Source organism: Pantoea sp. T14, assembly GCF_036663535.1.
In the GTDB taxonomy this organism is placed as follows: Bacteria; Pseudomonadota; Gammaproteobacteria; order Enterobacterales; family Enterobacteriaceae; genus Pantoea; species Pantoea phytostimulans.
Genome location: NZ_JAWUEB010000020.1, coordinates 1 through 52,153, shown reverse-complemented (window position 1 = coordinate 52,153; position 52,153 = coordinate 1). Strand labels below are relative to the sequence as shown.

Below are 52,153 nucleotides of genomic sequence, written 5' to 3'. Positions count from 1 at the left end.
CCACTGCCATCCGGCGCTGGTAGAAACGCTGAAAAGCCAGGGTGAAACGCTGTGGCATACCAGCAATGTTTTTACTAACGAACCGGCGCTGCGTCTTGCCAGCAAGTTAATCAACGCCACCTTTGCTGACCGCGTTTTTTTCGCCAACTCTGGCGCAGAAGCTAACGAAGCCGCCTTCAAGCTGGCGCGTTATTATGCCTATAAGCGTCATAGTCCTTTCAAAAGCAAAATCATCGCTTTCCACAATGCTTTTCATGGCCGCACGCTGTTTACCGTATCGGTTGGCGGGCAGCCGAAGTATTCCGATGGCTTTGGTCCAAAACCGGCGGATATTGTGCATGTGCCTTTCAACGATCTGGACGCTGTCAAAGCGGTGATTGACGATCACACCTGTGCCATCGTGGTTGAGCCGATCCAGGGTGAGGGCGGCGTGATGCCCGCCACGCCGGAATTTATGCAAGGCCTACGCGCATTGTGCGATCAACATCAGGCGCTGCTGGTGTTGGATGAAGTACAAAGCGGTATGGGCCGCAGCGGCAAGCTATTTGCCTATGAACATTATGGCGTGACGCCAGATATTCTGACCTCGGCCAAAGCGCTGGGCGGCGGTTTTCCGGTAAGCGCGATGCTGACCACCAATGAAATCGCGTCGACCATGGCGCCGGGCGTGCATGGCACCACTTACGGCGGTAATCCGCTGGCGTGCGCCATTGCCGAAACTGCGTTGGACATCATCAACACACCGGAAGTCCTGGACGGGGTTGAAACGCGTCGTCAGCAATATGTTGAAGCGCTGAAGGCTATTGATGCGAAGCACGATCTGTTCTCAGATATTCGCGGTAAAGGTTTGCTGATTGGCGCGGCGCTGAAACCGCAGCACGCAGGCAAAGCGCGAGACATCCTGAATGCTGCCGCGTCAGAAGGTTTGATGATTTTGGTGGCTGGCACCGACGTGATTCGTTTTGCGCCATCGCTGGTGATCGAGCCCGCCGATATTGAAGAAGGCATGATGCGTTTCGCCAAAGCGGTAGAAAAGGTGCTTAACGCGTAACGCCTTTTCTCCGTGAATTAGCTTTTCCGCAAATGCCTCACCAGCCAGCGACCGTGTTGCGGGCGCTGGCTCCAGGCCAAAGACGAGATGGTATGCATCACGCTCAGATGGGCCTGAATGCGTTTAACATGCTGCTCTAACACCGTAATCGGGCCTTCGTTGATGTTCTCTGCGGCTTCCAACACGTTGGTCTGAGAACTGTTCCCGTCATACTCCAGCCGCTGCTGACAACGCTGCAAGGCAATTTCACACGACTGCAAATAGCTCTCCGCCAGTGAAGGGGGCAACATGGTATGTTCACGCGCCAGAATGGTCATGGCGTTAATGTGTTCAACGATGAACTGACTGTGTGTCACCCACATGCGCATATCTTTTAAATATTGCGAATTAAAACCCGGCTCCTGCATCGCCTGATTGAGCGAGTTGAACAAGGCGTTATGTGCCTGATTAACCAGCACCCGCTGATAAGCCAGTTTTTCAGCCGATTGTTCAGGCCCCAGCAACATGCGCAGCGCATCCTGGTAAGTTTCCAGCGCATCATGCGCATTTTGACGCAATAAACCGCTCTGCCATTGTGGCCACAGCCACACCATACCGCCAAAGGCGATCAGGCAGCCCATTATGGTATCCATCAGGCGCGGCAGCAGAAATTGCGCGCCATTCAGTGACAGCAACTGCAACGAATAAACCGCTGTGACGGTAAAACCAATCGTTGCCCAACCATAAAACTGGCGAGTGAAGACATAACTGATAAAAGTAATGGCCAGCATGATCAACAGCACCAGCGATTCCGGGACGGCGAAGCGCAGCGTGGCGGCCGCAATCACCAATCCAGCAAAAGTACCCAGCGCACGGTGCTGAATACGAACCCGCGTGGCGCTGTAACTGTTCTGGCTGACGAACATAATGGTCATCAAAATCCAGTAGGGTTTGGGGATATTGAAAAACATCGCCAACGCGCTGCCAAACATCAGCATCACAGAAAACCGTCCGGCGGTGCGCAGTGCGGCGGATCTGAATCTTAGATAGCTACGCAACGCAGACAGAAGCGGAAGGCGACGTTGGCGATCGGCCATTAAGTCACGTTGATAGAGCGGCTTTTGCGTACGTAACACGCGGGCGATGCGGTTGAAATGGTAAAGACAAAAATTGCCGACCGGGTTATCGGGATGCTGGCGCGTAATTTTTTCCAGTGCGCCCAGCTGCTTATCCATTGAGAAACGATCGGGAAGCTGGTGATAAAGGATGTTGTCAGCTAAGACGCGCAGCCGTGCAGAAATGGTTTTAGCGTTCCAGCGGATCACCGCTTCGGCATGGCTTTGCTCAACCAGTTTTTGCACTTCTTCCGGCTGATGCAGACTGACCGAAATATGCTCCTGTAAATCCAACGCAACTTGAAAAGCCCGCTTCAGGCGTTTATGGGTTTCATCACCGTTGGCAGACAGCATATGCATCTGCTGATAGCAGATATTAATCAAATCCACCGCTTTTTGCTGACGCGCCAGCAGAGGTGGCAGCGCCTTTTCAGGATCGGTGAGTTGTGTCAGCAGGGTGTATTTCGCGTCGCAATAATTTGCCAGCTCGCGATAGACCAGACTCAGGCTTTCACGCATTGGTTGCTCTTTCCACAACCAAAACCAGAACCAGTTAAACAGGCCATACCACAGCGTACCGCCAATGTAGAGCAGCGGCGGAACCCAGATAGGCATGTGACCCATCAGGCTTAAGGTGAAGATTGAGGCGATCAGCGCGCCGGGCAGTAAACGCCCGTGAAGTGGACTGATCTCACCCGTTACACCCAGCAAAAGCGGCACGACAAACAGAATCGCGGGCAGGGGAATGCCTTTCAGCGTGAGCCACTGAATAAGAAAGCTGCCAAGTGCAAACAGGCCGCCGCCAACGATCAGGCGTTTGAAGAAGCGCTTGTGGGGCGTATCAAGGCCAGCAATATTGCAGCAAGCGGGAACCAGTGAGAACAGCAGACCTTTTTGCAGATCGCCAAACAGCCAGCCGAGCGCAACGGGCACGCAAAGGACCAGCGTTTGCCGCAGGGCATAATTGATCTCAGGATGATAAATGATTCGACGCCACATCAGCTCAGCGCAAATAATAACGGCGTGATGTTGCCATCACGCCGTGAGTGACAGGAATTAGCGGGTGCCGTAAACGACGATGGTTTTGCCGTGTGCTGAGATCAGGTTCTGATCCTCCAGCATCTTCAAAATACGGCCCACGGTTTCACGTGAACAACCAACAATTTGGCCAATTTCCTGACGAGTAATTTTAATTTGCATGCCGTCGGGATGCGTCATGGCGTCTGGCTGTTTGGCCAGATTAAGCAGTGTTTGTGCAATGCGTCCAGTCACGTCGAGGAAAGCGAGGTTACCCACTTTTTCTGACGTTACCTGTAAGCGACGCGCCATCTGCGACGACAGTCGCATCAAAATATCCGGGTTTACCTGAATCAACTGACGGAATTTCTTGTAAGAAATTTCCGCCACTTCGCACGCGGTTTTCGCACGTACCCAAGCGCTGCGTTCCTGACCTTCTTCAAACAGGCCAAGCTCGCCGATAAAATCGCCTTGATTCAGATAGGAGAGAATCATCTCTTTGCCTTCTTCATCTTTGATCAGAACCGCAACGGAACCTTTCACGATGTAGTAAAGCGTTTCAGCTTTTTCACCTTGGTGAATCAGCGTACTTTTGGATGGATATTTGTGAATATGGCAATGGGACAGGAACCATTCGAGTGTAGGGTCTGTTTGCGGTTTGCCGAGAACCATTCGCTATTATCCTCTGTTGTAATCGTGCCCAAAATACAGGGGACAGTTTCCCTGTCAGGCGATGAAAGCGTAAAGCATTTTCCATTTTGGAAATTATTCGGGCTGCATTTGGCGCAGTGCGCTTAATTCTTCCCGGCTCCGTCATCGAGTGACGAAAAATATTTTCAGCTCTGTTTGTAGCACAGCTTTTGCCGACTGTCTTGTGTTGTCTCGCTTCAGCAAAGTGCGGATTTCTCTGGATTGCTGTTTACCAGGTGAAAGCGTACTCTGGCGGCAAATCAGCATATTCTGGGAGCTAAATCATGCAGGCAAGAGTGAAATGGGTTGAAGGTCTAACGTTTCTTGGCGAATCCTCTTCTGGTCATCAGGTTTTGATGGACGGCAACGCCGGCGATAAAGCCCCTAGCCCAATGGAAATGGTGTTGATGGCAGCGGGCGGTTGCAGCGCGATTGATGTAGTCACCATTTTGCAGAAAGGCCGCAATGATGTAGTGGATTGCGAGGTGAAGCTGACGTCCGAACGTCGCGAAGAGGCGCCGCGTATTTTTACGCATATTAATCTGCACTTTATTGTCAGCGGCAAAGCGCTGGCTGATAAAGCGGTTGCACGTGCTGTCGATCTTTCGGCTGAGAAGTATTGCTCAGTCGCGATCATGTTGGGTAAAGGGGTAGAAATGACCCACAGCTATGAAGTGAAAGAACGGTAATTGCTGGAGGCCGACTCTCGGCCTCTCTATCCGTCATTTTTCAAATTGCTGGTGCGTTGACTGCCCGCATTCACCGGTATCATCTACTTTAATCAGCTCATCAGGATTCATTCGTTGCCATCTTCCTGCGATTCGAATTATTTAGGGTAGATATTTATTCAATCCGCTTACCTTCCATTAATCGTTTTACCAATGGCCCCATAATCAACTCCATCGCTAATCCCATCTTGCCGCCCGGCACCACCAGCGTATTAATGTGCGAAATGAACGATCCCTGTAGCATCGCCAGCAGATAAGGAAAATCGATATCTTCCAACGCCTGAAAATGGATCACCACAAAGCTCTCATCCAGCGACGGAATGGTGCGTGCGGCAAACGGGTTTGATGTGTCTACGGTAGGAACGCGCTGGAAGTTAATATGCGTGCGGGAAAACTGTGGGGTAATGAAATTGATGTAATCCTCCATTGAACGCACCACTGAATCCATCACCGCTTCACGTGAATGCCCGCGTTCGCTGGTATCACGCACCAGCTTCTGAATCCATTCCAGATTCACAATCGGCACTACGCCAACCAGTAAATCGACGTTTTCAGCCACATTGTGTTGTGCTGTCATAACGCCGCCGTGCAGGCCTTCGTAAAATAAAATATCCGTATTCGACGGCAGCGGCTGCCAGGGTGTAAATGTGCCGGGCACTTGATTCCACGGCACCGCTTCATCATAGGTATGCAGATATTTGCGCGACTCACCCTGACCACTTTTACCGTATTCGATAAAAGAGTGTTCTAGCAGGCCGAAGTCATTGGCTTCGGGACCGAAATAGCTGACATGACGTCCAAGATCGCGCGCTTTGCGGATCGCCATGTCCATTTCCGGGCGGGTAAAGCGGTGAAAACTGTCGCCTTCAAGCTCTGCCGCGTGCAGATCCAGCTGCTGAAAAATCTTACGAAAGGCGAGGCTGGTGGTGGTGGTTCCGGCTCCGCTGGAGCCGGTCACCGCGATAATTGGATGCCGAGCAGACATAAAAAAAACTCCCTGTGAGGTCGGGCGAAGAGCATTGTTAGCATGAATTTCTCGTTAGCGCATTAGCTGCGAAATTCATTGCGCGGCATGATATTTACCGTTTCATGCAGTTCAGACCACACCAGCACAACATCGCCACGCTCAAGCTGGCGGCGCACATCAGCAACTTTGTCTTCCAGACTGCGCTCATGCTCGCCGTAGTCGGTACCTTCTCGCAGGACAAAGGTTTCAATCAGATTTTCGAGTGTTTCGGGCGAAACATCTTGCCAGGGAATAATCACGGGTTAGCAATCCAAAAAAGGGGAAATCCATTGCGGCACGCGCTGTTCCAGCCACAGTTGCGGTTGACGCAGCGTACCACCGACAAAACCAACATGGCCGCCATGTGACGTCAGCTGATACGTAATAGTGGCAGATAATTGTTCTTTGCGCGGTATCACTTCATCGCTCATAAACGGATCGTCTTTGGCATGAATGATCAGCAGCGGTTTACGCACCGCCTTTAATAAAGGCAAAGCACTGGCACGACGATAATAGTCGCTGGCATCCGTAAAGCCGTGGGCGCGTGCGGTGATCGCATCATCAAAATCACGTAAACGGCGCAACGCCTTCAATTGAGTTAAATCCACCGGCAGCGTTTCCGGCCAGGCAAGCAGCTTGCGTTCAGCGTTTTTCTTGAGTTGAGCGAGCAGGTAATATTGATAGAAGCGTGAGAAACCTCGCTCCAGCCGGAGGCTACAGGGCTCAAGCATCAGTGGGGCCGAAACGATTACGCCTGCATCCAGTGCGGCCTCGTTGCCTTGTTGACCCAGCAGACAGCCCAGCATATTACCGCCAAGCGAGAAACCAACCGCCACGGTGGGAACATGGCCCCAGTGCGCGCGTAACCAGTGCAGGAAAAAGCTGGCGTCGCCGGTTTCGCCGGAGTGATAAATACGGTTCAGGCGATTTGGCTCGCCACTGCAACCGCGAAAATGCATGACCACCGCCAGCCAACCGCGCGCCTGACACATCTCCATCAAACCATGTACATAAGGGCTGGTAAAACTCCCCTCAAGGCCATGAAACAGAACCACGCGCGGCTTGTGCTGCGCTTGCTGCGGATCTTCACTCCACGCCAGATCAACAAAATCGCCATCCGGCAGATCGAGCCGCTGCCAGTGTGGCTGCAACGTTACATGGCGTCTGAGCAGGCGCGGCAGCACGGTTTGCAGATGCGGGTTGCGTAAGCCCGCGGGTGCGTTAAAACGTTCATCTGCACTGCCAGTAAATTTCATGTCGTAAAGGCTTGTCTGTTCCATATCACACTGTTAGCTTCGATAGGTTTTTTGCTTGATGGGGTGAGGAGCACCCGATTTTCATGGAACTGAGCCTTTTTTTATCGATGTTGGGTTTTCTCTGGGTCGCCGCGATCACGCCTGGCCCTAATAATATGTTACTCACCGCCTCGGGCGCCAATTTTGGCTTTATGCGCACCATTCCGCTGATGATTGGCATCATGATCGGCATGCAGGTCATGTTACTGATGGTGGCGTTCGGTGTGGGCGGCCTGATCGTGCTTTATCCTTCACTGCATTTATTCCTTAAGATTGCCGGTAGCCTCTATCTATTGTGGCTGGCGTGGAAGATTGCGACCGCAGCTTATGAAAAACTGGAAACCGATGATGCACCCGCAGCACCCATGCCATTTTGGCAGGGCGGATTATTACAGTTAATCAATCCCAAAGCCTGGTTAATGGCGTTGGGCGCGGTAGCCAGCTTTAGTCTGGCGGGCGAGGCGTACCGCCATTCCGTGATGGCAATTAGCCTTGGCATGTTCATTGTGAATTTGCTGTCAGGGGTAATCTGGATGGGGTTTGGCGCGATGATTGGCCGCATCCTTCGCAGCCGCCGGGCTTGGACAATTTTCAACGTGGCAATGGGCGCATTAACCGCAGCCTGCGTGCTGTTGATCTGGCATTGAGTTAACTGGAAGCGCGTTCAACGCGCTTCCAGGGCAACACTTCCCGAATAATCGGCGCACGTGGATGGCGAATTTTTTCCAGCAGCAGCTGCACGCTGCGCGCGCCGAGCTGATACATCGGCTGTTCGATAGTGGTCAACGGCGGATTCAGGCTGCTGGTAAAAGGAATACCGTCAAAGCCCACAACGGCTAAATCTTCGGGTATCCGAAACCCGGCTTCCAGCGCGGTATGAATCACGCCAACCGCTAATACGTCAGAAACGGCAAACACCGCATCCGGTGGTTCCGGCTTCGTCATCAGTTCGCGTAACGCTTTGCTACCCGCTTCGCAGGAGATATTTTCGGCATAGGCCACGCCCATCCAATCCAAACCCAGTTCTTCAATCGCCTGGCGATACCCTTTTTCACGATGATGTGAGTAGAGATAGCGCATATCGCCGTTTACCAGCCCGATGCGTTTACGTCCTTTGCCTGCCAGATAATGCACGGTGTCACGTGCGGCACCAAGATGATCGATGGTGACAGAAGAAGCCTGAATCAGCGGATCGAATTCCGAACACTGCACCCAAGGCGCATTGCCGATGATGGTGTTGAGATCTTGTAAACCTGCCGCCGCATCCATAGTAATCACGCCATCCACTACTTTCCCGGTCAGCAAGGCCAGATAGGCCGCTTCGCGCTGCAGCTGTGAAGCCGAATGACAGAGCAAAATATGATAACCGTGGATTTCAGCCTCAGCTTCAATCCCCTGAACTACCCGTGAACAGAAGGGATTAGTGATGTCAGAAATTAACACCATTAACATATGGCTTTGTGACGTACGCAGTTGGCGCGCTAACAAATTCGGCTGATAAGCGCTGGCGGAAATAGCTGATAAGACCTTTTGGCGGGTAGCCGGTTTAACGCCGGGATGTTGGTTCAGAACCCTTGAAACGGTGGCTTTGGATACGCCAGCCAACTGAGCAACTTTCTCTATCGACATCGAACACAAAGCCCTTCATTAGCCAGCAAAAAAAGAGGATATACCAATATCACAACCCGAATGTGAGCGCATAACCTATTTCCTCCTTTACGCTTTCTTAACGTTATCAACTGCAGTCTTGACTGCTTTTCTAATTGCATCCAGTGCATGAGTTTTGCGGATTTTGATCTAAGAACTTATTTCTATTAGGGATAATTTTTAATTCCTTCATGAAATTAAACGTCTCAGTGAAACTGCCTGCATCATAAAAGCATCGGGGTGCAGCATCATGGTAGTAAAAGGACGATTGTCAATTTTAGCGGCGGCATTGGCGCTGCTGACATTCCAGGCGGCAGCGGTAAACGTCACAGTGGCGTACCAGACTTCAGCGGAACCAGCCAAAGTTGCGCAGGCGGACAATACGTTTGCGAAAGAGAGCGGCGCAACGGTTGACTGGCGCAAATTCGACAGTGGTGCAGGCGTGTTGCGTGCACTCGCTTCGGGTGACGTACAAATCGGTAATATCGGTTCTAGCCCGCTAGCAGTTGCGGCGACGCAGCAGTTACCCATAGAAGCATTCCTGCTGGCCTCTCAGCTGGGAAATTCAGAAGCGTTCGTGGTGAAAAAAAGCATTACCAGCCCGAAAGACCTGATCGGTAAACGCATCGCTGTTCCTTTCATTTCAACGACGCATTACAGCTTGTTGGCCGCACTTAAGCATTGGGGCATCAAGCCTTCGCAGGTTCAGCTTGTTAACCTTCAACCGCCCGCCATTATTGCCGCCTGGCAGCGTGGTGATATTGATGGCGCTTACGTCTGGGCTCCCGCCGTTAACCAGCTGGAGAAAGAGGGCAAGGTGCTGACAGATTCTTCACAAGTGGGCAGCTGGGGCGCGCCAACCCTCGACGTTTGGGTGGTACGCAAAGACTTCGCCGAACAGCATCCCGATATCGTAACGGCTTTCGCCCGTAGTGCATTGGCAGCGCAGAAACCTTACATCGATAACCCCGATGAATGGCTGAAACAGCCAGACAACCTGAGCAAGCTGTCTCGTCTGAGCGGCGTGCCGGAAGCGCAAGTTGCGGGATTGGTGAAAGGCAACACTTACCTCACAGCACAGCAGCAGGTTGAGCAGTTAGGCAAGCCGGTTAACAAGGCGATTGTCGATACCGCGCAGTTCCTGAAAGAGCAGGGCCGTGTGCCGCAGGCGGAGAGTGACTACAGCAGCTTCGTCACTACGCGTTTTGTTGCGCCGTTAGCTAAACCCTAAGTCACCTTGTAAGGAGTCACCATGCTACGCATCGCGCATCTTAATGCTCGTTACGCCGGACAACCCGCCTTGCAAGACATCAATCTGCAAGTGGATAAAAGCGAACTGCTGGTGGTGCTGGGTCCATCGGGTTGCGGCAAAACCACGCTGCTCAACCTGATTGCCGGTTTTCTTCCGGTTGAATCTGGCAGCATCACGTTGGAAGGCAAGACGATCAATGGCCCAGGCGCGGAGCGTGGCGTGGTATTTCAAAATGAAGGATTGCTGCCCTGGCGCAATGTTCTCGACAACGTTGCGTTTGGCTTACAGCTAGCCGGCATGGCGCGTCAGGAACGCGAAACTATTGCGCGTCGGTTGATCAAAAAAGTGGGACTGGAAGGCGCGGAAAAACGCCAGATTTGGCAGCTTTCCGGCGGACAGCGCCAGCGTGTAGGGATTGCGCGAGCCTTAGCTGCCGATCCACAACTGTTATTGCTGGACGAACCGTTTGGGGCACTTGACGCCTTTACCCGCGAACAGATGCAAACGTTGCTACTGACGCTGTGGCGCGACAGCGGCAAACAGATTCTGTTGATTACCCACGATATCGAAGAAGCCATTTTTCTCGCCAGCGAATTGATTCTGCTTTCACCGGGGCCGGGCCGCATTGTTGAGCGACTGCATCTTGATTTTGGACAGCGCTTTGCCAGCGGTGAAGCGTGCCGCAGTATCAAATCTGATCCAGCGTTCATTGCTCAACGCGAATATGTGCTGAGCCGCGTCTTTGCCCAGCGAGAGGCTTTTGTATGAGCGCCTTAATCAACGACAAAACCAGCGTGGCACGACGCCGCCTGCATTGGCCGCTCTCCATGCAACTCAGCCTGAGCTTGCTGAGTTTACTGACGCTGTTGCTGGTGTGGTGGGGCGTCACGGCGCTTGGCCTGATTGCGCCGCTGTTCTTGCCTTCACCGCAGCAGGTGCTGAGCAAGCTGTTCCTGATTGCCAGCGCCCAAGGATTTATGGACGCCACGCTGTGGCAGCATCTGGCCGCGAGCCTGACGCGCATGGTCATTGCTTTGCTGGCGGCGGCGGCAATCGGTATCCCGGTTGGCATTGCGATGGGGCTGAGTCCGGCAGTGCGTGGGTTACTCGATCCGCTAATAGAGCTTTATCGCCCAGTACCGCCGCTGGCGTATTTGCCGCTGATGGTGATCTGGTTTGGCATCGGCGAAACCTCGAAAATTTTGCTGATTTACCTGGCGATATTCGCGCCGGTTGCGCTGTCAACGCTGGCTGGCGTACGTAATGCGCAGCAGGTGCGCATTCGTGCCGCGCAAGCGCTCGGTGCCAGCCGTTGGCAAATCTTGCGCTGGGTTATTTTACCCGGTGCGTTGCCAGAAATTCTTACCGGTCTGCGTATTGGCTTGGGGGTGGGCTGGTCAACGCTGGTGGCTGCTGAACTGATCGCTGCAACGCGTGGACTCGGTTTTATGGTGCAGTCAGCCGGAGAGTTCCTTGCTACCGATGTGGTGCTGGCCGGAATTGCCGTGATTGCCGTGATTGCTTTTAGCTTAGAACTCGGGCTGCGTGCATTGCAGCGCCACCTGACGCCCTGGAATGGAGAACAACAATGAACGAACGTCTGAATATCACTGCACTGGGCCCGAACATTGGTGCGCAGGTTGCTAACCTTGATTTAGCGCGTCCCTTAAGCGATGCGCAGTTTGAGCAGCTTTATCATGGCTTGCTGCGTCATCAGGTGCTTTTTTTACGCGATCAGGTGATTACCCCGGAGCAGCAGCGGGCGCTGGCAATACGATTTGGCGATTTACATATTCATCCGGTTTATCCGCATGCCGAAGGCGTGGAAGAGATTATCGTGCTGGATACGCATCAGGATAATCCACCAGACAACGATAACTGGCATACCGACGTCACGTTTATCGATACGCCACCCGCGATTGCGATTTTAGCGTCAAAGGTGTTGCCGGAGTCTGGCGGCGATACGTTGTGGACCAGCGGCATTGCCGCCTATGAAGCGCTTTCTACGCCGCTTAAAACATTGCTGGCGGAATTGCATGCCGAGCACGATTTCAAAAAATCGTTTCAGGAATTTAAATACCGCAAGAGTGAAGAAGAGCATCAGCGCTGGCAGCAAGCGGTGGCGAAGCATCCGCCGGTACAACACCCGGTGATTCGTACCCATCCGGTCAGCGGTAAAAAAGCGTTGTTCGTTAATGAAGGTTTTACTACGCGGATTGTTGATTTGAGAGAGAAAGAGAGCGAGGCGCTGTTAGGCTTTTTGTTTGCCCATGCGACTAAACCTGAGTTTCAGGTGCGCTGGCGCTGGCAGCCGAACGATGTCGCTATTTGGGATAATCGCGTAACACAGCATTATGCCAATGCGGATTATTATCCGGCGCGGCGGGTGATGCATCGGGCGACAGTGTTAGGCGATAAACCGGTTTGATTTTGCGGGCTGGATTCGTAGTTTGTGCCTCAGACAGTGCTGGCTGTCCCTCACCTCGGTCCTCTGCGCGCTGTCCCCCATCCCGGCCTTCCCCCGCTAAGCGGGGGAAGGAGACGCTGCCACATGCTGACACCGAATTCGCATGTTGCAGCATCTTCCTCCCCCTTGTATGGGGGAGGACTGAGGTGGGGGACAAACGACCTCGCACTTGAGAGGACTGAGGTGGGGGACAAACGACCTCGCACGCAAAGCGCCTTAAATTGACGCCATCATCTGCTCTAACTTCTCTTGCGCATCAAGCCACGCCATTTCGACCTCTTCCAGCGCCGATTTACTCTCTGCCTGCTGCTGCAGCGCGGCGGTTAAATCGGCTTTGCGGCTTTGATCGTAAATAGCGCTGTCGGAAAGCTGCGCTTCAGCGTCAGCCAACTGGCTTTGCCATTTGCTCATCTGCTTTTCCAGCTTCTCGATCTCTTTACGCAGCGGCTGAGTTTGGCTACGCAATTCGGCATCACGGCGCTTTTGATCTTTACGCGACTGCGCGCTGTTGACGTTATCCTGCTTGGGCGCGCTATCTTGTTGCGCCTGCTGCTTCTGCAAATCGCTCAACCATTGCTGGTAATCTTCCAGATCGCCCGGGAAAACATCAACTTTACCGTCATGAACTAAATAGAGATCGTCGGTGGTGGCGCGGAGCAGGTGACGATCGTGCGACACCACCACTAGCGCGCCTTCAAAGTCGATCAATGCTTCAGTCAGCGCTTGACGCATGTCTAAATCAAGGTGGTTGGTCGGTTCATCAAGCAACAGCAGGTTAGGGCGCTGCCAGACAATCAGTGCCAACACCAGACGCGCTTTTTCACCGCCAGAGAAGCGTTCAGTGATTTCACTGACTTTATCGCCCTGGAAACCAAAGCCGCCTAAATAATCACGCAACTGCTGTTCCAATACCTTGGGCGCAATGCGGGAGAGATGTTGCAATGGCGATTCATCGGCGCGCAAAAATTCCAACTGATGCTGAGCGAAGTAGCCCAGTTTGATGCCTTTTGCTAAACCAATCTGACCTTGAAGCGCATCCAGTTCGCCTGCCAATAGCTTAATCAGCGTTGATTTACCCGCGCCATTACGGCCCAGTAAACCGATGCGCGAACCCGGCACCAGGTTCAGTTTGATGGCGTCAAGAATGATGCGATCACCATAGCCGGCGGTGACTTTCTCCATTTTGAGTAATGGATTCGGCAAGCTTTCCGGTGGACGGAAACTGAAGGTGAACGGGTTATCCACGTGCGCAGGCGCAATCATCTCCATGCGTTCCAGCATTTTGATGCGGCTTTGCGCCTGTTTAGCTTTAGATGCTTTGGCGCGGAAGCGATCAATGTAGCTGTGTAAATGCGCCACCTTTTCTTGCTGGCTTTCATACAGCGACTGCTGCTGTGCCAGTTTGGCGACGCGCTGACGCTCAAACGACGTGTAATTGCCGGTATATTCAAACAACGATTGCTGTTCAATATGGATGATCTTGTCCACAACGGGATCGAGGAAATCACGGTCATGGGAAATCAGGATCAGCGTGCCTTCATAGCTTTTAAGCCAGCGCTCCAGCCAAATCACCGCGTCAAGATCGAGGTGGTTTGTTGGTTCATCCAGCAGCAGCAAATCAGAGCGGCAAATCAGCGCTTGTGCCAGGTTGAGGCGCATACGCCAGCCACCGGAGAAGTCGCTTACCGGACGTTGCAATTGTTCCTGACTAAAGCCCAAACCGTGCAGCAGACTTGAGGCGCGAGCCGGTATGCTCCACGCCTGAACCGCATCCAGTTTGCCGTGCAAAAGCGCAATGGCGTTGCCATCGTTGCGTGCATTCGCGTCAGCTAATTCAGATTCAAGCTGGCGGAATTCGCGATCGCCATCAATAACGTAGTCAAGAGCCGGTTTGCTCAAGGCAGGTGTTTCCTGATTAACCCAGGCCAATGCCCAGTTACCAGGAAAGGTCATGCTGCCGGCATCGCTGGTGATCTCACCTTTTAGCAGCGACAGCAGTGTGGATTTACCACAGCCGTTTTTCCCCACTAATCCGACTTTCTGTCCAGGATTGATGGTGGCGGTGGCATTGTCGAGCAAGACGCGGATGCCGCGGCGTATTTGTAAGGCTGAAAAGACAATCATAAGCGCCGTATCGTCAGAATATGTTAATTTACAGGCAACATAATAAGATTTTGCTGGTCGTGCATGGTAGCGGAAAAGCGCACCAATGACGACGATTTGGAGGGTAACGATGTCGCAGCCACCGAAGATTTTGCTGCTTTACGCCCACCCGGAATCACAGGATTCGGTTGCTAATCGGATTTTGCTGCAACCGGCTCAGGCAATGGAACATGTCACGGTTCGCGATCTCTACGCGATCTATCCGGACTTTTTTATTGATATTCACCGCGAGCAAGAACTCTTGCGTGAACATCAGGTCATTGTTTTTCAACACCCACTTTATACTTATAGCTGTCCATCGCTGCTGAAAGAGTGGCTGGATCGCGTATTGTCGCGCGGGTTTGCCAATGGTATCGATGGCAATGCGCTGGAAGGGAAATATTGGCGCAGCGTGGTGACGACCGGGGAACCTGAAGGCGCTTTTCAAAGCCAGGGCCTGAATCGCTATCGCATGAATGACATCATGCTGCCGTTTGAGCTGACCGCGCAGATGTGCAGTATGCACTGGATGCCACCGATGATTATCTATTGGGCGCGCCGCCAGAATCCCGAGTTGATGAAAAATTATGCCCGCGCCTATGGCGATTGGCTGGCAGCACCGCTGTCGAATGGAGGGTTGTAATGGGAGGACAAACGCTGCTGACCGCAGGAGTGATTTATCTGGTTGCGGCGGTGCTGATTGTACCCGTGGCGGCTCGCCTCGGTATTGGTGCAGTTTTGGGGTATTTGGTGGCGGGCATCGCTATCGGCCCGTGGGGGTTAGGATTTATTAGCGACGTCGAAGAAATTCTGCATTTCTCCGAACTTGGCGTTGTTTTCCTGATGTTTATCATTGGGCTGGAGCTGAACCCTTCAAAGCTTTGGTCACTTCGTCGATCAATCTTTGGCGTAGGCGCCGCTCAGGTTATCTTCTCAGCCGCGATTCTTGGCACGCTGCTCTGGTTGAGTCATTTTGACTGGCAAGCTGCAGTGATTGGCGGGATTGGTTTAGCCATGTCCTCCACCGCAATGGCATTGCAGTTGATGCGTGACAAAGGCATGAACCGCAGCGAGTCAGGGCAGCTGGGCTTTTCTGTGCTGCTATTTCAGGACATCGCGGTTATTCCAGCGCTGGCATTGATTCCTCTTTTAGCCGGAACCGACAGCGGACACATCGACTGGCTAAAACTTGGCATGAAAGTGCTGGCGTTTGCGGGCATGTTGATTGGTGGCCGCTATTTGCTGCGCCCGATATTCCGTTACATCGCCGCTTCGGGCGTGCGTGAGGTGTTTACTGCCGCGTCGCTGCTGTTGGTGCTGGGATCAGCGCTGTTTATGGACGCGCTGGGTTTGTCTATGGCGCTTGGCACATTCATCGCCGGGATCCTGCTGGCGGAAAGCGAATATCGCCATGAGCTGGAAGTGGCTATTGATCCCTTCAAAGGCTTGCTGCTGGGCTTGTTCTTTATTTCCGTGGGCATGGCGTTAAACCTTGGCGTGCTTTATACCCATATCTTTACCATCTTACTCGGCGTGCTGATTCTGGTAGTGGTTAAAACGCTGGTGCTGTATGTGTTGGGCAGAATGTTCGGCTTGCGCAGTTCAGAGCGTCAGCAGTTTGCCGGTGTGTTAAGTCAAGGCGGTGAATTCGCCTTCGTGCTCTTTTCCGCCGCTTCATCGGCAAAATTGTTCTCTGGCGATCAGCTGCCGTTGCTGCTGGTGACAGTAACCTTATCAATGATGACCACGCCGCTGCTGATGAAAGGAATTGATCGGCTACTGGCGCGCCGTTTCAACGAAACGGATGAGAATGCAGAGAAGCATTTTGTTGAAGACGACCAGCCGCAGGTAATTGTGGTCGGTTTTGGACGTTTTGGTCAGGTTATCGGACGCTTGTTGATGGCTAATAACAAGCGGATTACCGTTTTGGAACGTGACATCAGCGCGGTCAGCCTGATGCGCAAATATGGTTACAAGGTTTATTACGGTGATGCAACTGAGCTGGAGTTGCTGCGTGCAGCAGGTGCAGCCAGCGCCCAATCCATTGTGATTACCTGTAATGAACCCGAAGACACTATGACTATTGTTCATCTTTGCCAACAGCATTTTCCGCAGTTGCAGATTTTGGCGCGCGCGCGTGGACGTGTTGAAGCTCACGAACTGCTACTGTCAGGCGTGACACAATTCTCACGTGAGACGTTCTCCAGTGCGCTGGAGCTGGGCCGTAAGGCATTAATGTCGTTAGGCATGCATCCACATCAGGCACAGCGCGCGCAGCTGCACTTCCGTCGTTTGGATATGCGCATGTTACGTGAGCTTATGCCTAACCATGCGGACAGCGCGCAGGTTTCTCGTGTTCGTGAGGCGCGTCGTGAACTGGAAGATATCTTCCGCCGCGAGATGCAACAGGAGAAGCGTCAGCTGGATGGTTGGGATGATGACGAGTAAAAAGACAACACAGGCAGGACACAATGCGTAAACGATTTATTGCTGGTGCGGTCTGTCCGCACTGTCAGGAAAAAGACACGCTAGCGATGTGGCGTGAAAATAATGTTGATGTGGTTGAGTGTGTAAAATGCGGCCATCAGATGCGTGAGGCTGATAAGCAGGCTCGCGATCAGGTTCGCAGCAATGAACAAGTTATTGGAATTTTCCATCCTGAGTAGCGGAATGGCGCAGCTTTTTTTAAGCTTGAACTTACAGCGGGATTGAATTCCGTTACAATTGGCGCCATTAACGCTGAGGTCGCGAGAGAAAGTAAAACCCTCTCGTACCCAGCCCCGAACCTTTCTGGTTGGTGTTATTGCACGCAAAAATAGACCAATGAGACGGGATCTCAGCTCTCAACGGTTAGGAGATATCATGAAAGTAGCAAAAGACCTGGTGGTAAGCCTGGCCTATCAGGTACGTACAGAAGACGGCGTGTTGGTTGACGAGTCACCGGTGAGTGCACCGTTGGACTATCTGCACGGTCATGGTTCCCTGATTTCTGGTCTGGAAAACGCATTGGAAAATCACGTAGCAGGCGATAAGTTTGACGTGCATATTCCCGCTAACGATGCGTATGGTCAGTACGATGACAACCTGGTTCAGCGTGTACCAAAAGATGTATTTATGGGCGTTGACGAACTGCAGGTTGGCATGCGCTTCCTGGCAGAAACCGATCAAGGTCCCGTTCCGGTTGAAATCACCGAAGTGGAAGACGATCACGTCGTGGTCGACGGTAACCACATGCTGGCGGGTCAGAACCTGAACTTCAATGTTGAAGTGGTAGCGATTCGTGAAGCAACGCCGGAAGAATTGGCTCATGGCCACGTTCACGGTGCTGATGGTCATCATCACGACCATGATCACGACCATGACCATGACCACGGTAAAGGTGGTTGCGGTACGGGCGGTTGTGGCTGCAGCCACTAAGTAAAGCGTGATAAAAAGGCCACCTTCGGGTGGCCTTTCTTTTGGTATCGTAAGGGCTTGTCTCGTGACTGCGCGGGCCGCGCCAGACTTAATAATGAGGTGGCGGTGTTTCTTCCGATTGCGAAGCAATCATTGATGGCGCGCTGGCTTTCAGTTTATCCAGTAATATGCGCATCTGTTCGCGCATTTTTACCATTTCCAATTCGTGTTGCACCACGGTGGTGTTCAGTTGATCAATGGTCATTTCCTGAAAGGCCAGTTTGCTTTCCAGCGTTTCGAGACGTTGTTCCCACTCTGATTGTTGCATGACCCCTCCTCATAATATGGGTGATGTGATTGGCTAAGGGCGTGATTCTACGGCCTGACGGCACAGAATTACCCGATTTTTTACCATTCTCTGGCGTTACGCTTGAAAAAGCACATTACGGCATCATCTCTGATGAAACTTCCTGTCGCAAAAAAGGTCGGAGGTTAACCGGGTAATTACGTTGTGGGAGTGTTCGCCACTGCCACGTACAGTTATAGTGTGGGCCCTCAAGTCTGCAATGATTCCCGAGGTTAGAGGCTTCGGTTTTGGAGAAAGGATGAAATCACTGTTAAAAGTCACATTGTTAGCTACCACCATGGCCGTCGCGCTGAATGCTCCGCTGGCAATGGCTGCAGAAACTGCCGCTGCACCAGCAGCAGCAGCGACGTCTGCACCTCAGGCTCCAAAAAATGCGGCCTTCAAAAATGAAGATCAGCAATCCGCTTACGCGCTGGGCGCCTCGTTGGGTCGCTACATGGACAACTCCCTGAAGGAGCAGGAAAAACTGGGCATCAAACTGGATAAAGATCAGCTGATTTCTGGTGTTCAGGATGCGTTTGGTGGCAAAAGCAAACTGTCCGATGAAGAAATTGAGCAGACTCTGCAAGCATTCGAAGGCCGCGTGAAAGGCGCAGCCCAAGCGAAGATGGAAAAAGACGCGAAAGAAAATGCCGATAAAGGCGACGCTTATGCGACCAAATTTGCTAAAGAAAGCGGTGTGAAGAAGACTGAAAGTGGTCTGCTGTATAAAGTCGAGAAAGAAGGTACCGGTGACGCACCGAAAGACAGCGACACTGTGGTTGTGAACTACAAAGGTACATTGACTGACGGTACTGAGTTCGACAACTCTTATACACGTGGCGAGCCGCTGTCATTCCGTTTAGACGGCGTGATTCCAGGCTGGACCGAAGGTCTGAAGCACGTGAAAAAAGGTGGCAAGATCAAACTGGTTATCCCACCGCAGTTGGCTTACGGTAAAAACGGCGTTCCGGGTATTCCGGCAAACTCCACGCTGGTATTTGATGTAGAACTGCTCGACATCAAACCTGCACCTAAAGCAGATGAAAAAGCGCAGGCTCCTGCGGCTGACGCGAAAAAATCGCAGTAATCTGTTCACCGCCGCCTTCGGGCGGCGGTTTCATTTCCGCATCACCACAAACCTCTGGCATAAGCGGGCGACATTTGCCAGACTAGCGCCTGCATAACTATCCCAATATTGAGTCTGCCCTGCAGCGCTGTGACAGGCTCCAGCCACTTAGGGTGATGTCTTCAATGTCTAATCCATTCAATCCCGGCGAACTAAGCGACTTCGATCTTCTGGAGCAGCGTCCGTTCGAACAAAGCGATTACGATATCTTAAAGTCGTACGAGGCCGTTGTTGATGGTCTGGCGATGTTAATTGGCTCGCATTGCGAAATTGTCCTGCATTCTCTGGAAGACCTGAAATGTTCCGCCGTGCGCATCGCAAATGGTGAGCACACGGGACGTAAAGTGGGATCGCCGATTACCGATCTGGCGCTGCGCATGCTGCACGATATGCACGGCGCAGACAGCAACGTTTCCCGCGCCTATTTCACACGCGCCAAGAGTGGCGTGCTAATGAAATCGGTGACTATTGCCATTCGTAATCGCCAGCAACGTGTCATCGGTTTGTTGTGTATCAACATGAATCTGGATGTGCCGTTCTCGCAAATCATGTCGACATTTATGCCGCCCGAAATGCAGCAGGTTGATTCGAATGTTAACTTTGCCAGCTCAGTGGACGATTTGGTGATGCAAACGCTGGAGTTCACTATTGAAGAAGTGAGCGCAGATCGTAACGTTTCAAACAATGCTAAGAATCGCCAGATAGTATTGAATCTGTACGAGAAAGGTATTTTTGACATTAAAGATGCCATCAACCAGGTCGCCGATCGCCTTAATATCTCAAAGCATACGGTTTACCTTTATATTCGCCAGTTCAAGAATGGCGATTTTCAGGGACAGGATCGTTGATGCGCTACACCTTGTTGGTGACAGGTCCTGCCTATGGTACGCAGCAAGCCAGCAGTGCGCTGCTGTTTGCCCGGGCGTTATTAGCGGCAGGGCATCACCTGGAAAGCGTCTTCTTTTATCGCGAAGGTGTGTTGAACGCTAATCAGCTCACTGCACCGGCAAATGATGAATATGATCTGGTGCGGGCCTGGCAGAAGCTAAGTAATGAAGAGGGCGTGGTATTGAACATTTGTGTGGCGGCGGCATTGCGACGCGGTGTAGCCGATGCGCAAGAGGCGGAGCGTTTACAGCTTTCAGGAAATAATCTGCAGCCCGGTTTTGAGTTAAGTGGTTTGGGTGCGCTGGCAGAAGCTGCATTGAGCTGCGACCGTCTGGTGCAATTTTAACAAGGTGCTTCTTTAATGAATCGCGTGGCTTTTGTTTTTACTCGCGGCCCACATGGTAGCAGTGCAGGGCGAGAAGGTTTAGATGCGGCATTGGCCACCGCTGCGCTCAGCGATCAGGTCGGCCTGTTTTTTATAGGTGATGGCGTGCTGCAATTAATGATGAACCAGCAACCTGATGCGATTCTTAGTCGTCACTATGCTGCAACGTTCGGCGTGCTAGCACTCTATGATATTGAACACTGCTATCTTTGCCTGGATTCCCTCAAGACGCGGGGACTGGCTGCTGAGCAATCGCGCATATTGGATGTAGAACTCGTTGCCGCTGCTGCGCTGCGTCAAAAGCTGGCACAGTATGATCGCATTCTGACTTTTTAAGAGAGACTCATGCTGCACACCTTGATGCATTCTCCTGCTTATAGCGATCTTGATACCTTACTTTTGCTCCTTAACGCTGAAGATGATGTCTTGCTCATGCAGGATGGTGTTTTCGCTGCATTGAATGGAAGTCGGGCGCTGGCACGGCTGTTAAGCACACCAGCAACCTTGTGGGTATTGGAAGAAGACCTGATGGCGCGCGGCCTGGCTGAACAAACTTCAACCAAAATACAGCCAGTGAACTATAATGGTTTCGTCGCGCTGACAGAAAAGCATTCACAACAAATGACCTGGTAATGAGGTAAAACCTGGTTATTTCTTGACACCCCTTTGACTCAGCCCTAAAATTCTGCCTCCTCGTAATTCTACGAGGCGATTTATTACGTGTTTACGAAGCAAAAGCAAATCCAGGAGCTATTTAATGGCAACAGTTAACCAGCTGGTTCGCAAACCACGCGTCCGCAAAGTTGCAAAGAGCAACGTGCCGGCGCTGGAAGCTTGCCCGCAAAAACGTGGCGTTTGTACTCGTGTGTACACCACCACTCCTAAGAAACCAAACTCCGCACTGCGTAAAGTCTGCCGTGTGCGTTTGACCAACGGTTTTGAAGTTACCTCCTACATTGGTGGTGAAGGTCATAACCTGCAGGAACACTCCGTGATCCTGATCCGTGGCGGTCGTGTAAAAGACCTGCCAGGTGTGCGTTACCACACCGTTCGTGGCGCGCTTGACTGCTCAGGTGTTAAAGACCGTAAGCAGGCTCGCTCCAAGTACGGCGTGAAGAAGCCAAAGGCTTAATGGTTCTCCGTTAAGTAAGGCCAAACGTTTTAAATTAAATGTCAAAATAAACTCATAGAGTTTTGGACAATCCTGAATTAACAACGGAGTATTTCCATGCCACGTCGTCGCGTCATTGGTCAGCGTAAAATTCTGCCAGATCCTAAGTTCGGATCAGAGCTGCTGGCCAAATTTGTAAATATCCTGATGGTAGATGGTAAAAAATCTACTGCAGAAACAATCGTTTATACCGCTCTTGAGACCCTGGCTCAACGTTCTGGTAAAAACTCCCTGGAAGCTTTTGAAGTAGCCCTCGAAAACGTGCGTCCGACTGTCGAAGTTAAGTCACGTCGCGTTGGTGGTTCTACTTACCAAGTACCAGTAGAAGTCCGTCCGGTTCGTCGTAATGCTCTGGCAATGCGTTGGATCGTAGATGCTGCTCGTAAACGCGGTGATAAATCTATGGCTCTCCGCCTGGCGAACGAACTTTCTGATGCTGCAGAGAACAAAGGTACTGCAGTTAAGAAACGTGAAGACGTTCACCGCATGGCAGAAGCCAACAAGGCGTTCGCTCACTACCGCTGGTAATAGCCACGTAGTTGTTGTTAAACCAGCGGGCGCTCAAAAAGCTAACCCGCTGGGTTCAACTTACTTTGAACGTCCGAGAATCAGAGGAATCAAATGGCTCGTAAAACACCCATTGCTCGCTACCGTAATATCGGTATCAGTGCGCACATCGACGCCGGTAAGACTACCACTACCGAACGCGTTCTGTTCTACACCGGTGTAAACCACAAAATCGGTGAAGTACATGACGGCGCAGCAACCATGGACTGGATGGAGCAGGAACAGGAACGTGGTATTACCATCACTTCCGCTGCGACCACCTGTTACTGGTCTGGTATGGCCAAGCAGTTTGAACCACACCACATCAACATCATCGACACCCCAGGACACGTTGACTTCACCATCGAAGTTGAACGTTCTATGCGTGTGCTTGATGGCGCGGTAATGGTTTACTGTGCAGTTGGTGGCGTTCAGCCACAGTCTGAGACCGTATGGCGTCAGGCTAACAAATATAAAGTTCCACGCATTGCGTTCGTTAACAAAATGGACCGCATGGGTGCTAACTTCCTGAAAGTTGTTAAGCAGATGGAAGTTCGTCTGGGCGCAACTCCAGTTCCTCTGCAGCTGGCTATCGGCGCAGAAGAGAAATTCACCGGTGTTGTTGACCTGGTGAAAATGAAAGCAATCAACTGGAACGACGCAGACCAGGGTGTAACCTTCGACTACGAAGATATTCCAGCTGATATGCAGGAACTGGCTGAAGAATGGCATGCGAAACTGGTTGAAGCCGCTGCTGAAGGCTCTGATGAGCTGATGGAGAAATTCTTCGGTGGTGAAGAACTGACTGAAGAAGAGATCAAAACATCTCTGCGTAAGCGTGTTCTGAACAACGAAATTATCCTGGTAACCTGTGGTTCTGCATTTAAGAACAAAGGTGTTCAGGCGATGCTGGATGCAGTTGTTGAATATCTGCCAGCACCGACTGACGTTACCGCGATCAACGGTATGCTGGACGACGGTAAAGACACGCCGGCTGTTCGTCACTCTGATGACAACGAGCCGTTTGCTGCACTGGCGTTCAAAATCGCTACCGACCCGTTCGTGGGTAACTTAACCTTCTTCCGCGTTTACTCTGGTGTTGTTAACACGGGTGACACCGTGTTCAACCCGGTTAAGTCAAACCGTGAGCGTCTGGGCCGTATCGTTCAGATGCACGCTAACAAGCGTGAAGAGATTAAAGAAGTTCGTGCGGGTGATATCGCAGCTGCGATCGGCCTGAAAGATGTGACCACTGGTGACACCCTGTGTGACCCAGATAACGTCATCATCCTTGAGCGCATGGAGTTCCCGGAGCCGGTAATCTCTATCGCCGTTGAGCCAAAAACCAAAGCTGACCAGGAAAAAATGGGTCTGGCTCTGGGCCGTCTGGCAAAAGAAGACCCATCATTCCGCGTATGGACTGATGAAGAATCTAACCAGACCATCATCGCCGGTATGGGTGAATTGCACCTCGACATCATCGTTGACCGTATGAAGCGTGAGTTCAACGTTGAAGCAAACGTGGGTAAACCACAGGTTGCTTACCGTGAAGCGATTCGCAACAAAGTTACCGATGTTGAAGGTAAACACGCCAAGCAGTCTGGTGGTCGTGGTCAGTATGGTCATGTTGTTATCGACATGTACCCACTGGAGCCAGGTTCGAACCCGAAAGGCTACGAATTTGTCAACGACATCAAAGGTGGTGTGATTCCTGGTGAATACATCCCTGCGGTTGACAAAGGTATCCAGGAGCAGCTGAAATCAGGCCCTCTGGCTGGTTACCCGGTTGTGGATCTGGGCGTGCGTCTGCACTTCGGTTCTTACCACGATGTCGACTCCTCAGAGCTGGCGTTTAAACTGGCCGCGTCTATTGCCTTCAAACAAGGCTTTAAACAAGCGACACCTGTTCTGCTTGAACCTATCATGAAGGTTGAAGTTGAAACGCCAGAAGAGAACACGGGTGATGTCATCGGTGACCTTAGCCGTCGTCGTGGTATGCTCAAAGGGCAGGAATCTAACGCTACTGGCGTTCAGATTCACGCTGAAGTTCCGTTGTCTGAGATGTTCGGATACGCAACTCAGCTGCGTTCTCTGACCAAAGGTCGTGCTTCTTACTCCATGGAGTTCTTGAAGTATGACGATGCGCCGAACAACGTAGCGCAGGCCGTTATTGAAGCTCGTAGCAAATAAGGCTACGGTTTAAATTTGAACTGATGCCTTCATCCAAATGATGAAGGCATAACGTAAGGAATTATCGCCATGGCGAAAGAGCAATTTCAGCGTAACAAACTGCACGTAAACGTGGGCACCATCGGTCACGTCGACCACGGTAAAACCACTCTGACTGCAGCAATCACTACCGTTCTGTCTAAAACTTACGGCGGCCAGGCTCGCGCGTTTGATCAGATCGATAACGCGCCAGAAGAGAAGGCTCGTGGTATCACCATCAACACTTCTCACGTTGAGTATGAAACCCCGACTCGTCACTACGCACACGTTGACTGCCCAGGCCACGCCGACTATGTGAAAAACATGATCACCGGTGCTGCGCAGATGGACGGCGCGATCCTGGTTGTTGCTGCGACTGACGGCCCAATGCCTCAGACCCGTGAGCACATCCTGCTGGGTCGTCAGGTTGGCGTTCCTTACATCATCGTGTTCCTGAACAAGTGCGACATGGTTGATGATGAAGAGCTGCTGGAACTGGTTGAGATGGAAGTCCGTGATCTGCTGACTCAGTATGATTTCCCAGGCGACGATACTCCAATCGTTCGTGGTTCTGCTCTGAAAGCGCTGCAAGGCGAAGCTGAGTGGGAAGAGAAAATCATCGAACTGGCTGGATTCCTGGATACCTACATCCCAGAGCCAGAGCGTGCAATTGACAAGCCGTTCCTGCTGCCAATCGAAGACGTATTCTCAATCTCTGGCCGTGGTACTGTTGTTACCGGTCGTGTTGAGCGCGGCATCGTTAAAGTCGGCGACGAAGTTGAAATCGTTGGTATCAAAGATACCGTGAAATCAACCTGTACCGGCGTTGAAATGTTCCGCAAATTGCTGGATCAGGGTCAGGCTGGCGAAAACTGTGGTGTTCTGCTGCGCGGTATCAAGCGTGAAGACATCCAGCGTGGACAGGTTCTGGCTAAGCCAGGCTCAATCAAGCCACACACCCAGTTCGAATCAGAAGTTTATATTCTGTCGAAAGACGAAGGCGGCCGTCATACTCCGTTCTTCAAAGGCTACCGTCCACAGTTCTACTTCCGTACAACTGACGTGACTGGCTCAGTAGAGCTGCCAGAAGGCGTTGAGATGGTAATGCCGGGCGACAACATCAAAATGGTTGTTACCCTGATTCACCCAATCGCAATGGACGACGGTCTGCGCTTCGCAATCCGTGAAGGCGGCCGTACCGTTGGTGCGGGCGTTGTTGCTAAAGTTATCGCTTAATTGTGATTGCTTAAGTGGCTGTGTATTGCAGCCACTATGCAGAAAGAGCACTTCGGTGCTCTTTTTTTTGCTCTTTTTCTAATTACCCCACAAAGCCTGGGTTTGAAATAAAAACTATTCGCATTTACACTACGTATAGAAAATGTACCAGAGTGAAGAGTAAATGTACGTCTGCCTGTGCAATGCCATCAGCGATAAAACTATCCGTGAAGCGGTTCGCCGCTACCAGCCAAAATCTATCCAGCAACTGCGCCAAATTGTTCCCGTGGGGAAGCAATGCGGGAAGTGTATTCGTGCCACACGTGAAATAATGGACGAAGAGATGCAGCTTGTACCGCTGTATAAAGAAGCTATTTAAATTGCTGTTTTAAATTCCTGCTAAATACCCACAATATTTGTCGCGTTTTTTTGACTTCTTTTTATACGCATCTACGCTCAAGATAACTGGAAGCGGAGGAAGCAAAATGAAGGGCGACGTCAAAATCATAAGTCATCTCAATAAATTGCTGGGAAATGAATTGGTTGCTATCAATCAGTATTTTCTTCATGCGCGTATGTTTAAAAATTGGGGCCTGATACGCCTCAATGATGTTGAATATCATGAATCAATAGATGAGATGAAACATGCGGACAAGTACATTGAGCGAATTTTGTTCCTTGAAGGTATACCCAACTTACAAGATCTAGGCAGACTTCGAATTGGCGAAGATGTTCCTGAAATGTTGAGCTCAGATTTGGCTCTTGAACTTGAGGGAGCGAAGGATTTGCGTGAAGCCATTACCTACGCAGATAAAATCCATGATTACGTTAGCCGCGATATGATGATTGAAATTTTAGCTGAAGAAGAACATCACATTGACTGGCTAGAGACGGAACTCGATCTGATACAAAAATTGGGTATTCAAAATTACCTACTGGCACAAATAAAAGACGAATGAATCTGACTCAAACCAACACTACGCCAAGCCCGCGAATCATTGAAGATACGAAATCGCGGGCTTGTTAAGTGGTTAATCTTTTTAGCCTGCCAAAAAATTCCTCATTAAAATCTCTGCATATTTTCGCTGCAGCACGCAGCTGCATCAGAACAGGTATAGAGAAATTCACCTTAAGCTACCCATCAAATCACCCCTTCTTATGTTACCAGCCATGCAAAAGGGAGGAGTGAGCGGATAATATTTTCGTGAGAATGGGGGTTATAACAAGAACGCGGGTTGCTTCCTGAACAGATTTACGTATAATGCGCGGGCCTGCCGACATTGGTAGGCGCGATTCGAGCAGAATCGTAGACGGCAGAATTTTGGGCCGTCTGACAATACTCCCAATTGGGGAGTTATATGCTGAACGATTACACTCTCCCATCAATCGTAATGGGTTCGAGTAGTAATTTTTTTCGTCTATAAAAAGTTTGGAGCTCTGGTCTCATGCAGAACCAAAGAATCCGTATCCGTCTTAAAGCGTTTGATCATCGTCTGATCGATCAATCAACCGCGGAAATCGTTGAGACCGCCAAGCGCACTGGTGCGCAGGTTCGTGGTCCGATCCCGCTGCCAACCCGCAAAGAGCGTTTTACCGTTCTGATCTCTCCGCACGTTAACAAAGATGCGCGTGATCAGTACGAAATTCGCACTCACAAGCGTCTGGTAGACATCGTTGAGCCAACTGAAAAAACCGTTGATGCTCTGATGCGTCTGGATCTGGCTGCCGGTGTTGACGTGCAGATCAGCCTGGGTTAATCAGGTCATCGAGCGATTGAGAGGTTGAAACAATGATTGGTTTAGTCGGTAAAAAAGTGGGCATGACCCGCATCTTCACTGAAGATGGCGTATCTATCCCCGTCACCGTAATCGAAGTTGAAGCGAACCGCGTTACTCAGGTTAAAGCCCTGCAGAACGATGGTTACCAGGCAATTCAGGTTACCACCGGTGCTAAAAAAGCAAACCGTGTGAACAAACCTGAAGCTGGTCATTTTGCTAAAGCTGGCGTAGAAGCTGGCCGTGGCCTGTGGGAATTCCGCACCGCTGAAGGTGAAGAGTTTTCTGTAGGTCAGAGCATCAGCGTTGAGATTTTCGCTGAAGTTAAAAAAGTTGACGTAACTGGCACCTCTAAAGGTAAAGGTTTCGCTGGTACCGTTAAGCGCTGGAACTTCCGTACCCAGGACGCTACTCACGGTAACTCCTTGTCACACCGCGTTCCGGGTTCAATCGGTCAGAACCAGACTCCGGGCAAAGTGTTCAAAGGCAAGAAGATGGCAGGTCAGCTGGGTAACGAGCGCGTAACCGTTCAGAGCCTGGATGTAGTACGTGTTGACGCTGAGCGCAACCTGCTGCTGGTTAAAGGTGCAGTTCCCGGTGCGACCGGTAGCGACCTGATTGTTAAACCAGCTGTGAAGGCGTAAGGGGATAGCAATGGAATTAGTATTGAAAGACGCGCAGAGCGCGCTGACTGTTTCCGAAACTACCTTCGGTCGTGATTTTAACGAAGCGCTGGTTCACCAGGTTGTTGTTGCTTACGCATCAGGCGCCCGCCAGGGTACTCGCGCGCAGAAAACTCGCGCAGAAGTAACCGGTTCAGGCAAAAAGCCTTGGCGTCAGAAAGGCACCGGCCGTGCTCGTGCAGGTTCTGTTAAGAGCCCAATCTGGCGTTCAGGTGGTGTGACTTTCGCTGCGAAGCCGCAGGATCACAGTCAAAAAGTTAATAAAAAGATGTACCGCGGCGCGCTGAAAAGCATCCTGTCCGAACTGGTACGTCAAGATCGTCTGATCGTTGTCGAATCATTTGCTGTAGAAGCACCGAAAACCAAGCTGCTGGTACAGAAACTGAAAGACATGGCGCTGGAAGACGTGTTGATCATCACCGGTGAACTGGATGAGAATCTGTTCCTGGCTGCGCGTAACCTGTACAAGGTTGACGTGCGTGATGCAGCAGGTATCGATCCAGTTAGCCTGATCGCCTTCGACAAAGTCGTTATGACTGCTGATGCAGTTAAGCAAGTTGAGGAGATGCTGGCATGATCCGTGAAGAACGTCTGCTGAAAGTACTGCGCGCGCCGCATGTATCTGAAAAAGCATCTAGCGCGATGGAAAAAACCAATACCATCGTACTCAAAGTAGCTAAAGACGCGACTAAAGCAGAGATTTTTGCTGCTGTTGAGAAACTGTTCGAAGTAGAAGTTAAAGACGTAAACACCTTAGTTGTTAAAGGTAAAGTTAAGCGTCACGGACAGCGTATCGGTCGTCGTAGCGACTGGAAAAAAGCTTACGTCACCCTGAAGGAAGGCCAGAATCTGGACTTCGTCGGCGGCGCTGAGTAAGTCGGAGGAGAAAGACAATGGCAGTTGTTAAATGTAAACCGACATCTCCGGGTCGTCGTCACGTTGTTAAAGTGGTGAACCCAGAGCTGCACAAGGGCAAGCCGTTTGCCCCGTTGCTGGAAAAAAACAGCAAATCCGGTGGCCGCAACAACAACGGTCGTATCACTACCCGTCACATCGGTGGTGGTCATAAGCAGGCATACCGTCTGGTTGACTTCAAACGCAACAAAGATGGTATCCCGGCAGTTGTTGAACGTCTTGAGTACGATCCGAACCGCTCTGCGAACATCGCACTGGTTCTGTACAAAGACGGCGAGCGCCGTTATATCCTGGCCCCTAAAGGCCTGAAAGCTGGCGACCAGATTCAATCTGGCGTTGATGCTGCGATCAAAGCAGGTAATACCCTGCCGATGCGTAACATCCCAGTAGGTTCTACCGTTCATAACGTAGAAATGAAACCAGGCAAAGGCGGTCAGATTGCTCGCTCTGCTGGTGCTTACGTGCAGATCGTTGCGCGTGAAGGTTCCTACGTGACCCTGCGTCTGCGTTCAGGTGAAATGCGTAAAGTCGAATCTGACTGCCGCGCAACTCTGGGCGAAGTCGGTAACGCTGAGCATATGCTGCGCGTTCTGGGTAAAGCCGGTGCAACCCGTTGGCGTGGTATTCGTCCGACCGTTCGTGGTACCGCGATGAACCCAGTTGATCACCCGCACGGTGGTGGTGAAGGTCGTAACTTTGGTAAGCACCCGGTAACTCCGTGGGGCGTTCAGACCAAAGGTAAGAAGACCCGTAGCAACAAGCGTACCGATAAATTTATCGTACGTCGCCGTAGCAAATAATATTAGAGGATAAGCCATGCCACGTTCTCTCAAGAAAGGTCCTTTTATTGACCTGCACTTGCTGAAGAAGGTAGAGAAAGCGGTGGAAAGCGGTGACAAGAAGCCTTTGCGCACTTGGTCCCGTCGTTCAACGATCTTTCCTAACATGATCGGTTTGACCATCGCTGTCCATAATGGTCGTCAGCACGTTCCTGTCTTTGTTTCCGACGAAATGGTTGGTCACAAATTGGGTGAATTCGCGCCGACACGTACTTATCGCGGTCACGCGGCTGATAAAAAAGCCAAGAAGAAATAAGTAGGAGGAAGAGATGGAAACTATTGCTCAACATCGCCATGCTCGTTCTTCTGCTCAGAAGGTACGCCTGGTGGCTGACCTGATTCGCGGTAAGAAAGTGTCGCAGGCTCTGGATATTTTGACCTACACCAATAAGAAAGCTGCTGTATTGGTCAAAAAAGTCTTGGAATCTGCCATTGCTAACGCTGAACACAACGATGGCGCTGATATCGACGATCTGAAAATCACGAAAATTTTCGTTGATGAAGGTCCGACCATGAAACGCATTATGCCGCGTGCCAAAGGTCGTGCAGATCGCATCCTGAAGCGCACCAGCCACATCACTGTGGTTGTGTCCGATCGCTGAGACTCTGGAGACTAGCAATGGGTCAGAAAGTACATCCTAATGGTATTCGCCTGGGTATTGTAAAACCATGGAACTCTACTTGGTTTGCGAACACCAAAGAATTCGCTGACAACCTGGACAGCGATTTTAAAGTACGTCAGTTCCTGACTAAAGAACTGGCTAAAGCGTCTGTATCTCGTATCGTTATCGAGCGTCCAGCGAAGAGCATCCGTGTGACTATTCACACTGCTCGTCCGGGCATCGTTATCGGTAAGAAAGGTGAAGACGTTGAAAAACTGCGCACGGTCGTCGCGAAACTCGCTGGCGTTCCTGCACAGATCAACATCGCCGAAGTCCGTAAACCGGAACTGGACGCGAAACTGGTAGCTGACAGCATCACTTCACAGCTGGAGCGTCGTGTGATGTTCCGTCGTGCGATGAAGCGTGCTGTTCAGAACGCCATGCGTCTGGGCGCGAAAGGTATTAAAGTTGAAGTTAGCGGCCGTCTGGGCGGCGCCGAGATCGCACGTACCGAATGGTACCGTGAAGGTCGCGTGCCGTTGCACACTCTGCGTGCTGACATCGACTACAACACCTCAGAAGCGCACACCACTTATGGTGTAATCGGCGTTAAGGTATGGATCTTCAAAGGTGAGATCCTGGGTGGTATGGCTGCTGTTGAACAACCGGAACCGGCTGCTCAACCTAAAAAGCAGCAGCGTAAAGGCCGTAAGTAAGGAGAGTCGCTGATGTTACAACCAAAGCGTACGAAATTCCGTAAAGTGCACAAAGGCCGTAACCGCGGTCTGGCTGCCGGTACGGATGTCAGCTTCGGTACTTTCGGTCTGAAAGCTGTTGGCCGTGGTCGTCTGACTGCTCGTCAGATCGAAGCAGCACGTCGTGCTATGACCCGTGCAGTTAAGCGTCAAGGTAAGATCTGGATCCGTGTATTCCCGGACAAACCGATCACCGAGAAGCCGCTGGAAGTGCGTATGGGTAAAGGTAAGGGTAACGTTGAGTATTGGGTTGCCCTGATCCAGCCTGGTAAAGTCCTGTATGAAATGGACGGCGTACCAGAAGAGCTGGCCCGTGAAGCATTCAAGCTGGCAGCAGCAAAACTGCCTATCAAAACCACCTTTGTAACTAAGACGGTGATGTAATGAAAGCAACTGAGCTGCGTGAAAAAAGCGTTGAAGAGCTGAACACTGAGCTGCTTAATCTGCTGCGTGAGCAATTTAACCTGCGCATGCAGGCAGCATCTGGCCAGCTGCAGCAGACCCATCTGCTGAAGCAAGTTCGCCGTGATGTTGCACGCGTTAAGACTTTACTGACTGAGAAGGCGGGTTCGTAATGACCGATAAAATCCGTACTCTGCAAGGTCGTGTGATCAGTGACAAAATGCAGAAATCTGCAGTTGTCGCTATCGAACGTTTCGTGAAGCACCCAATTTACGGTAAATTCATTAAGCGTACGACCAAGCTGCACATCCATGACGAGAACAACGAATGTGGTATCGGTGACGTGGTTGAAATCCGCGAATGCCGTCCACTGTCTAAGACTAAGTCTTGGACGCTGGTTCGCGTTGTAGAGAAAGCGATTCTGTAATAGAATTCGCCCTCTTTAAAAATCTGATGAACGGCTCGCAAGAGCCGTTCATTTTTTCTACCCATCTGCGAGAACCGGTGTTATAATGCCGCGCCCTCAATTATGGGGCTTTCTAACGACCTGAGGTCTAGGTCCCGAAGTAGTAGTTGACATTAGCGGAGCACTAAAATGATCCAAGAACAGACTATGCTGAACGTCGCCGACAACTCCGGTGCACGTCGCGTAATGTGTATCAAGGTTCTGGGTGGCTCGCACCGTCGCTACGCAGGCGTCGGCGATATCATCAAAGTTACCATCAAGGAAGCAATTCCGCGTGGTAAGGTGAAAAAAGGTGATGTCCTGAAGGCGGTAGTGGTGCGCACCAGGAAGGGTGTTCGTCGCCCGGACGGTTCTGTCATTCGCTTCGATGGTAATGCATGCGTTATTTTAAACAATAACAGTGAGCAGCCTATCGGTACGCGTATTTTTGGGCCGGTAACTCGTGAACTTCGTACTGAAAAGTTCATGAAAATTATCTCTCTGGCACCAGAAGTACTCTAAGGAGCGAACAATGGCAGCTAAAATCCGTCGTAACGACGAAGTTATCGTGTTAACCGGTAAAGATAAAGGTAAGCGCGGTAAAGTTAAGAATGTCCTGTCTTCTGGCAAGGTCATTATTGAAGGTATCAACCTGGTGAAGAAACATCAGAAGCCGGTTCCGGCTCTGAACCAACCAGGTGGCATCGTTGAAAAGGAAGCTGCAGTGCAGGTTTCTAACGTTGCACTGTTCAATACGGCAACTGGCAAGGCAGACCGTGTAGGCTTTAGATTCGAAGACGGCAAAAAAGTCCGTTTCTTTAAATCTAATAGCGAAACTATCAAGTAATTTGGAGTAGTACGATGGCGAAACTGCATGATTACTACAAAGACGAAGTAGTCCAGAAACTCATGACAGAGTTTGGCTACAATTCTGTCATGCAAGTCCCTCGGGTCGAGAAGATCACCCTGAACATGGGTGTAGGTGAAGCGATCGCTGACAAGAAACTGCTGGATAACGCAGCAGCTGACTTGGCAGCAATCTCCGGCCAAAAGCCGTTAGTCACCAAAGCACGCAAATCAGTTGCAGGCTTCAAAATCCGTCAGGGCTATCCGATCGGCTGTAAAGTAACTCTGCGTGGCGAACGCATGTGGGAGTTCTTTGAGCGTCTGGTCACCATTGCTGTTCCACGTATCCGTGACTTCCGTGGCCTGTCCGCTAAGTCATTCGATGGTCGTGGCAACTACAGCATGGGTGTACGTGAGCAGATCATCTTCCCAGAAATCGACTACGACAAAGTCGATCGCGTTCGTGGTTTGGATATCACCATTACCACTACTGCGAAATCTGATGATGAAGGCCGTGCTCTGCTGGCTGCCTTTGACTTCCCGTTCCGTAAGTAAGGTAGGGTTACTTAATGGCTAAGCAATCTATGAAAGCACGCGAAGTTAAGCGTGCGAATTTAGCAGACAAATTCTTCGCAAAACGCGCTGAACTGAAAGCGATCATTTCTGATGTGAACGCTTCCGACGAAGATCGTTGGGATGCTGTTCTGAAGCTGCAGAGTCTGCCGCGTGATTCCAGCCCTTCACGTCAGCGTAACCGCTGCCGTCAAACAGGTCGTCCGCACGGTTTCCTGCGGAAGTTTGGGTTGAGCCGTATCAAGGTCCGTGAAGCCGCAATGCGCGGTGAAATCCCGGGTCTTAAAAAGGCTAGCTGGTAATTGTCACCAATTGAATCACGGGAGTAACACAGATGAGCATGCAAGATCCGATCGCGGATATGCTGACCCGTATCCGTAACGGTCAGGCCGCAAACAAAGTTGCGGTCATCATGCCCTCTTCCAAGCTGAAATTGGCAATTGCCAACGTGCTGAAAGAAGAAGGCTATATTGAAGATTTTAAAATCGAAGGCGACATCAAGCAGGAACTGGAACTTACTCTTAAGTATTTCCAGGGAAAAGCTGTTGTAGAAAGCATTCAGCGAGTAAGCCGTCCTGGTCTGCGCATCTATAAGAAAAAAGATGAGCTGCCAAAGGTAATGGCTGGTATGGGCATCGCTGTAGTTTCTACATCTAAAGGTGTCATGACTGATCGTGCAGCGCGCCAAGCTGGTCTTGGTGGCGAAATTATCTGCTACGTAGCGTAATCGGAGGATACTATGTCTCGTGTTGCTAAAGCACCTGTCGTTGTTCCTGCCGGCGTAGAGGTAAAACTCAACGGTCAGGTAATTTCGATTAAAGGTAAAAACGGCGAGCTGACTCGTACTATCAATGATGCTGTTGAAGTTAAGCATGCTGACAACGCTCTTACTTTCGCTCCACGCGAAGGTTTCGTTGATGGCTGGGCGCAAGCGGGTACTTCTCGCGCGCTGCTTAACGGAATGGTTATCGGTGTTACCGAAGGCTTCACTAAGAAGCTGCAGCTGGTTGGTGTAGGTTATCGTGCTGCCATTAAAGGCAACGTAGTTAACCTGTCTCTGGGTTTTTCTCATCCAGTAGATCACCAGCTGCCCGCGGGTATCACTGCAGAGTGTCCGACTCAGACTGAAATCGTACTGAAAGGTGCAGATAAACAGTTGATCGGCCAGGTTGCAGCTGACTTGCGCGCCTACCGTCGTCCTGAGCCTTATAAAGGCAAGGGTGTCCGTTACGCCGACGAAGTCGTGCGTACCAAAGAGGCTAAGAAGAAGTAAGGTAACACTATGGATAAGAAATCTGCTCGTATCCGTCGTGCGACCCGTGCACGTCGCAAGCTCAAAGAGCTGGGTGCTACTCGCCTGGTGGTACATCGTACCCCGCGTCACATTTACGCACAGGTAATCGCCCCGAACGGTTCCGAAGTTCTGGTCGCTGCTTCTACTGTAGAAAAAGCTATCACTGAACAACTGAAGTATACCGGTAATAAAGAAGCCGCAGCTGCTGTAGGTAAAGCTATTGCAGAACGCGCAATCGAAAAAGGCATCACTGGTGTTTCTTTCGACCGTTCCGGTTTCCAATATCATGGTCGCGTCCAGGCACTGGCAGATGCTGCTCGTGAAGCTGGCCTTCAGTTCTAAGGTAGAGGTCTAAGATGGCACACATCGAGAAACAAGCTGGCGAACTGCAGGAAAAACTGATCGCGGTAAACCGTGTTTCTAAAACTGTAAAAGGTGGTCGTATTTTTTCCTTCACCGCACTGACTGTAGTGGGTGATGGTAACGGCCGCGTTGGTTTTGGTTACGGTAAAGCGCGTGAAGTTCCAGCAGCGATCCAGAAAGCGATGGAGAAAGCCCGTCGCAATATGATTAACGTCGCGCTGACCAACGGCACTCTGCAGCACCCTGTTAAAGGTGCTCACACGGGTTCCCGCGTGTTCATGCAGCCGGCTTCTCAAGGTACCGGTATCATCGCCGGTGGTGCAATGCGCGCCGTCCTGGAAGTCGCTGGAGTACATAACGTTCTGGCTAAAGCATATGGTTCCACCAACCCGATTAACGTGGTTCGTGCAACGATTGATGGCCTGGGCAATATGAATTCTCCGGAAATGGTCGCTGCCAAGCGTGGTAAATCCGTTGAAGAAATTCTGGGGTAATCACGATGGCTAACACTATTAAAATCACTCAAACCCGCAGTGCAATTGGCCGTTTGCCTAAGCATAAAGCCACACTGGTTGGCCTGGGTCTGCGTCGTATTGGCCACACCGTTGAGCGTGAAGATACGCCTGCTGTACGCGGTATGGTTAACGCGGTTTCCTATATGGTTAAAGTGGAGGAGTAAGAGATGCGTTTAAATACTCTGTCTCCGGCCGACGGGTCTAAGCACGCACCTAAGCGTTTAGGTCGTGGTATTGGTTCTGGCCTCGGTAAAACCGGTGGTCGTGGTCACAAAGGTCAGAACTCACGTTCTGGCGGTGGCGTACGTCGCGGTTTTGAAGGCGGTCAGATGCCTCTGTACCGTCGTCTGCCGAAATTCGGCTTCACCTCTCGCAAATCAATGATCACCACAGAGATTCGTCTGTCTGATCTGGCGAAAGTTGAAGGCGGTATCGTAGACCTGAACACGCTGAAAGCGGCCAACATTGTCGGTGTGCAGATTGAATTCGTAAAAGTAATTCTGTCTGGTGAAGTTTCTACACCGGTAACGATTCGCGGTTTACGTGTCACTAAAGGTGCTCGTGCTGCAATCGAAGCTGCTGGCGGTAAAATTGAGGAATAAGTAGCAGATGGCTAAACAACCGGGATTAGATTTTCAAAGCGCCAAAGGCGGCTTTGGTGAACTGAAACGCAGACTTTTGTTTGTTATCGGTGCACTGATTGTCTTCCGTATTGGCTCTTTTATTCCAATCCCCGGTATTGATGCCACTGTACTTGCCAAACTGCTTGAACAACAGCGTGGCACCATCATTGAAATGTTTAACATGTTCTCTGGTGGTGCTCTTAGCCGTGCTTCTATTTTCGCACTGGGTATCATGCCGTATATTTCGGCATCGATAATCATCCAGTTATTGACGGTGGTTCATCCAGCGTTAGCGGAAATTAAGAAGGAAGGGGAGGCTGGCCGTCGTAAGATTAGTCAGTACACTCGTTACGGTACGTTGGTATTAGCCATATTTCAGTCGATTGGTATTGCTACCGGTTTGCCGAATATGCCTGGAATGCAGGGCCTGGTGATGAATCCGGGCTTTGCCTTCTATTTTACCGCTGTTGTGAGTCTGGTCTCAGGAACGATGTTCTTGATGTGGCTAGGCGAACAGATTACTGAACGGGGTATCGGTAACGGTATTTCGATCATTATCTTCGCAGGTATTGTTGCGGGTTTACCGCCGGCCATTGGCCATACCATCGAGCAAGCGCGGCAAGGTGACCTGCACTTCCTTCTGTTGCTGTTGGTTGCAGTTCTTGTATTTGCAGTGACCTTCTTTGTTATTTTCGTTGAGCGTGGTCAACGCCGCATTGTGGTGAACTATGCAAAACGTCAACAAGGTCGTCGTGTATACGCTGCACAGAGCACACATTTACCGTTGAAAGTGAATATGGCGGGCGTAATCCCAGCTATTTTTGCTTCCAGCATTATTCTGTTCCCGGCAACGATTGCATCGTGGTTTGGGGGCGGGACCGGTTGGAACTGGCTGACAACTATTTCGCTGTATTTGCAACCAGGACAGCCGCTTTATGTGCTACTCTATGCGACTGCAATCATCTTCTTCTGTTTCTTCTACACGGCGTTGGTTTTCAACCCACGTGAAACAGCAGATAACCTGAAGAAGTCTGGTGCATTCGTACCGGGAATTCGTCCGGGAGAGCAAACGGCGAAGTACATCGATAAAGTAATGACACGTTTGACCTTAATTGGCGCTCTGTATATTACTTTTATCTGCCTTATCCCGGAGTTCATGCGTGATGCGATGAAGGTCCCCTTCTACTTTGGCGGTACGTCACTGCTCATCGTAGTGGTCGTCATCATGGACTTTATGGCTCAAGTGCAAACTTTAATGATGTCAAGTCAGTACGAGTCTGCACTGAAGAAAGCTAACCTGAAGGGCTATGGCCGTTAATTCAGGTGGTTGAGAAGTTACGGAGAGTAAAAATGAAAGTTCGTGCTTCCGTCAAGAAATTATGTCGTAACTGCAAAATCATTCGTCGCGACGGTGTCGTTCGTGTGATCTGCAGTGCCGAGCCAAAGCATAAACAGCGCCAAGGCTGATATTGTCACATATTTTTCTTGCAAAGTCGGGTTGAGCTGGCTAGATTAGCCAGCCAATCTTTTGTATGTCAGTACGTTGCCATTTGAGTATCCTGAAAACGGGCTTTTCAGCATGGGACGTGCTTATTTAATAATAGGAGTGCATAGTGGCCCGTATAGCAGGCATTAACATTCCTGATCAAAAACATACCGTTATCGCATTAACTTCGATCTTCGGTATCGGTAAGACTCGTTCAAAAGCCATCTGCGCTTCAACGGGTATTGCTGAAAATGTTAAGATCAGTGAGCTGTCTGAAGAACAAATTGATCAGCTGCGTGATGCAGTTGCTAAATTCGTTGTAGAAGGTGATCTGCGCCGTGAAATCACCCTGAGCATCAAGCGTCTTATGGACCTTGGTTGCTATCGTGGTTTGCGCCATCGTCGTGGTCTGCCGGTTCGCGGTCAGCGTACTAAGACCAACGCACGTACCCGTAAGGGTCCGCGTAAACCGATCAAGAAATAATCGGGGTGAGTAAATAATGGCAAAGGCACCAGTTCGTGCACGCAAGCGTGTAAGAAAACAAGTCTCAGATGGCGTGGCTCATGTCCATGCTTCTTTTAACAACACCATCGTTACTATTACTGATCGTCAGGGTAACGCATTGGGTTGGGCAACCGCCGGTGGTTCCGGTTTCCGCGGTTCACGTAAATCTACTCCGTTTGCTGCTCAGGTCGCTGCAGAGCGCTGTGCAGAAGCGGTAAAAGATTACGGTATTAAGAACCTGGAAGTTATGGTTAAGGGTCCGGGTCCGGGTCGCGAATCAACTATTCGTGCTCTGAACGCCGCTGGTTTCCGCATCACTAATATTACTGATGTGACTCCTATCCCTCATAACGGTTGTCGTCCGCCGAAAAAACGTCGCGTATAACGCCCTCGTTTTTTAGGATAGTTGGAGAAAGAAAATGGCAAGATATTTGGGTCCTAAGCTCAAGCTGAGCCGTCGTGAGGGCACTGACTTATTCCTTAAGTCTGGCGTTCGCGCGATTGACACCAAGTGTAAAATTGAACAAGCCCCTGGCCAGCATGGTGCGCGTAAACCGCGTCTGTCTGACTACGGCGGTCAGTTACGTGAAAAGCAAAAAGTTCGTCGTATCTACGGTGTTCTTGAGCGTCAGTTCCGTAACTACTATAAAGAAGCAGCACGTCTGAAAGGCAACACCGGTGAAAACCTGTTGGCTCTGCTGGAAGGCCGTCTGGACAACGTAGTTTATCGTATGGGCTTTGGTGCAACGCGTGCAGAATCACGTCAGTTGGTAAGCCACAAGTCTATTTTGGTAAATGGCCGCGTTGTTAACATCGCTTCTTATCAGGTATCTCCGAATGATGTTGTTAGCATCCGTGAGAAAGCCAAAAAGCAATCTCGCGTGAAGGCCGCTCTGGAGCTGGCTGAGCAGCGTGAAAAGCCAACCTGGCTGGAAGTTGATGCGACTAAGATGGAAGGTGTGTTCAAGCGTATTCCTGAGCGTACTGATCTGTCTGCGGACATTAACGAACACCTGATCGTCGAGCTTTACTCCAAGTAAAGCTTAGTACCAAAGAGAGGACACAATGCAGGGTTCTGTGACAGAGTTTCTAAAACCGCGCCTGGTAGATATCGAGCAAGTGAGTTCGACGCACGCCAAGGTGACCCTTGAGCCGTTAGAGCGTGGCTTTGGCCATACTCTTGGTAACGCACTGCGCCGTATTCTGCTTTCTTCCATGCCGGGTTGCGCGGTGACCGAGGTTGAAATTGATGGTGTACTGCATGAGTACAGCACCAAAGAGGGCGTACAGGAAGATATCCTGGAAATCCTGCTCAACCTGAAAGGGCTGGCGGTAAGAGTTCAGGGGAAAGATGAAGTTATCTTAACGCTGAATAAATCTGGCATTGGCCCTGTGACTGCAGCCGACATCACCCATGATGGTGATGTCGAAATCGTCAAGCCTCAGCATGTAATCTGTCATCTGACCGATGAGAACGCATCTATTAGCATGCGTATCAAAGTTCAGCGTGGACGTGGTTATGTGCCGGCTTCTGCCCGAATTCATTCGGAAGAAGATGAGCGCCCAATCGGCCGTCTGTTGGTTGACGCATGCTATAGCCCTGTAGACCGTATCGCCTACAATGTTGAAGCAGCGCGTGTAGAACAACGTACTGATTTGGATAAGCTGGTCATCGAAATGGAGACTAACGGCACAATCGATCCTGAAGAGGCGATTCGTCGTGCAGCTACCATCCTGGCTGAACAACTTGAAGCTTTTGTTGACTTACGTGATGTACGTCAGCCAGAAGTTAAAGAAGAGAAACCAGAATTCGATCCGATCTTGCTGCGCCCAGTTGATGATTTGGAATTGACTGTCCGCTCTGCTAACTGCCTTAAGGCAGAAGCTATCCACTACATCGGTGATCTGGTACAGCGTACTGAGGTTGAGCTGCTTAAAACGCCTAACCTGGGTAAAAAATCTCTTACTGAGATTAAAGATGTGCTCGCCTCACGTGGTCTTTCTTTGGGCATGCGCCTCGAGAATTGGCCGCCGGCAAGCATTGCTGATGAATAACCGGATCACAGGTTAAGGTTTCACTGAGAAGGATAAGGTCATGCGCCATCGTAAGAGTGGTCGTCAACTGAACCGCAACAGCAGCCATCGTCAGGCTATGTTTCGCAACATGGCTGGCTCTTTGGTTCGTCATGAGATCATCAAGACGACTCTGCCGAAAGCCAAAGAGTTGCGCCGCGTAGTTGAGCCGCTGATTACTCTTGCCAAGACCGACAACGTAGCTAATCGTCGTCTGGCATTCGCCCGTACTCGTGATAACGAGATCGTGGCAAAACTGTTTAATGAACTGGGCCCGCGTTTCGCGAGCCGTGCCGGTGGTTACACTCGTATTCTGAAGTGTGGCTTCCGCGCTGGTGACAACGCTCCGATGGCATACATCGAGCTGGTTGATCGTCCAGAAGCTCAAGCAGAAGCTGTTGCAGAGTAATCTGTAGCAACGTAAAGAACCCGCTTCGGCGGGTTTTTTATTGCCTATCGTTAAGCAAATTAACTATTCTGATCATCATGCGATTTTGGAGGCACTTATGTGGTTACTCGATCAACTTGCTGAGCAGCATATAAAAGCAGCACAGGATAAAGGTGAACTTAGTCATCTTCCCGGGGAGGGTAAACCTCTCAAGCTCGATGATGACAGTCACGTACCTTCAGAACTCCGAGCGGGCTATCGGCTGCTTAAAAATTCAGGCTTTTTACCGCCAGAACTTGAAATACGCCGTCAGGCTATAGAAATCAACGATCTTCTCCAGCAACTCGATCCTGAAGATCCTCAATATTCAAATCATTGTAAACACCTAATGTTGCTAGAATTTAAACTTCATCAAGCGGGAATGAATACAGACTTTCTTCATAGCGAATATGGAAAATCCATTCGCCAACGCTTGGGGGAAAATTAAATGTACCGTATCGGTCAGCTTGCAAAGCTAGCGGATGTTACGCCAGATACGATTCGCTTTTACGAGAAGCAACATATGATGGATCATGAGATTCGAACGGAGGGTGGTTTTAGACTTTATAGCAGTAGCGATCTTCAACGTTTAAAATTTATTCGCTATGGCCGCCAATTAGGTTTTAGCCTCGAATCAATCAGAGAGTTGCTTTCTATTCGAGTCGAACCTGCTAAACACACCTGCCAGGAATCAAAAGCCATAGTTGAAAAAAGGCTTAATGAAGTTAATAAAATGATGGCTGAGTTAAAAGTAATGCAGCAATCGCTCCTTCATTTATCAGAAGCATGTTGCGGTGATAGTCATACAAGTGTTGCCTGCTCAATTCTGGAAGCGTTAGAACGTGGTCCAGTGTTGAATGAAAGTTAGGCTGTGTTACATTGCGAGATACAAAACAGGAATACATTACAGGAGAATATATGAGTGGTTATAAACATACCAAAGGGATAATTAGAGACAATGCTATTGAAGCATTGCTTCACGATCCGCTGTACCGTCAACGTATTGTGCAACAGCGTAAAGGGAAAGGCAGCTTTAAGCGCAAAGAAAAATCGAATAAGGAAAATATTTGGGAGGGCAGTGATAAATCCAAAATTTATCACTGCCCTTCTTTAAACTATAAAAAAGCCGCCTCGTTGGCGGCCTATTTTAGATTTTTGTATTTTGCTGTTTAAGCAAATCACGAATCTCAGTGAGCAGAACCTCTTCATTACTCGGTTTTGCAGCTGGTTTTTCAACTTCTTTTTTCTTGTGCAGTTTGTTCATCAATTTAATAGCCATAAAAATCGCGAAGGCAACAATAATGAAATCAAAAACTGTCTGAATGAAAATACCGTACTGCATTATTACTGCCGGCGTCTCTCCTTCTGCAGGTTTGAGCACCCAGCTAAATGATTTAAAATCAACGCCACCAATCAGCAATCCTAGTGGTGGCATAATTATGTTTGCGACTAAAGATGAAACGATTTTGCCGAATGCTGCACCGATGATCACACCTACCGCGAGATCAACCACGTTTCCACGCATTGCAAAATCACGAAACTCTTTGAATAAACTCATTCTTCTCTCCTTGCCCTGGCCAATGACCTAAAGTCTAACAAAGCTTCCTGTATTTGCCATCATCGATGCGCAATTAGCAGAATTATCTTGAGTTAGTATTTTAACGTTCATTTCTTCTATAAAAAGAAAGGGCTAGGCTGGAATAGCCGTTCAACATCAGGAACAAACTTTTTATCTGTCAAAAACATGATGACATGATCGCCTTGTTCTATACGCAGATTGTCATTAGCAATCATGACATCATCGCCACGTACTATGGCACCAATAATAGTACCAGGTGGCAGTTTAATATCATCAATTGGACGCCCAACGACACGTGATGTTGTTTCATCACCGTGGGCTATGGCTTCTATTGCCTCGGCAATACCACGGCGTAAAGATGAAACGCCTACGATATCAGCTTTGCGCACATGGCCCAGCAGGGCAGATATAGTTGCTTGCTGTGGTGATATCGCAATATCAATAACGCTTCCTTGCACTAAATCGACATAAGCACGACGTTGTATCAACACCATGACTTTCTTCGCGCCCATCTTTTTCGCGAGCATCGCAGACATGATATTAGCTTCATCGTCATTGGTAACAGCGATAAACAAGTCAACTTGTTCAACATGTTCTTCTGCCAGCAACTCTTGGTCAGAAGCATCACCATAAAACACGATCGTATCCTCAAGACGCTCTGCCAGTTCTGCAGCGCGTTGTGGATTGCGCTCTATTAATTTGACGCTGTAATTTTTCTCAAGTCTTTGGGCTAAACCAAAACCAATGTTTCCACCACCAACAAGCATGATGCGTTTATAAGGCTTTTCGAGCCGCTGCATTTCGCTCATAACAGCACGAATATTTTGACTGGCCGCTATAAAAAACACTTCATCGCCCGCTTCTACAATGGTTGAACCTTGCGGGCGGATAGGGCGATCCTGACGAAAAATGGCGGCGACACGCGTATCAATGTGCGGCATATGTTCGCGTAGGATAGAAAGTGGATTCCCGACTAAAGGCCCACCATAGTAAGCTTTTACTACGGCAAGACTCACTTTCCCTTCAGCAAAATTAACGACTTGCAGTGCGCCAGGATACTGAATTAATCGATAAATATTATCGATCACTAATTGCTCTGGAGAGATAAGGTGGTCAATGGGCACGGCTTCTGGAATAAATAATTTATCCGCATCACGCAAATAATCAGCAGCACGGATACGGGCAATACGGTTAGGCGTATTGAAAAGTGAATAGGCGATTTGGCAGGCAACCATATTGGTCTCGTCAGAGTTAGTGACAGCAACCAACATGTCAGCATCCTCGGCACCGGCTTCGCGCAAAATACGCGGATGAGAACCATGGCCCTGAACAACACGCAGATCAAACTTATCTTGTAACTGACGTAGACGCGTTGAATCGGTATCAACTACCGTTATGTCGTTATTTTCGCCGACCAGGTTCTCTGCCAGTGTGCCACCTACCTGACCGGCACCAAGAATAATGATTTTCATCGATTAAGAATGCTCATTTCAATTTACCTCAGGTTTCTTCACAAGCTTAGCGTAGAAGAAACCATCGCCACCATCGACAGTTGGAAATACTTGCAAGCCTGTTTCAGGCGCACCAAAAAGTGAGCACGCGACAGCATCATTATGGCGTTCCAGAAATGCGCTTATCTGCAGCTGATTTTCATCCGGGAGTATGGAACATGTCGCATACAATAGCGTTCCGCCGGGTTTGAGCTGGGGCCAAATAGCTTCAATGATCTCAGATTGAAGTTTGGCTAGTTCGGCAATATCGCGTTCGCGGCGCAGCCACTTAATATCTGGATGTCGACGAATGACACCAGTCGCTGAACAAGGCGCATCAAGTAAAATGCGATCAAACAGTTCATCGCCACACCAATCTTGGGGAGAGCGACCATCGCCTTGCTTCACTTCAGCCTTCATCCCTAGCCGTTGTAAATTTTCATGCACGCGCACCAGACGCTGTGCATCAATATCCACTGCAAGCACCCGAGCTTCAGGTGCGATTTCTAAAATATGAGTGGTTTTTCCACCCGGTGCTGCACAGAGATCGAGAATGTATTCATCATTTTTAGGCTCAAGCAATAAAGCGCAGCGTTGAGCTGAAACATCTTGAACTGTTACCCAGCCTTGATCGAAGCCTGGCAGTTGGGTCACAGACGTAGGGGATTCGAGTCGCAAAGCCTCAGGCACTTCAGCATCTATAAAGGCTGTTTTTTGAGTTTCAGCTAATAAAGCAAGCCAGCTATCACGAGAATGATGTTGCTGGTTTACGCGTAGCCACATTGGCGGACGAACGTTGTTTGCTTCAACAATTTGTTGCCATTGTGTAGGCCAGGCAATTTGCAAACGCTTCAGTAGCCATCCAGGATGGAGGTAGCGCTGTGGACCCTCTTTTATACTGGCAAGCAATGCATCCTGCTGTCGCTGAAACTGGCGAAGCACGCCATTTAATAAGCCTTTCAAGCTACCGCGTTTTAAAACTTCTGCACCCGCAACAGTTTCTGCCAAAACAGCGTGAGCAGGTATGCGTGTGTAGAGTAATTGATACAATCCAACCATGATCAAATAATGTAAAACGCGTTGTTTACCCGTCAGGGGGCGTTCCATTAATTTACCAATCAAGGCTTCAAGCTGTGGCAAAGTGCGTAGTACACCGAAGCAAATTTCTTGCACTAGTGCGCTGTCTTTATCGGACAGTTTTTTTTGTGCCTGAGGCAATACGGTATTGAGTGATTCACCTTTGTCGACAACACGTTCGATAAGCTGGGCTGAAAGGCTACGTAGATTGGTATTTTTGTTCATAGGTTTTTGTCATCAAACAAAAAGCCCGGTGATTACCGGGCTAAAGGGTCAGGCCAGAATAGTTCCAGGTTCAAACCATTCACGGCGCGAGTTGAGAAGATCTTGTGCAGACATTGGCTTTTTCCCAGCAGGTTGAAGCTGGAGCAAATTGAGCACGCCCTCTGCTGTTGCTATTTGTATACCTTGCTTATCAGCCTGGATGATTTCACCGGGTTGCTTATCAGCATGCGGAAGCACGCTTGCTTGCCAGACTTTAATTGGCTGATCATCAATGTTGAAAAAACTCATTGGCCATGGATTGAAAGCGCGAATGCAGCGCTCAAGTTGCATCGCGGGGAGCTGCCAGTTAAGACGCGCCTCTTCTTTACTCAATTTCTCTGCATAATTGGCTAATGCTTCATCCTGCTTTTCTGGATGCGCACGGCCATCAGCAAGCTGCGACAGCGTATCCAGTAATCCTTGCGGCCCAAGCTGTGCAAGTTTGTTATAAAGCGTTGCACTGGTATCTTCAGCGGTGACAGGGCAGGCAAGCTTATACAGCATATCGCCGGTATCCAGGCCGACATCCATCTGCATGATAGTGACACCCGTTTCGTTATCTCCAGCCCACAGCGCACGCTGAATGGGTGCTGCACCACGCCAGCGAGGGAGTAGCGAGCCGTGCACGTTAATGCATCCTAATCGTGGCATATCAAGAACCGCTTTTGGCAGGATCAAACCATAGGCAACGACAACCATAATATCTGCCTGAAGATTGGCAACCAACTGCTGACTCTCTTCAGGGCGTAATGATTTAGGTTGGAAGACTGGAATGTCGTTTGACTGAGCCAAAACCTTTACCGGACTAGGCGTCAATTTATTACCGCGGCCTGCAGGGCGATCGGGCTGTGTAAATACAGCCACTACCTGATGCTCAGAAGCGAGCAGCGCGTCAAGATGACGCGCTGCAAAGTCAGGTGTGCCAGCGAAGATTATTTTTAATGGGGCAGACACATTTATCCCTTCTAAAGAGCTTAAGATTCTCGCGTGTTTTGACGCGCCAGCTTCTCTAATTTCATTTTGATTCGCTGACGCTTCAACGGCGACAGATAATCAATAAAAAGTTTGCCGTCCAGGTGATCAATTTCATGCTGGATACAGATTGCCAACAAATCACCGGTTTCCAGCTCAAAGCTATTACCATCGCGATCGAGCGCACGAATTTTTACACGCTCAGCACGCGGTACGAAAGCGCGTTGATCGGGTATAGAGAGACAACCTTCTTCAATTCCCGTTTCGCCACTTTTTTCCAGCAACTCGGGATTAATCAGCACCAAGCGTTCTTCACGGCTTTCAGAAACATCAATCACTATGATGCGTTGATGAATATCGACTTGCGTAGCGGCCAGCCCAATGCCTTCTTCGGCGTACATCGTTTCAAACATATCATCCACGATACGCTGAATATCTGCGTTAACTTCTTTAACTGGCGCGGCGATTTTGCGCAGACGCTCGTCAGGGAAATGTAATACCTGCAAAACTGACATAAATTTCCAGATCTGTATTCGGTTAAGTAAAGATTACTACCTCATATTGTAGACTTTTTGGGGCATGATTGACAGCATTCCACCGCAGGAAGCCTCAGCGAAAATGGATGCTAAAAAATGGAAAAGATGGCGTTATGTCTACAATTAGCCGCTGTTAGCGGAATGGTTGGTAAGCGTTGGCTTGAAGCCGCAAACCTGCTTTTAAGCGGGGGTGATGTCGCTAAACATTTGTCTCAGCTTAAATTTGATGAGCGCCAACGACAACAATTCAATAGTTTCCAGCAGGCTAATTTCAAAGAGCTACAGGCATGGCTCGCCAGTCATCGCAAACACCATCTCCTTACGGCGCTTGATGACCATTACCCCGCTTTGCTTACTGAGACTGATCGCTTCCCGCCGCTTATTTATATCAAGGGCGATCCTGCAGCTCTAAATACACCGCAGTTGGCTGTGGTCGGGAGCCGTAATTGCTCACATTATGGACGACACTGGTGCGAATGGTTTACTCAACAATTGGCGTTAAGTGGTTTGACTATAACGAGTGGGTTAGCCCGTGGCATTGATGGCGTTGCACATCATGCTGCACTTAATGTCGAAGGCAAAACGGTGGCAGTATTGGGTAGCGGTTTGAAGCACCTCTATCCGAAATCTCATTTCGCACTCGCTGAAGAAATCGTAGAAAAAGGTGGGGCGATTATCTCAGAATTCCCGCTAAATGCACCACCTAACGCCACCCATTTCCCTCGACGTAATCGTATTATCAGTGGCCTGAGCCAAGGTGTGTTAGTGGTTGAAGCCTCACTCAAGAGCGGTTCACTTGTTACCGCACGTTATGCCCTTGAGCAAAATCGTAACGTCTATGCTTTGCCCGGGTCATTGGGTAATCCCAGCAGCGAAGGTACAAATTGGCTAATCCAACAAGGCGCAATGTTAGTGGCGCACCCCAATAATATTCTCGAAGATTTGGGCAGTGCGCTTAACTGGTTACCTGTTACAAAATCAGATGAAATATATTGTGATGACAATGTTCATGCTCCATTGCCATTTGCCGATGTGTTGGCTAACGTAGGTGATGAGGTTACACCTGTTGACGTTGTCGCTGAACGTGCCGGCCAACCTGTGCCAGTTATCTCAGCTCAGTTGCTGGAACTGGAGTTAGCAGGATGGATCGCAGCTGTACCCGGCGGCTATGTCCGATTGAGGAGGGCATGCCATGTTCGACGTACTCATGTACTTGTTTGAGACATATATCCACAACGAAGCAGAAATGGGTGTTGATCAGGACAGATTGACAGATGACTTGACGGATGCCGGTTTTCATCGTGAAGATATTTATAATGCGTTGAACTGGTTAGAGAAGTTGGCGGACTATCAAGAAGGGCTGGTTGCGCCAATTTTACTGACAAATGATCCGCTCTCCATGCGTATCTATACAGATGAAGAGAGCAAACGTTTAGATGCTGAAAGCCGTGGTTTCCTATTATTTTTGGAACAAATTCAAGTTTTGAATTTGGAAACACGTGAAATGGTCATTGAACGTGTCATGGCGCTTGATACTCCAGACTTCGATCTTGAGGACCTTAAGTGGGTAATATTAATGGTTTTATTTAATATACCTGGATGTGAAAACGCTTATCAGCAGATGGAAGAACTGCTATTCGACGTCAATGAAGGTATGCTGCATTAAATTCCTTTTCATACATCTCTATCGTTATGAGTAAAACTGCACTCTTCGCTGTGCGAAAACAGGATCCCTGCCCCGCTTGCGGGGCAGAACTTGTTATTCGTTCTGGCAAACATGGACCTTTTCTTGGCTGCGCAAATTATCCTGCTTGCGATTATATCCGCCCACTGAAAAATCAGGCTGATGGCCATATCGTTAAAGTGTTGGAGGGGCATGCTTGCCCGGATTGTGGAGCAGATAAAGTGCTGCGCCAAGGGCGCTACGGTATGTTTATCGGTTGCAGCCATTATCCCGAATGCGCTTATACGGAAACCATCGACAAACCAGATGAGACTACGATTGATTGTCCTCAGTGTCAGAAAGGCAAGCTTGTACAGCGCCGATCGCGCTTCGGCAAAACGTTTCATGCCTGCGATCGTTATCCGGCCTGTCAATTTGCAGTAAATCTCACCCCAATTGCAGGCGTGTGTCCATATTGCCAGTTTCCTTTATTAGTTGAGAAAAAAACTGCGCAGGGCGTAAAGCTGTTCTGTGCCAGTAAAAGTTGCGGCAAAGCTATCGCTCAAGAGAATTAAGAGTTCAACATGCATAACCAAGATCTTTCTACTTCGTTAAATGATTGCGTAGGTCACCTTAAACGTCACGCCGTAATCGCCTATCCTACTGAAGCTGTTTTTGGGCTGGGGTGCGATCCGGATCATGAAAGTGCAGTAATGGCGTTATTAGCTCTTAAACAAAGACCCGTCGAAAAAGGGTTGATCCTGATTGCTTCTGAATATGCGCAATTAGAACCCTATGTGTCCGATCGAGAGCTTTCAGTCATCCAGCGAGAGCGGATGTTTGCCTGCTGGCCTGGACCAGTAACATTTGTTGTGCCGGCTCCGCCGCATACTCCCCGTTGGTTAACGGGAAAATTTGATACATTGGCGATACGAGTCAGTGATCATCCTGATGTACAAGCATTATGCCGCGCATTTGGTAAACCTTTAGTTTCAACCAGCGCTAATCTTTCGGGGCAACCGCCTTGCCGCACAATAGAAGAAGTAAAATTGCAGTTTGGTAATGACTTTCCTGTCCTCCCGGGATTAACCGGTGGGAGGCAAAATCCTTCCGAAATTCGCGACGTCATCACCGGTGATCTCATACGACAGGGATAATTTATGAATAACTATGCTGTTTTTGGTAACCCTGTTAGCCACAGTAAGTCGCCATTCATTCACCAAGCCTTTGCCCAACAGACGGGCATAGAGCATCGCTACGGCCGTATTTGTGCTCCGCTAGATGGATTTCCGCAGGAAATCGCTGAGTTCTTTGCTCAAGAAGGCGTAGGGGCAAATGTCACCCTGCCTTTTAAGCAGCAGGCGTGGAAATTGGCAGACGAGCTTAGCGAGCGGGCAGCCCTTTCCGGCGCAGTGAATACATTAAAGAAGCGCAAAGATGGCACTATCCTCGGCGACAATACTGATGGTATTGGTTTATTGAGCGATCTCGAACGTCTCTCGATGATTAAGCCGGGAGACAGAGTTCTTCTGGTCGGGGCAGGCGGCGCTGCACGTGGCGTAATTCTACCCTTACTTTCTTTGGGCATTGCATTAACCGTGACTAATCGTACGCGCTCGCGAGCAGATGAATTAGCAAATCTCTTTAAACACAGCGGTGCAATCAATACTTGTAGCTTTGATGAATTAGAAGGCAAAGCGTTCGAACTCATCATTAATGCTACGTCTAGTGGCGTTGATGGGCAAACTCCACCCTTACCTGTTTCGTTAGTGCATCCCAGCTTACGCTGCTATGACATGTTTTATCAGTCTGGGCAAACGCCGTTCTTATATTGGTGCCAACAGTTTGGTGCACTTCATTTAGCCGACGGTCTGGGCATGCTGGTGGGACAAGCGGCACATGCCTTTCATTTATGGCATGGCGTTATGCCTGATACCGCGCCAGTAATTGAATCTTTGAAAAGAGAGCTAGAGCTATGAATCAGGCGATTCAATTTCCCGATCGAGAGCATCTCGATCCGAATTTAAACGCTATTTGTTTTCCTGTATTAGTTAATGGCATGGGGCTGACCTGTGCCATCTATACAGAGGCGTTACATCAACGGTTTGGCGACGAGGAAGCGATGACGCTTTTTAGCAACCACCGCTGGGATCTGGAAGAAGAAGCCGAACGCTGTATTCGTCGAGATGAAGTTGATGTTCAGGGTTGGGTTTGGCTTTCTGTCAAATAGTCATCTTTCCATCCGACATAATTATTAGCCGAATACAGCAGCCCTTCAATTTCCTTTTTGTTAAGCGGTCGAATCTGTTTTACCGGACTTCCTAAATATAGATAACCGCTTTCGAGACGTTTACCTGGAGGCACCAAGCTTCCTGCACCAATCATCACATCATCTTCTACAACGACCGCATCCAACAAAATAGACCCCATCCCAACCAAAACACGATTACCTATAGTGCAGCCATGCAGCATTGCTTTATGCCCAACCGTGACATCTTCACCAATTATTAGAGGGTAACCTTCGGGATTTGATGCTGATTTATGAGTGACGTGCAGAACGCTGCCGTCCTGTATGTTAGTACGGGCACCAATACGCACTTGATTCACATCTCCACGAATAGCAACCAAGGGCCAAATACTAACATCATCCGACATGATGACATCCCCAACGACAACGCTGGTCGGATCTATCATTACGCGCTGGCCCAGCTGTGGATAAAGGCGTTTGTAAGGACGTAAGGCTGATGACATAAAAGCTCTCCTTTACTTAGTTTCTTTGCAGCCTGGTGTGATTTTGAGCGTCAGGCAAGGGGATTCTGCCTGAGATCGATGACGATCTCATCAATATGAATGTTTTCTCGCCACTTAGAAAAAAGATCCAGAAAAAGGCTTGTGCTAAGAAATTGGATCCCTATAATGCGCCTCCACTGACACGGCAAACCGGCAACGGGATGGCGGTTCAGGAGACACAGGAAACTGGGTCGCCGGAGAAAACTTCTGAAAAAGGGGTTGACTCTGAAGGAGAGAAGCGTAATATACGCCACCTCGCGACAGACCGGCTAAGCCGCTGTTCGCACTGCTCTTTAACAATTTATCAGACAATCTGTGTGGGCACTCGCAGGATGGATATCAGCGTCTCCGGACGTAAAAAATATCAAGCCTCACGAGTGAACACATAATGAAATTCATTATGACGTTTTACAGATGAGCACCGCTTAACTTGTTTAAGCAAATCAAACTTAAATTGAAGAGTTTGATCATGGCTCAGATTGAACGCTGGCGGCAGGCCTAACACATGCAAGTCGGACGGTAGCACAGGAGAGCTTGCTCTCCGGGTGACGAGTGGCGGACGGGTGAGTAATGTCTGGGAAACTGCCCGATGGAGGGGGATAACTACTGGAAACGGTAGCTAATACCGCATAACGTCGCAAGACCAAAGTGGGGGACCTTCGGGCCTCACACCATCGGATGTGCCCAGATGGGATTAGCTAGTAGGCGGGGTAATGGCCCACCTAGGCGACGATCCCTAGCTGGTCTGAGAGGATGACCAGCCACACTGGAACTGAGACACGGTCCAGACTCCTACGGGAGGCAGCAGTGGGGAATATTGCACAATGGGCGCAAGCCTGATGCAGCCATGCCGCGTGTATGAAGAAGGCCTTCGGGTTGTAAAGTACTTTCAGCGGGGAGGAAGGCGATGCGGTTAATAACCGCGTCGATTGACGTTACCCGCAGAAGAAGCACCGGCTAACTCCGTGCCAGCAGCCGCGGTAATACG

General features: G+C 49.9%; 73 protein-coding genes and 1 rRNA gene (1 of these 74 cut by a window edge). 60 read left to right on the top strand and 14 right to left on the bottom strand.

Features of this window, described 5'->3' with window-relative positions:
* Window positions 1–1,051 carry the 3' portion of a bifunctional acetylornithine/succinyldiaminopimelate transaminase gene (gene argD / locus SC127_RS08530; protein WP_332625970.1) on the top strand. Its footprint begins 170 nt before the window's first position, so only the last 1,051 of its 1,221 coding nucleotides appear in the window; its start codon lies off the left edge, out of view; its stop codon occupies window positions 1,049–1,051.
* 17 nt (window positions 1,052–1,068) lie between these two features.
* Here argD and SC127_RS08525 read toward each other — a convergent pair whose 3' ends face one another.
* Both SC127_RS08525 and crp read right to left on the bottom strand, forming a co-directional pair.
* Window positions 1,069–3,144 carry a YccS/YhfK family putative transporter gene (locus tag SC127_RS08525; RefSeq protein ID WP_215845403.1) on the bottom strand — a complete coding sequence of 692 codons (2,076 nt, stop codon included), beginning with the start codon at window positions 3,142–3,144 and terminating at the stop codon, window positions 1,069–1,071.
* 57 nt (window positions 3,145–3,201) lie between these two features.
* Window positions 3,202–3,834 carry a cAMP-activated global transcriptional regulator CRP gene (crp, locus tag SC127_RS08520; RefSeq protein WP_000242758.1) on the bottom strand — a complete coding sequence of 211 codons (633 nt, stop codon included), beginning with the start codon at window positions 3,832–3,834 and terminating at the stop codon, window positions 3,202–3,204.
* A gap of 302 nt (window positions 3,835–4,136) precedes the next feature.
* Between crp and SC127_RS08515 the strand changes: the two genes are divergently transcribed.
* Window positions 4,137–4,541 carry an OsmC family protein gene (locus tag SC127_RS08515; protein WP_215845404.1) on the top strand — a complete coding sequence of 135 codons (405 nt, stop codon included), beginning with the start codon at window positions 4,137–4,139 and terminating at the stop codon, window positions 4,539–4,541.
* 154 nt (window positions 4,542–4,695) lie between these two features.
* On the opposite strand, the gene SC127_RS08510 is transcribed toward SC127_RS08515, so the two are convergent.
* The 3 genes from SC127_RS08510 to SC127_RS08500 form a co-directional block, all read right to left on the bottom strand.
* Window positions 4,696–5,565, bottom strand: a complete 870-nt coding sequence (locus SC127_RS08510) for a phosphoribulokinase (RefSeq protein ID WP_215845405.1) — start codon at window positions 5,563–5,565, stop codon at window positions 4,696–4,698.
* A 62-nt stretch (window positions 5,566–5,627) separates the two neighbouring features.
* Entirely contained in the window at window positions 5,628–5,846 is a 219-nt protein-coding gene (locus tag SC127_RS08505; RefSeq protein ID WP_215845406.1) for a YheU family protein, read from the bottom strand.
* 3 nt (window positions 5,847–5,849) lie between these two features.
* A complete protein-coding gene (locus SC127_RS08500) occupies window positions 5,850–6,866 on the bottom strand; it encodes a hydrolase (protein ID WP_332625969.1) in 1,017 nt (338 codons plus the stop codon).
* 59 nt (window positions 6,867–6,925) lie between these two features.
* Between SC127_RS08500 and SC127_RS08495 the strand changes: the two genes are divergently transcribed.
* Entirely contained in the window at window positions 6,926–7,528 is a 603-nt protein-coding gene (locus SC127_RS08495; RefSeq protein WP_243079838.1) for a LysE family translocator, read from the top strand.
* Between the two features lies 1 nt (window position 7,529).
* Here SC127_RS08495 and SC127_RS08490 read toward each other — a convergent pair whose 3' ends face one another.
* On the bottom strand, window positions 7,530–8,510 hold the full coding sequence (locus tag SC127_RS08490) for a LacI family DNA-binding transcriptional regulator (protein WP_215845409.1): 981 nt from the start codon (window positions 8,508–8,510) through the stop codon (window positions 7,530–7,532).
* A 268-nt stretch (window positions 8,511–8,778) separates the two neighbouring features.
* On the opposite strand from SC127_RS08490, the gene tauA reads away from it, so the two are divergent.
* Genes tauA through tauD form a run of 4 tightly spaced genes read left to right on the top strand, consistent with a single transcriptional unit; the run spans window position 8,779 to window position 12,208 of the window.
* A complete protein-coding gene (gene tauA, locus SC127_RS08485; RefSeq protein ID WP_243079837.1) occupies window positions 8,779–9,759 on the top strand; it encodes a taurine ABC transporter substrate-binding protein in 981 nt (326 codons plus the stop codon).
* Between the two features lie 21 nt (window positions 9,760–9,780).
* Window positions 9,781–10,548 (top strand): taurine ABC transporter ATP-binding subunit, encoded by a 768-nt coding sequence (gene tauB / locus SC127_RS08480; protein WP_215845410.1) that lies wholly within the window; start codon window positions 9,781–9,783, stop codon window positions 10,546–10,548.
* Entirely contained in the window at window positions 10,545–11,372 is an 828-nt protein-coding gene (tauC, locus tag SC127_RS08475) for a taurine ABC transporter permease TauC (protein WP_332625968.1), read from the top strand. Before tauB ends, tauC begins: the two co-directional genes overlap by 4 nt.
* The gene (tauD, locus tag SC127_RS08470) at window positions 11,369–12,208 is read left to right on the top strand and encodes a taurine dioxygenase (RefSeq protein WP_332625966.1); all 840 of its coding nucleotides are present in this window, start codon (window positions 11,369–11,371) and stop codon (window positions 12,206–12,208) included. Before tauC ends, tauD begins: the two co-directional genes overlap by 4 nt.
* A gap of 255 nt (window positions 12,209–12,463) precedes the next feature.
* Here the strand turns inward: tauD and SC127_RS08465 are convergent, their stop codons facing one another.
* Window positions 12,464–14,371, bottom strand: a complete 1,908-nt coding sequence (locus SC127_RS08465; protein ID WP_332625965.1) for an ABC transporter ATP-binding protein — start codon at window positions 14,369–14,371, stop codon at window positions 12,464–12,466.
* Window positions 14,372–14,480: 109 nt separating this feature from the next.
* Here SC127_RS08465 and kefG point away from each other — a divergent pair, with 109 nt between their 5' ends.
* From kefG to slyD, 4 genes are all read left to right on the top strand, one after another.
* Window positions 14,481–15,032 carry a glutathione-regulated potassium-efflux system ancillary protein KefG gene (gene kefG, locus SC127_RS08460; protein ID WP_243079833.1) on the top strand — a complete coding sequence of 184 codons (552 nt, stop codon included), beginning with the start codon at window positions 14,481–14,483 and terminating at the stop codon, window positions 15,030–15,032.
* Window positions 15,032–16,837, top strand: coding sequence for a glutathione-regulated potassium-efflux system protein KefB (kefB, locus tag SC127_RS08455; protein WP_215845412.1), 1,806 nt, complete (start codon window positions 15,032–15,034; stop codon window positions 16,835–16,837). Before kefG ends, kefB begins: the two co-directional genes overlap by 1 nt.
* A gap of 23 nt (window positions 16,838–16,860) precedes the next feature.
* On the top strand, window positions 16,861–17,055 hold the full coding sequence (locus SC127_RS08450) for a YheV family putative zinc ribbon protein (RefSeq protein ID WP_006120567.1): 195 nt from the start codon (window positions 16,861–16,863) through the stop codon (window positions 17,053–17,055).
* Window positions 17,056–17,251: 196 nt separating this feature from the next.
* Window positions 17,252–17,806 carry a peptidylprolyl isomerase gene (slyD, locus tag SC127_RS08445; protein ID WP_054632984.1) on the top strand — a complete coding sequence of 185 codons (555 nt, stop codon included), beginning with the start codon at window positions 17,252–17,254 and terminating at the stop codon, window positions 17,804–17,806.
* 88 nt (window positions 17,807–17,894) lie between these two features.
* Here the strand turns inward: slyD and SC127_RS08440 are convergent, their stop codons facing one another.
* Window positions 17,895–18,113, bottom strand: coding sequence for a SlyX family protein (locus SC127_RS08440; protein ID WP_215845413.1), 219 nt, complete (start codon window positions 18,111–18,113; stop codon window positions 17,895–17,897).
* Window positions 18,114–18,390: 277 nt separating this feature from the next.
* On the opposite strand from SC127_RS08440, the gene fkpA reads away from it, so the two are divergent.
* From fkpA to SC127_RS08230, 42 genes are all read left to right on the top strand, one after another.
* Entirely contained in the window at window positions 18,391–19,221 is an 831-nt protein-coding gene (fkpA, locus tag SC127_RS08435) for an FKBP-type peptidyl-prolyl cis-trans isomerase (protein WP_215845414.1), read from the top strand.
* Window positions 19,222–19,385: 164 nt separating this feature from the next.
* Window positions 19,386–20,108 (top strand): helix-turn-helix transcriptional regulator, encoded by a 723-nt coding sequence (locus tag SC127_RS08430; RefSeq protein ID WP_193405631.1) that lies wholly within the window; start codon window positions 19,386–19,388, stop codon window positions 20,106–20,108.
* A complete protein-coding gene (tusD, locus tag SC127_RS08425; protein WP_332625964.1) occupies window positions 20,108–20,494 on the top strand; it encodes a sulfurtransferase complex subunit TusD in 387 nt (128 codons plus the stop codon). The genes SC127_RS08430 and tusD overlap by 1 nt, the downstream gene beginning before the upstream one ends.
* A 15-nt stretch (window positions 20,495–20,509) precedes the next feature.
* Complete coding sequence (gene tusC, locus SC127_RS08420; protein WP_215845416.1) at window positions 20,510–20,869, top strand: sulfurtransferase complex subunit TusC; 360 nt, start codon at window positions 20,510–20,512, stop codon at window positions 20,867–20,869.
* Window positions 20,870–20,878: 9 nt separating this feature from the next.
* Window positions 20,879–21,166, top strand: coding sequence for a sulfurtransferase complex subunit TusB (gene tusB, locus SC127_RS08415; protein ID WP_243079830.1), 288 nt, complete (start codon window positions 20,879–20,881; stop codon window positions 21,164–21,166).
* Between the two features lie 124 nt (window positions 21,167–21,290).
* Window positions 21,291–21,665 (top strand): 30S ribosomal protein S12, encoded by a 375-nt coding sequence (gene rpsL / locus SC127_RS08410; RefSeq protein ID WP_003852912.1) that lies wholly within the window; start codon window positions 21,291–21,293, stop codon window positions 21,663–21,665.
* Between the two features lie 96 nt (window positions 21,666–21,761).
* Complete coding sequence (gene rpsG / locus SC127_RS08405; protein WP_243079829.1) at window positions 21,762–22,232, top strand: 30S ribosomal protein S7; 471 nt, start codon at window positions 21,762–21,764, stop codon at window positions 22,230–22,232.
* A 93-nt stretch (window positions 22,233–22,325) separates the two neighbouring features.
* Complete coding sequence (gene fusA / locus SC127_RS08400) at window positions 22,326–24,440, top strand: elongation factor G (RefSeq protein ID WP_003852908.1); 2,115 nt, start codon at window positions 22,326–22,328, stop codon at window positions 24,438–24,440.
* Between the two features lie 69 nt (window positions 24,441–24,509).
* Window positions 24,510–25,694, top strand: coding sequence for an elongation factor Tu (gene tuf / locus SC127_RS08395; protein ID WP_215845418.1), 1,185 nt, complete (start codon window positions 24,510–24,512; stop codon window positions 25,692–25,694).
* Between the two features lie 163 nt (window positions 25,695–25,857).
* The gene (gene bfd / locus SC127_RS08390) at window positions 25,858–26,052 is read left to right on the top strand and encodes a bacterioferritin-associated ferredoxin (RefSeq protein ID WP_215845419.1); all 195 of its coding nucleotides are present in this window, start codon (window positions 25,858–25,860) and stop codon (window positions 26,050–26,052) included.
* A gap of 106 nt (window positions 26,053–26,158) precedes the next feature.
* Entirely contained in the window at window positions 26,159–26,632 is a 474-nt protein-coding gene (gene bfr / locus SC127_RS08385) for a bacterioferritin (protein WP_332625958.1), read from the top strand.
* A 486-nt stretch (window positions 26,633–27,118) separates the two neighbouring features.
* Complete coding sequence (gene rpsJ / locus SC127_RS08380) at window positions 27,119–27,430, top strand: 30S ribosomal protein S10 (protein ID WP_001181005.1); 312 nt, start codon at window positions 27,119–27,121, stop codon at window positions 27,428–27,430.
* A gap of 32 nt (window positions 27,431–27,462) precedes the next feature.
* Window positions 27,463–28,092 carry a 50S ribosomal protein L3 gene (gene rplC, locus SC127_RS08375; RefSeq protein WP_243080098.1) on the top strand — a complete coding sequence of 210 codons (630 nt, stop codon included), beginning with the start codon at window positions 27,463–27,465 and terminating at the stop codon, window positions 28,090–28,092.
* A gap of 10 nt (window positions 28,093–28,102) precedes the next feature.
* On the top strand, window positions 28,103–28,708 hold the full coding sequence (gene rplD, locus SC127_RS08370) for a 50S ribosomal protein L4 (RefSeq protein ID WP_243080099.1): 606 nt from the start codon (window positions 28,103–28,105) through the stop codon (window positions 28,706–28,708).
* Window positions 28,705–29,007 (top strand): 50S ribosomal protein L23, encoded by a 303-nt coding sequence (gene rplW, locus SC127_RS08365; protein ID WP_215845421.1) that lies wholly within the window; start codon window positions 28,705–28,707, stop codon window positions 29,005–29,007. Before rplD ends, rplW begins: the two co-directional genes overlap by 4 nt.
* Window positions 29,008–29,024: 17 nt before the next feature.
* Window positions 29,025–29,846, top strand: coding sequence for a 50S ribosomal protein L2 (rplB, locus tag SC127_RS08360; RefSeq protein WP_215845422.1), 822 nt, complete (start codon window positions 29,025–29,027; stop codon window positions 29,844–29,846).
* A 16-nt stretch (window positions 29,847–29,862) separates the two neighbouring features.
* Complete coding sequence (gene rpsS, locus SC127_RS08355) at window positions 29,863–30,141, top strand: 30S ribosomal protein S19 (protein WP_001138115.1); 279 nt, start codon at window positions 29,863–29,865, stop codon at window positions 30,139–30,141.
* A 13-nt stretch (window positions 30,142–30,154) separates the two neighbouring features.
* On the top strand, window positions 30,155–30,487 hold the full coding sequence (gene rplV / locus SC127_RS08350) for a 50S ribosomal protein L22 (protein WP_046289651.1): 333 nt from the start codon (window positions 30,155–30,157) through the stop codon (window positions 30,485–30,487).
* A gap of 17 nt (window positions 30,488–30,504) precedes the next feature.
* Window positions 30,505–31,203: a 30S ribosomal protein S3 gene (rpsC, locus tag SC127_RS08345; protein WP_215845423.1), complete on the top strand. Its 699-nt coding sequence runs from the start codon at window positions 30,505–30,507 to the stop codon at window positions 31,201–31,203.
* A gap of 12 nt (window positions 31,204–31,215) precedes the next feature.
* A complete protein-coding gene (gene rplP, locus SC127_RS08340; RefSeq protein ID WP_008927134.1) occupies window positions 31,216–31,626 on the top strand; it encodes a 50S ribosomal protein L16 in 411 nt (136 codons plus the stop codon).
* The gene (gene rpmC / locus SC127_RS08335; protein ID WP_003850146.1) at window positions 31,626–31,817 is read left to right on the top strand and encodes a 50S ribosomal protein L29; all 192 of its coding nucleotides are present in this window, start codon (window positions 31,626–31,628) and stop codon (window positions 31,815–31,817) included. Before rplP ends, rpmC begins: the two co-directional genes overlap by 1 nt.
* Window positions 31,817–32,071 (top strand): 30S ribosomal protein S17, encoded by a 255-nt coding sequence (rpsQ, locus tag SC127_RS08330; protein ID WP_067427355.1) that lies wholly within the window; start codon window positions 31,817–31,819, stop codon window positions 32,069–32,071. Before rpmC ends, rpsQ begins: the two co-directional genes overlap by 1 nt.
* 168 nt (window positions 32,072–32,239) lie before the next feature.
* On the top strand, window positions 32,240–32,611 hold the full coding sequence (gene rplN / locus SC127_RS08325; protein ID WP_006120590.1) for a 50S ribosomal protein L14: 372 nt from the start codon (window positions 32,240–32,242) through the stop codon (window positions 32,609–32,611).
* A gap of 10 nt (window positions 32,612–32,621) precedes the next feature.
* Window positions 32,622–32,936, top strand: a complete 315-nt coding sequence (rplX, locus tag SC127_RS08320; protein ID WP_243080100.1) for a 50S ribosomal protein L24 — start codon at window positions 32,622–32,624, stop codon at window positions 32,934–32,936.
* Window positions 32,937–32,950: 14 nt separating this feature from the next.
* On the top strand, window positions 32,951–33,490 hold the full coding sequence (gene rplE, locus SC127_RS08315) for a 50S ribosomal protein L5 (protein ID WP_003850155.1): 540 nt from the start codon (window positions 32,951–32,953) through the stop codon (window positions 33,488–33,490).
* 14 nt (window positions 33,491–33,504) lie between these two features.
* A complete protein-coding gene (gene rpsN, locus SC127_RS08310; RefSeq protein ID WP_215845425.1) occupies window positions 33,505–33,810 on the top strand; it encodes a 30S ribosomal protein S14 in 306 nt (101 codons plus the stop codon).
* A gap of 32 nt (window positions 33,811–33,842) precedes the next feature.
* A complete protein-coding gene (gene rpsH / locus SC127_RS08305) occupies window positions 33,843–34,235 on the top strand; it encodes a 30S ribosomal protein S8 (protein ID WP_243080101.1) in 393 nt (130 codons plus the stop codon).
* Window positions 34,236–34,247: 12 nt separating this feature from the next.
* Entirely contained in the window at window positions 34,248–34,781 is a 534-nt protein-coding gene (gene rplF / locus SC127_RS08300) for a 50S ribosomal protein L6 (RefSeq protein ID WP_215845426.1), read from the top strand.
* 9 nt (window positions 34,782–34,790) lie between these two features.
* Complete coding sequence (gene rplR, locus SC127_RS08295; RefSeq protein WP_003850163.1) at window positions 34,791–35,144, top strand: 50S ribosomal protein L18; 354 nt, start codon at window positions 34,791–34,793, stop codon at window positions 35,142–35,144.
* Between the two features lie 14 nt (window positions 35,145–35,158).
* Window positions 35,159–35,659: a 30S ribosomal protein S5 gene (gene rpsE / locus SC127_RS08290; protein WP_243080102.1), complete on the top strand. Its 501-nt coding sequence runs from the start codon at window positions 35,159–35,161 to the stop codon at window positions 35,657–35,659.
* A 5-nt stretch (window positions 35,660–35,664) separates the two neighbouring features.
* Window positions 35,665–35,844 carry a 50S ribosomal protein L30 gene (rpmD, locus tag SC127_RS08285; protein ID WP_193405648.1) on the top strand — a complete coding sequence of 60 codons (180 nt, stop codon included), beginning with the start codon at window positions 35,665–35,667 and terminating at the stop codon, window positions 35,842–35,844.
* Window positions 35,845–35,847: 3 nt separating this feature from the next.
* A complete protein-coding gene (gene rplO / locus SC127_RS08280; RefSeq protein ID WP_215845427.1) occupies window positions 35,848–36,282 on the top strand; it encodes a 50S ribosomal protein L15 in 435 nt (144 codons plus the stop codon).
* Window positions 36,283–36,289: 7 nt separating this feature from the next.
* Complete coding sequence (gene secY / locus SC127_RS08275) at window positions 36,290–37,621, top strand: preprotein translocase subunit SecY (RefSeq protein ID WP_003850175.1); 1,332 nt, start codon at window positions 36,290–36,292, stop codon at window positions 37,619–37,621.
* A gap of 32 nt (window positions 37,622–37,653) precedes the next feature.
* A complete protein-coding gene (rpmJ, locus tag SC127_RS08270; RefSeq protein WP_004160566.1) occupies window positions 37,654–37,770 on the top strand; it encodes a 50S ribosomal protein L36 in 117 nt (38 codons plus the stop codon).
* A gap of 146 nt (window positions 37,771–37,916) precedes the next feature.
* On the top strand, window positions 37,917–38,273 hold the full coding sequence (gene rpsM, locus SC127_RS08265; protein WP_003850176.1) for a 30S ribosomal protein S13: 357 nt from the start codon (window positions 37,917–37,919) through the stop codon (window positions 38,271–38,273).
* A 16-nt stretch (window positions 38,274–38,289) separates the two neighbouring features.
* Complete coding sequence (gene rpsK / locus SC127_RS08260; protein ID WP_004160563.1) at window positions 38,290–38,679, top strand: 30S ribosomal protein S11; 390 nt, start codon at window positions 38,290–38,292, stop codon at window positions 38,677–38,679.
* A gap of 34 nt (window positions 38,680–38,713) precedes the next feature.
* Entirely contained in the window at window positions 38,714–39,334 is a 621-nt protein-coding gene (gene rpsD, locus SC127_RS08255) for a 30S ribosomal protein S4 (RefSeq protein ID WP_215845429.1), read from the top strand.
* Between the two features lie 25 nt (window positions 39,335–39,359).
* The gene (locus SC127_RS08250) at window positions 39,360–40,349 is read left to right on the top strand and encodes a DNA-directed RNA polymerase subunit alpha (protein WP_007891688.1); all 990 of its coding nucleotides are present in this window, start codon (window positions 39,360–39,362) and stop codon (window positions 40,347–40,349) included.
* Window positions 40,350–40,389: 40 nt separating this feature from the next.
* A complete protein-coding gene (gene rplQ, locus SC127_RS08245; protein ID WP_215845430.1) occupies window positions 40,390–40,776 on the top strand; it encodes a 50S ribosomal protein L17 in 387 nt (128 codons plus the stop codon).
* 97 nt (window positions 40,777–40,873) lie between these two features.
* Window positions 40,874–41,242 carry a DUF1992 domain-containing protein gene (locus SC127_RS08240; protein ID WP_332625955.1) on the top strand — a complete coding sequence of 123 codons (369 nt, stop codon included), beginning with the start codon at window positions 40,874–40,876 and terminating at the stop codon, window positions 41,240–41,242.
* Window positions 41,243–41,662, top strand: coding sequence for a Zn(2+)-responsive transcriptional regulator (zntR, locus tag SC127_RS08235; RefSeq protein WP_215845431.1), 420 nt, complete (start codon window positions 41,243–41,245; stop codon window positions 41,660–41,662).
* A 50-nt stretch (window positions 41,663–41,712) separates the two neighbouring features.
* Window positions 41,713–41,967, top strand: a complete 255-nt coding sequence (locus SC127_RS08230; RefSeq protein WP_215845432.1) for an alternative ribosome-rescue factor A — start codon at window positions 41,713–41,715, stop codon at window positions 41,965–41,967.
* On the opposite strand, the gene mscL is transcribed toward SC127_RS08230, so the two are convergent.
* The 5 genes from mscL to def all read right to left on the bottom strand — a co-directional run bounded on the left by mscL (window position 41,942) and on the right by def (window position 46,691).
* Window positions 41,942–42,352 (bottom strand): large-conductance mechanosensitive channel protein MscL, encoded by a 411-nt coding sequence (mscL, locus tag SC127_RS08225; RefSeq protein ID WP_243080106.1) that lies wholly within the window; start codon window positions 42,350–42,352, stop codon window positions 41,942–41,944. The genes SC127_RS08230 and mscL overlap by 26 nt on opposite strands.
* 116 nt (window positions 42,353–42,468) lie before the next feature.
* Complete coding sequence (trkA, locus tag SC127_RS08220) at window positions 42,469–43,845, bottom strand: Trk system potassium transporter TrkA (protein ID WP_215845434.1); 1,377 nt, start codon at window positions 43,843–43,845, stop codon at window positions 42,469–42,471.
* A gap of 18 nt (window positions 43,846–43,863) precedes the next feature.
* A complete protein-coding gene (rsmB, locus tag SC127_RS08215) occupies window positions 43,864–45,165 on the bottom strand; it encodes a 16S rRNA (cytosine(967)-C(5))-methyltransferase RsmB (protein ID WP_332625954.1) in 1,302 nt (433 codons plus the stop codon).
* 48 nt (window positions 45,166–45,213) lie between these two features.
* Entirely contained in the window at window positions 45,214–46,158 is a 945-nt protein-coding gene (gene fmt, locus SC127_RS08210) for a methionyl-tRNA formyltransferase (protein ID WP_243080108.1), read from the bottom strand.
* A 20-nt stretch (window positions 46,159–46,178) separates the two neighbouring features.
* Window positions 46,179–46,691, bottom strand: a complete 513-nt coding sequence (gene def / locus SC127_RS08205) for a peptide deformylase (protein WP_215845435.1) — start codon at window positions 46,689–46,691, stop codon at window positions 46,179–46,181.
* Between the two features lie 117 nt (window positions 46,692–46,808).
* Here def and dprA point away from each other — a divergent pair, with 117 nt between their 5' ends.
* The 6 genes from dprA to SC127_RS08175 are packed head-to-tail and all read left to right on the top strand — an operon-like array spanning window position 46,809 to window position 50,605.
* The gene (dprA, locus tag SC127_RS08200; RefSeq protein WP_243080109.1) at window positions 46,809–47,933 is read left to right on the top strand and encodes a DNA-protecting protein DprA; all 1,125 of its coding nucleotides are present in this window, start codon (window positions 46,809–46,811) and stop codon (window positions 47,931–47,933) included.
* Window positions 47,905–48,378: a DUF494 family protein Smg gene (gene smg, locus SC127_RS08195; protein ID WP_215845437.1), complete on the top strand. Its 474-nt coding sequence runs from the start codon at window positions 47,905–47,907 to the stop codon at window positions 48,376–48,378. Before dprA ends, smg begins: the two co-directional genes overlap by 29 nt.
* A gap of 26 nt (window positions 48,379–48,404) precedes the next feature.
* Complete coding sequence (locus SC127_RS08190) at window positions 48,405–48,950, top strand: DNA topoisomerase family protein (RefSeq protein ID WP_243080110.1); 546 nt, start codon at window positions 48,405–48,407, stop codon at window positions 48,948–48,950.
* A gap of 9 nt (window positions 48,951–48,959) precedes the next feature.
* Entirely contained in the window at window positions 48,960–49,532 is a 573-nt protein-coding gene (gene tsaC / locus SC127_RS08185; RefSeq protein ID WP_332625953.1) for an L-threonylcarbamoyladenylate synthase type 1 TsaC, read from the top strand.
* 3 nt (window positions 49,533–49,535) lie between these two features.
* Window positions 49,536–50,354: a shikimate dehydrogenase gene (gene aroE / locus SC127_RS08180; RefSeq protein WP_243080112.1), complete on the top strand. Its 819-nt coding sequence runs from the start codon at window positions 49,536–49,538 to the stop codon at window positions 50,352–50,354.
* On the top strand, window positions 50,351–50,605 hold the full coding sequence (locus SC127_RS08175; protein WP_332625952.1) for a DUF1488 domain-containing protein: 255 nt from the start codon (window positions 50,351–50,353) through the stop codon (window positions 50,603–50,605). The genes aroE and SC127_RS08175 overlap by 4 nt, the downstream gene beginning before the upstream one ends.
* Here SC127_RS08175 and SC127_RS08170 read toward each other — a convergent pair.
* Entirely contained in the window at window positions 50,575–51,126 is a 552-nt protein-coding gene (locus SC127_RS08170) for a gamma carbonic anhydrase family protein (RefSeq protein WP_332625951.1), read from the bottom strand. The genes SC127_RS08175 and SC127_RS08170 overlap by 31 nt on opposite strands.
* Before the next feature lie 490 nt (window positions 51,127–51,616).
* On the opposite strand from SC127_RS08170, the gene SC127_RS08165 reads away from it, so the two are divergent.
* A 16S ribosomal RNA gene (locus tag SC127_RS08165) occupies window positions 51,617–52,153 on the top strand; the annotation flags it as partial.

What these genes read in the sequence shown, in the direction of transcription:
- SC127_RS08525 (WP_215845403.1), bottom strand. Translation starts at nt 3,144, where the DNA reads ATGTGGCGTCGAATCATTTATCATCCTGAGATCAATTATGCCCTGCGG.
- crp (WP_000242758.1), bottom strand. Translation starts at nt 3,834, where the DNA reads ATGGTTCTCGGCAAACCGCAAACAGACCCTACACTCGAATGGTTCCTG.
- SC127_RS08515 (WP_215845404.1), top strand. Translation starts at nt 4,137, where the DNA reads ATGCAGGCAAGAGTGAAATGGGTTGAAGGTCTAACGTTTCTTGGCGAA.
- SC127_RS08510 (WP_215845405.1), bottom strand. Translation starts at nt 5,565, where the DNA reads ATGTCTGCTCGGCATCCAATTATCGCGGTGACCGGCTCCAGCGGAGCC.
- SC127_RS08500 (WP_332625969.1), bottom strand. Translation starts at nt 6,866, where the DNA reads ATGGAACAGACAAGCCTTTACGACATGAAATTTACTGGCAGTGCAGAT.
- SC127_RS08495 (WP_243079838.1), top strand. Translation starts at nt 6,926, where the DNA reads ATGGAACTGAGCCTTTTTTTATCGATGTTGGGTTTTCTCTGGGTCGCC.
- SC127_RS08490 (WP_215845409.1), bottom strand. Translation starts at nt 8,510, where the DNA reads ATGTCGATAGAGAAAGTTGCTCAGTTGGCTGGCGTATCCAAAGCCACC.
- tauA (WP_243079837.1), top strand. Translation starts at nt 8,779, where the DNA reads ATGGTAGTAAAAGGACGATTGTCAATTTTAGCGGCGGCATTGGCGCTG.
- tauB (WP_215845410.1), top strand. Translation starts at nt 9,781, where the DNA reads ATGCTACGCATCGCGCATCTTAATGCTCGTTACGCCGGACAACCCGCC.
- tauC (WP_332625968.1), top strand. Translation starts at nt 10,545, where the DNA reads ATGAGCGCCTTAATCAACGACAAAACCAGCGTGGCACGACGCCGCCTG.
- tauD (WP_332625966.1), top strand. Translation starts at nt 11,369, where the DNA reads ATGAACGAACGTCTGAATATCACTGCACTGGGCCCGAACATTGGTGCG.
- SC127_RS08465 (WP_332625965.1), bottom strand. Translation starts at nt 14,371, where the DNA reads ATGATTGTCTTTTCAGCCTTACAAATACGCCGCGGCATCCGCGTCTTG.
- kefG (WP_243079833.1), top strand. Translation starts at nt 14,481, where the DNA reads ATGTCGCAGCCACCGAAGATTTTGCTGCTTTACGCCCACCCGGAATCA.
- kefB (WP_215845412.1), top strand. Translation starts at nt 15,032, where the DNA reads ATGGGAGGACAAACGCTGCTGACCGCAGGAGTGATTTATCTGGTTGCG.
- SC127_RS08450 (WP_006120567.1), top strand. Translation starts at nt 16,861, where the DNA reads ATGCGTAAACGATTTATTGCTGGTGCGGTCTGTCCGCACTGTCAGGAA.
- slyD (WP_054632984.1), top strand. Translation starts at nt 17,252, where the DNA reads ATGAAAGTAGCAAAAGACCTGGTGGTAAGCCTGGCCTATCAGGTACGT.
- SC127_RS08440 (WP_215845413.1), bottom strand. Translation starts at nt 18,113, where the DNA reads ATGCAACAATCAGAGTGGGAACAACGTCTCGAAACGCTGGAAAGCAAA.
- fkpA (WP_215845414.1), top strand. Translation starts at nt 18,391, where the DNA reads ATGAAATCACTGTTAAAAGTCACATTGTTAGCTACCACCATGGCCGTC.
- SC127_RS08430 (WP_193405631.1), top strand. Translation starts at nt 19,386, where the DNA reads ATGTCTAATCCATTCAATCCCGGCGAACTAAGCGACTTCGATCTTCTG.
- tusD (WP_332625964.1), top strand. Translation starts at nt 20,108, where the DNA reads ATGCGCTACACCTTGTTGGTGACAGGTCCTGCCTATGGTACGCAGCAA.
- tusC (WP_215845416.1), top strand. Translation starts at nt 20,510, where the DNA reads ATGAATCGCGTGGCTTTTGTTTTTACTCGCGGCCCACATGGTAGCAGT.
- tusB (WP_243079830.1), top strand. Translation starts at nt 20,879, where the DNA reads ATGCTGCACACCTTGATGCATTCTCCTGCTTATAGCGATCTTGATACC.
- rpsL (WP_003852912.1), top strand. Translation starts at nt 21,291, where the DNA reads ATGGCAACAGTTAACCAGCTGGTTCGCAAACCACGCGTCCGCAAAGTT.
- rpsG (WP_243079829.1), top strand. Translation starts at nt 21,762, where the DNA reads ATGCCACGTCGTCGCGTCATTGGTCAGCGTAAAATTCTGCCAGATCCT.
- fusA (WP_003852908.1), top strand. Translation starts at nt 22,326, where the DNA reads ATGGCTCGTAAAACACCCATTGCTCGCTACCGTAATATCGGTATCAGT.
- tuf (WP_215845418.1), top strand. Translation starts at nt 24,510, where the DNA reads ATGGCGAAAGAGCAATTTCAGCGTAACAAACTGCACGTAAACGTGGGC.
- bfd (WP_215845419.1), top strand. Translation starts at nt 25,858, where the DNA reads ATGTACGTCTGCCTGTGCAATGCCATCAGCGATAAAACTATCCGTGAA.
- bfr (WP_332625958.1), top strand. Translation starts at nt 26,159, where the DNA reads ATGAAGGGCGACGTCAAAATCATAAGTCATCTCAATAAATTGCTGGGA.
- rpsJ (WP_001181005.1), top strand. Translation starts at nt 27,119, where the DNA reads ATGCAGAACCAAAGAATCCGTATCCGTCTTAAAGCGTTTGATCATCGT.
- rplC (WP_243080098.1), top strand. Translation starts at nt 27,463, where the DNA reads ATGATTGGTTTAGTCGGTAAAAAAGTGGGCATGACCCGCATCTTCACT.
- rplD (WP_243080099.1), top strand. Translation starts at nt 28,103, where the DNA reads ATGGAATTAGTATTGAAAGACGCGCAGAGCGCGCTGACTGTTTCCGAA.
- rplW (WP_215845421.1), top strand. Translation starts at nt 28,705, where the DNA reads ATGATCCGTGAAGAACGTCTGCTGAAAGTACTGCGCGCGCCGCATGTA.
- rplB (WP_215845422.1), top strand. Translation starts at nt 29,025, where the DNA reads ATGGCAGTTGTTAAATGTAAACCGACATCTCCGGGTCGTCGTCACGTT.
- rpsS (WP_001138115.1), top strand. Translation starts at nt 29,863, where the DNA reads ATGCCACGTTCTCTCAAGAAAGGTCCTTTTATTGACCTGCACTTGCTG.
- rplV (WP_046289651.1), top strand. Translation starts at nt 30,155, where the DNA reads ATGGAAACTATTGCTCAACATCGCCATGCTCGTTCTTCTGCTCAGAAG.
- rpsC (WP_215845423.1), top strand. Translation starts at nt 30,505, where the DNA reads ATGGGTCAGAAAGTACATCCTAATGGTATTCGCCTGGGTATTGTAAAA.
- rplP (WP_008927134.1), top strand. Translation starts at nt 31,216, where the DNA reads ATGTTACAACCAAAGCGTACGAAATTCCGTAAAGTGCACAAAGGCCGT.
- rpmC (WP_003850146.1), top strand. Translation starts at nt 31,626, where the DNA reads ATGAAAGCAACTGAGCTGCGTGAAAAAAGCGTTGAAGAGCTGAACACT.
- rpsQ (WP_067427355.1), top strand. Translation starts at nt 31,817, where the DNA reads ATGACCGATAAAATCCGTACTCTGCAAGGTCGTGTGATCAGTGACAAA.
- rplN (WP_006120590.1), top strand. Translation starts at nt 32,240, where the DNA reads ATGATCCAAGAACAGACTATGCTGAACGTCGCCGACAACTCCGGTGCA.
- rplX (WP_243080100.1), top strand. Translation starts at nt 32,622, where the DNA reads ATGGCAGCTAAAATCCGTCGTAACGACGAAGTTATCGTGTTAACCGGT.
- rplE (WP_003850155.1), top strand. Translation starts at nt 32,951, where the DNA reads ATGGCGAAACTGCATGATTACTACAAAGACGAAGTAGTCCAGAAACTC.
- rpsN (WP_215845425.1), top strand. Translation starts at nt 33,505, where the DNA reads ATGGCTAAGCAATCTATGAAAGCACGCGAAGTTAAGCGTGCGAATTTA.
- rpsH (WP_243080101.1), top strand. Translation starts at nt 33,843, where the DNA reads ATGAGCATGCAAGATCCGATCGCGGATATGCTGACCCGTATCCGTAAC.
- rplF (WP_215845426.1), top strand. Translation starts at nt 34,248, where the DNA reads ATGTCTCGTGTTGCTAAAGCACCTGTCGTTGTTCCTGCCGGCGTAGAG.
- rplR (WP_003850163.1), top strand. Translation starts at nt 34,791, where the DNA reads ATGGATAAGAAATCTGCTCGTATCCGTCGTGCGACCCGTGCACGTCGC.
- rpsE (WP_243080102.1), top strand. Translation starts at nt 35,159, where the DNA reads ATGGCACACATCGAGAAACAAGCTGGCGAACTGCAGGAAAAACTGATC.
- rpmD (WP_193405648.1), top strand. Translation starts at nt 35,665, where the DNA reads ATGGCTAACACTATTAAAATCACTCAAACCCGCAGTGCAATTGGCCGT.
- rplO (WP_215845427.1), top strand. Translation starts at nt 35,848, where the DNA reads ATGCGTTTAAATACTCTGTCTCCGGCCGACGGGTCTAAGCACGCACCT.
- secY (WP_003850175.1), top strand. Translation starts at nt 36,290, where the DNA reads ATGGCTAAACAACCGGGATTAGATTTTCAAAGCGCCAAAGGCGGCTTT.
- rpmJ (WP_004160566.1), top strand. Translation starts at nt 37,654, where the DNA reads ATGAAAGTTCGTGCTTCCGTCAAGAAATTATGTCGTAACTGCAAAATC.
- rpsK (WP_004160563.1), top strand. Translation starts at nt 38,290, where the DNA reads ATGGCAAAGGCACCAGTTCGTGCACGCAAGCGTGTAAGAAAACAAGTC.
- rpsD (WP_215845429.1), top strand. Translation starts at nt 38,714, where the DNA reads ATGGCAAGATATTTGGGTCCTAAGCTCAAGCTGAGCCGTCGTGAGGGC.
- SC127_RS08250 (WP_007891688.1), top strand. Translation starts at nt 39,360, where the DNA reads ATGCAGGGTTCTGTGACAGAGTTTCTAAAACCGCGCCTGGTAGATATC.
- rplQ (WP_215845430.1), top strand. Translation starts at nt 40,390, where the DNA reads ATGCGCCATCGTAAGAGTGGTCGTCAACTGAACCGCAACAGCAGCCAT.
- SC127_RS08240 (WP_332625955.1), top strand. Translation starts at nt 40,874, where the DNA reads ATGTGGTTACTCGATCAACTTGCTGAGCAGCATATAAAAGCAGCACAG.
- zntR (WP_215845431.1), top strand. Translation starts at nt 41,243, where the DNA reads ATGTACCGTATCGGTCAGCTTGCAAAGCTAGCGGATGTTACGCCAGAT.
- SC127_RS08230 (WP_215845432.1), top strand. Translation starts at nt 41,713, where the DNA reads ATGAGTGGTTATAAACATACCAAAGGGATAATTAGAGACAATGCTATT.
- mscL (WP_243080106.1), bottom strand. Translation starts at nt 42,352, where the DNA reads ATGAGTTTATTCAAAGAGTTTCGTGATTTTGCAATGCGTGGAAACGTG.
- trkA (WP_215845434.1), bottom strand. Translation starts at nt 43,845, where the DNA reads ATGAAAATCATTATTCTTGGTGCCGGTCAGGTAGGTGGCACACTGGCA.
- rsmB (WP_332625954.1), bottom strand. Translation starts at nt 45,165, where the DNA reads ATGAACAAAAATACCAATCTACGTAGCCTTTCAGCCCAGCTTATCGAA.
- def (WP_215845435.1), bottom strand. Translation starts at nt 46,691, where the DNA reads ATGTCAGTTTTGCAGGTATTACATTTCCCTGACGAGCGTCTGCGCAAA.
- dprA (WP_243080109.1), top strand. Translation starts at nt 46,809, where the DNA reads ATGGAAAAGATGGCGTTATGTCTACAATTAGCCGCTGTTAGCGGAATG.
- smg (WP_215845437.1), top strand. Translation starts at nt 47,905, where the DNA reads ATGTTCGACGTACTCATGTACTTGTTTGAGACATATATCCACAACGAA.
- SC127_RS08190 (WP_243080110.1), top strand. Translation starts at nt 48,405, where the DNA reads ATGAGTAAAACTGCACTCTTCGCTGTGCGAAAACAGGATCCCTGCCCC.
- tsaC (WP_332625953.1), top strand. Translation starts at nt 48,960, where the DNA reads ATGCATAACCAAGATCTTTCTACTTCGTTAAATGATTGCGTAGGTCAC.
- aroE (WP_243080112.1), top strand. Translation starts at nt 49,536, where the DNA reads ATGAATAACTATGCTGTTTTTGGTAACCCTGTTAGCCACAGTAAGTCG.
- SC127_RS08175 (WP_332625952.1), top strand. Translation starts at nt 50,351, where the DNA reads ATGAATCAGGCGATTCAATTTCCCGATCGAGAGCATCTCGATCCGAAT.
- SC127_RS08170 (WP_332625951.1), bottom strand. Translation starts at nt 51,126, where the DNA reads ATGTCATCAGCCTTACGTCCTTACAAACGCCTTTATCCACAGCTGGGC.